Source organism: Amylibacter sp. SFDW26 (genome assembly GCF_009184395.1).
Taxonomy (GTDB): domain Bacteria; phylum Pseudomonadota; class Alphaproteobacteria; order Rhodobacterales; family Rhodobacteraceae; genus Amylibacter.
The window spans coordinates 171,185-226,615 of record NZ_WEIC01000005.1 but is presented as its reverse complement, the minus strand read 5'-3'; the positions used below and the strand labels follow the sequence as shown (position 1 = coordinate 226,615).

The following is a 55,431-nucleotide window of genomic DNA, read 5'->3' as shown; positions in this document are numbered from 1 at the left end:
CGGTTGCGGAATTCTGGACTGAATGTGCGCTCAATCGCTGCTGTATCTTCACCTTCACGGCGGTCGCGACCAAAACCGATTGCAGCTTTCGCCATTTCAGAGGCACCAGCATTGGATGTCATAATCAAAACTACATTACGGAAGTCCGTTGTACGACCGTTATGATCGGTCAGTTTGCCGTTATCCATGACTTGAAGCAGAATATTGAATACATCTGGATGAGCCTTTTCGATTTCATCCAATAGCAATACACAATGCGGCGTTTGATCTACTTTATCAGTTAACATGCCACCTTGGTCAAAACCCACATACCCAGGAGGTGCACCAATCAAACGACTAATAGCGTGTTTTTCCATGTATTCAGACATATCGAAACGGATTAACTCAACACCTAAAGTGTCTGCCAATTGCTTAGCAACTTCGGTTTTACCTACACCCGTTGGGCCAGCAAACAGATAGTTGCCGATTGGTTTTTCAGGTTCACGTAATCCTGCACGTGACAGTTTTATTGCAGAAGAAAGGGCGATGATCGCATCATCTTGCCCAAAAACCACACGTTTTAATGAGCTTTCTAGATCTTTTAGAAGTTCCACATCGTCCTTCGACACGTTCTTTGGCGGAATACGTGCAATTTTTGCAACGACAGTTTCGATTTCTTTCACCCCAATAGTCTTGCGGCGTTTCGTGTCTGGCAGAACATTTTGATAAGCACCTGCTTCATCGATGACATCAATGGCTGAATCTGGAAGTTTGCGATCGTGTATATAACGCGACGCCAATTCAACAGATGTTTTAATTGCATCTAATGTGTATTTTACATCGTGATGTTCTTCGAAATATGGTTTCAAACCCTTTAGAATTTTGATGGCATCTTCTGTCGATGGTTCATTTACATCAATTTTTTGGAAACGACGGGCTAATGCACGGTCTTTTTCAAAATGTTGACGGAATTCCTTATAGGTTGTTGACCCCATGCAACGTAATTTACCACCTTGCAAGGCTGGCTTTAGTAGGTTGGATGCATCCATAGCGCCGCCTGATGTAGCACCAGCACCAATTACAGTGTGAATTTCGTCGATGAATAGAACAGCATCTGGATGCTCTTCTAACTCTGTTACGACGGCTTTTAAACGTTCTTCAAAATCACCACGGTAGCGCGTTCCAGCAAGCAGGGCGCCCATATCGAGAGAAAATATTGTTGTGCCCTCAAGAACAGCTGGGACTTCACCCAACACGATTTTATGTGCTAGGCCCTCAGCAATTGCTGTTTTGCCAACACCAGGATCACCAACTAAGATTGGGTTGTTTTTACGGCGGCGACATAACACTTGGATCGAGCGCTCTACTTCATGGTCACGGCCGATGAGTGGATCAATATCGCCTTCTTGGGCTTTTACGTTGAGGTCGACGCAATATTTACCCAAAGCAGTTTCGTCTTCGGCTGGTGTTGCTTCGCCTTCTTGGAATTCGATTTGATCCTCGGCACCAGTGACTTCACGCGCTTCACCATATGCGGCATCTTTTGCAATACCGTGTGAGATGAAGTTCACAGCGTCATAGCGGGTCATATCCTGCTCTTGTAGGAAATAAGCTGCATGGCTTTCGCGCTCAGCAAAGATTGCGACCAAAACGTTTGCACCAGTCACTTCGTTACGGCCAGAACTTTGTACGTGGATTGCTGCGCGTTGGATCACGCGTTGGAATGCTGTTGTCGGGGATGCTTCGACATCTTCAACATCAGTGACAAGAGAATCCAATTGCGTATCCAAGAACTCGGTCAGGTTTTTTCGCAATGTGTTGATGTCAACCTCGCAGGCGCGCATGACGCGGGCTGCATCATCTTCTTCAACAAGGGCTAGAAGAAGATGCTCCAAGGTTGCTAATTCATGTTTACGGGCTGTGGCATGCGCCAAAGCGGTATGGATGGCTGTTTCTAAACTGCTCGAGAATGAGGGCATTTTTGCTCCTTTTGATCTTACAGACACTGGGAGAGTATCTGGCTCTTTCACCTATAGACTTCGTGTTTATTTCCAAAGCTTCAAGGTCTTTTTAGTCACTTTGCATCACAAAACTGAATTTTGCCTGAAAGTTACGGAATTTTGCCTATTTTCGCGCAACTGGTGTGAGCAAAGTCTTGGGTCTTGCACGTTCTGCCTCTTTGAAAAGCGAGAACGATTGATTTACATAGTTCACTGATGCGGAGATATGTTCAAGGTATTTCGCAAGTTCAGGCGTATTTTCTGCTTCCACCAGTGAAACTGCCCGATCTTGGGGAGTCGTTTCAAATTGAACGTAAAACCAAGGGTCGCCGCGTTTTAAGATCAAGTCTTGTTGGATGTCATGCCATTCAAAGGCCCACATCAATGGGCGTGGCCAATTATGTATAGGAAAACGACCGCCAAAGATTGTGCCTGGTTTTGGCTGCTTATCGTAATGCATGAACGCATCAAGTTGTGTCATATAGGTCGGCTCGTCAGCAATAAATATATAAGGCAGTGACACTTGAATCGTTGGGCGGTCTTTGTGACGCCACTCTACTTCTGAAGTAACATGCAGTTTTTTGGACAAAACACTGCCGCGCACAGGGCTGGCTTCACCCATCATGTTGCGTAAAGCAGGTTTCCCGTCTTTACCACGCACGAAACGCAGGTGCATGTCAAAAGGGACGCGAATTGCAAAATAACGACTTTCCATATTGATGATTGCAGGGCAGCGTGAAGCGGATTTTGCGTGTTTCTTGTTTAATTCAACGGATCGCACGCGTTCTGGTGTATAATAGACTACGCCTGACTTGGCCTCTGTAAGCATCCAACCAACTTGTGCAGGGCCAGAGCGCTGTTCTATGATGTCTTGCCCTTCGTTTTTAAACCAGTCAGATAAAGCCATAACGTGTTCCCTTAAAAATTATCTTTGCGGCGGCGTATTTCCCCAAATACTTCGGCATCAGATGCGCCCGTCATACCAACAAGGGCTTTGACCTCGTTTAGATTGGCGCGCATGAAGGGGTTTGTCGCTTTTTCTAACCCAATGCTTGCTGGAACTGTTGGGATGTCATTTGCGCGTTTGTCTGTAATATCTTCAATGCGTGTTTGTAGATCTGCATTATCTGGTTCGATTGTTATTGCAAATGCTGCATTGCTTGCGGTGTATTCATGGCCTGAATATACCAATGTGTCATCAGAGAGGGTTTTGAATTTTCTCATCGTATCCCACATCATTTTTGCATCACCTTCGAAAAGGCGCCCACACCCAAGCGCCATAAGGCTATCAGCAGTAAATGCAGCTTTGGCATTTTTGAATACAAAAGCTATATGGCCAATTGTATGGCCTGATACATCGAGAACTTCACATGTTTCATGACCCAATTCGAAGGTATCTCCTTCCGCAAGCTCTACATCTAATTGAGGAAGGCGATGCTTGTCTGCTGTTGCCCCGAAAACCTGTGCGCCAGTCTCTAATTGTAGGGCTTCAATGCCATCAATATGATCGAAATGATGGTGCGTTATCAAGATTTTGTCGAGTGACCATTCCAAATCTTTCAGAGCACCTAAAATAGGTGCGGCCTCTGGTGCATCAACGACAGCCACTTGATCAGTTTCTTCGTCGCGGATCAGATATGCGTAATTATCTGAAAGACATGGTATGGTAATAATTTGCAGGGCCATCAAAATCTCTTAAGGTTACTATTACTGTCAGGACGATTCTGACTGATCTACACACGGGATGCAATGCATTTAGACGTCATAAAACTACGGGCATTCTATTATCGGACCAAATTAGGGCGTATTGTTCAGCGTGCTTTGCGCGAGGAAATTATCAAGCTATGGCCCGATGTGAAAGGCCAGACTGTTGCTGGATTTGGATTTGCCGCGCCGATGCTGCGTCCGTTCTTGACTAACGCACGCCGAGTTATGTGTATTATGCCAGGCCCTCAAGGTGTGATGGCTTGGCCTGAGGGTAAAGAAAACCACTCTGTTCTGACAGAAGAAACCAACTGGCCTATTTCTACAGGCTTTGTGGATAAGTTGATTGTTTTGCATGGCCTTGAAACCAGTGAGAACACGGCAGCTTTATTAGATGAGATTTGGCGTGTGTTGGGCCCTGGTGGGCGCGTGCTGTTTATCGTGCCGAACCGTTCTGGACTTTGGGCGCGTCGTGATGCAACGCCGTTTGGGTATGGACGCCCTTACAGTTTGGCGCAGTTAGAAGCGCAGCTTCAGAAGCATCGGTTTTTGCCAGAACGACACATCTCGGCACTTTATGCGATTCCCAGTCATCGCCCATTTGGTTTAAAAATTGCACAGATGTTGGAAGGCTTCAGTTTGAAGGTTGCAATGCCTTTTGCCGCTGGTGTTGTTATGGTCGAAGCAACCAAGCAGGTCTATGCGCCAACACATAAAGGTCTAGGTGCCGCAGTGCGCAAACCTTTAGAAGCTCTTGAGGGGATAGCCAAGCCAGCAAGCAATCCCGTTTCAAATAGATCGAAGTCAAAAAACGAAGAGCAGGCTTAACCTTAGGGTGAAATACAAGAGTCGGCCCCATTTCTTGGTAAAGTTTTTCATTAAACTGACGCAAAACTCACGTAATTTGGCGCGGATTGTCGCGGCGATTCGTTAAGTCACTGTTTTTAAACAATTACATCTTTTCCGCTAACGTTGGCATTATTGTTGCAGAGTCGGGTCTGCTTTGGTATCACGACGACGATTTTGGGGGGATATGCTTTTCCTCGGATTTACGCTGCTTGAATTACTGTAATTTGGGCTCCTAACTTCGGAAGGTTCTAAGTGTCTGACACTGGTTCGATATCATCAGGAATTGCTGCGCGTTATGCGACAGCCGTTTTTGAGTTGGCAAAAGATGCCAAAAAACTGCCAGCCGTTGAAAAAGATTTCGACGCCCTTGCAGCCGCTCTGGAAGACAGTGATGCGCTACGCGATCTAACATCGTCTCCAGTATATACACGCGAAGATGCTGCATCTGCTATTGCTGTAATCGCAAAGAAAATGAAATTATCAAAGGATGTGTCAAGCACGTTAGGCCTTATGGCTGAAAAACGTCGTTTGTTCGTTCTGCCATCACTAATCACTACAGTGAAAGCGATGATTGCCGAGGAAAAAGGCGAAGTCACAGCAGACGTTACTGCTGCGAAAGCCTTGACCAAAGCACAACAAGACAAACTTGCCAAAACGCTGAAAGCGACCGTTGGTAAGGATGTAAACGTAAACGTATCCGTCGATGAAACACTTATCGGCGGTTTAATCGTTAAAGTGGGCTCTAAGATGATCGATAGCTCGATCCGCTCTAAGCTCTCCAATCTTCAAAATGCAATGAAAGAGGTCGGATAATGGGTATCCAAGCTGCAGAAATTTCTGCGATCCTCAAAGATCAGATTAAGAATTTCGGTCAAGAAGCCGAAGTGGCTGAAGTTGGCCGCGTTCTGTCTGTCGGTGATGGTATCGCTCGTGTACACGGTTTGGACAATGTTCAAGCTGGTGAAATGGTTGAATTCCCTGGTGGTATCCGCGGAATGGCTTTGAACCTTGAGGCTGACAACGTTGGTGTTGTTATCTTCGGTTCTGACAGCACAATTAAAGAAGGCGACACAGTTAAGCGTACAAACGCTATTGTGGACGTTCCTGTTGGTCCAGAATTGTTGGGGCGCGTTGTTGACGGTTTGGGTAATCCAATCGACGGCAAAGGTCCTATCAAAGCGAAAAAACGTTCAACTGCTGACGTTAAAGCGCCTGGTATTATTCCACGTAAGTCAGTTCACGAACCAATGGCGACTGGTCTGAAATCAGTTGACGCCTTGATCCCAATCGGTCGTGGCCAACGTGAACTTATCATTGGTGATCGCCAAACAGGTAAAACTGCTGTGGCTTTGGATACAATCTTAAACCAAAAAGCATATAACGACGCTGCAAAAGACGATTCAGAAAAACTATTCTGTATCTACGTTGCTGTTGGTCAAAAACGTTCAACTGTTGCTCAGTTGGTTAAGAAGCTAGAAGAAACAGGTGCGCTTGAGTATTCAATCGTTGTTGCTGCGACTGCTTCTGATCCAGCTCCGATGCAATTCTTGGCACCATATGCGGCGACTTCAATGGGTGAATACTTCCGTGACAACGGAATGCACGGCCTGATGATTTATGATGACCTTACAAAACAAGCTGTTGCGTATCGTCAAATGTCACTTCTTCTTCGTCGTCCACCAGGTCGTGAAGCTTATCCAGGTGACGTTTTCTATCTTCACTCTCGTTTGCTAGAACGTTCTGCTAAATTGGGTGATAACTCTGGTAACGGTTCATTGACAGCTTTGCCTGTGATTGAAACACAAGGTGGTGACGTTTCTGCGTTTATTCCAACAAACGTGATCTCAATTACTGACGGTCAGATTTTCTTGGAAACTGAACTGTTCTACCAAGGTATCCGTCCTGCTGTGAACACTGGTTTGTCAGTGTCTCGTGTTGGTTCATCTGCGCAAACAAATGCAATGAAATCTGTTGCGGGTTCTATCAAATTGGAATTGGCTCAGTATCGCGAAATGGCTGCCTTTGCGCAGTTTGGTTCTGATCTTGATGCTTCAACACAAGCTTTGTTGGCACGTGGCGCACGTTTGACTGAGTTGCTTAAACAAGCTCAATACAGCCCACAAACAACAGCTGAACAAGTTATCGTATTGTACGCAGGTACAAAAGGTTACTTGGACAACGTTGAAGTGAGCCAAGTTGGTGCATTTGAAGCAGGTTTGTTGAACTTTGTTCGCACAAATCACGCTGATCTATTGGATTGGATCAAAACAGAAGATCCAAAAGTCAAAGGCGATGCCGAAGACAAGATCAAAGCCGTCGTAGAATCTTTCTCAAAAGATTTTGCATAAACTGAGGCCTTTTACGGAACAGGAGTTTGGATAGATGCCAAACCTCAAGGACCTAAAAACACGGATCGAGAGTGTAAAGAACACTCGTAAGATCACCAAGGCCATGCAGATGGTATCGGCTGCAAAGTTGCGTCGTGCACAAGAGGCGGCTGAAGCTGGCCGCCCTTATGCAGACCGTATGAATGCAGTTATGGCCAATTTGGCCGGTGCTTCTGCTGATGCCGCTGGTGCGCCGAAGTTGTTGGCAGGATCAGGTGACGATAAAGTTCACTTGTTGATCGTTGCAACTGCGGAACGTGGATTATGTGGTGGCTTTAACTCTTCAATTGCAAAAATGGCGAAAGCCAAGGCTATTGAATTGTTGGAAGCTGGCAAAACTGTAAAAATGTTGACTGTTGGCAAAAAAGGCCGTGAGCAACTGAAACGCGAATACGAAGACATTATGATTGATCACGTTGATCTGTCAGAAGTGAAACGTATCGGCTATGTGAATGCACAGTCAATCGCTGCGGATGTTGTGAAACGCTTTAATGCTGGTGAGTTCGACGTCGCTACTATCTTTTATAACAAATTTGAAAGCGTTATCAGCCAAGTGCCAACAGCACTTCAGTTGATCCCTGCGTCTTTCGAAGCGTCAGATGATGCAGCCGAAGCTCCATTCTATGAATATGAGCCAAGCGAAGAAGAAATCTTATCTGATTTGTTGCCACGTGCATTATCAACACAGGTCTTCACGGCTTTGTTGGAAAATGGTGCATCAGAGCAGGGTGCGCGTATGTCCGCTATGGATAATGCGACACGTAATGCTGGCGAAATGATTGATAAGCTGACAATCGAGTTTAACCGCTCACGTCAGGCTGCGATTACTAACGAATTGATCGAGATTATCTCGGGCGCGGAAGCGCTGTAAAGAACTGGAGAAACCAAAATGGCTAAAGCTAAAGCAAAGGGCGCAACTGGTAAGATCACGCAGGTGATTGGTGCCGTTGTTGACGTGCAGTTCGAAGGCGAACTACCGGCAATTTTGAACGCGCTTACAACTGATAACAACGGCAACAACCTCGTATTGGAAGTTGCACAGCACTTGGGCGAAAACACTGTTCGCGCAATTGCGATGGACTCAACAGAAGGCCTTGTTCGCGGACAAGACGTAACTGATACAGCTGGTCAAATTACTGTTCCAACAGGTTCAGCAACTTTGGGCCGTATCATGAATGTTGTTGGTGAGCCGGTTGATGAACTGGGGCCGGTTAAAACAAAAACTTCACGTCCAATTCACGCTGAAGCGCCAGAATTTTCTGAGCAATCAACTGAAACTGAGATCTTGGTAACAGGTATTAAAGTTGTGGACCTTCTAGCACCTTATACAAAAGGTGGTAAAATTGGTCTGTTCGGTGGTGCGGGTGTTGGTAAAACAGTTTTGATCATGGAATTGATCAACAACATCGCAAAAGTACACTCTGGTCTATCCGTATTTGCGGGTGTGGGTGAGCGTACACGTGAAGGTAACGACCTTTACCACGAGATGATTGAATCTGGTGTTATCGTTCCTGATAACATGGAAGAGTCAAAAATTGCGCTGGTTTACGGCCAAATGAACGAACCTCCAGGTGCTCGTATGCGTATCGCTTTGACAGGTTTGACACTTGCTGAGCAATTCCGCGACGAATCTGGTTCAGACGTTCTGTTCTTCGTTGATAATATCTTCCGCTTTACACAAGCGGGTGCTGAGGTGTCTGCGCTATTGGGTCGTATCCCATCTGCTGTGGGTTACCAGCCGACATTGGCTACAGACATGGGTGCGATGCAGGAACGTATTGCGTCAACTAAAGCGGGTTCAATTACATCTGTGCAAGCCGTTTACGTGCCTGCGGATGACCTTACTGACCCTGCGCCTGCGACTTCATTTGCTCACTTGGATGCGACAACCGTTCTTGATCGTTCGATCTCTGAAAAAGGTATCTATCCTGCTGTGGATCCATTGGGTTCAACATCGCGTTTGCTTGATCCATTGATCCTTGGCGAAGAGCACTACACAGTTGCGACAGACGTACAGCAAGTTCTACAGCGTTATAAGTCTTTGCAAGATATCATCGCGATTTTGGGTATGGACGAATTGTCAGAAGACGACAAATTGGCTGTTACTCGTGCGCGTAAAATCGAGCGTTTCTTGTCTCAACCATTCGACGTTGCGAAAGTATTTACAGGTTCTGATGGTATTCAGGTTCCTTTGGAAGACACTATCGCATCATTCAAAGCTGTTGTTGCTGGTGAGTATGACCACCTACCAGAAGCTGCGTTCTACATGGTTGGCGGTATCGCTGACGTGATCGCAAAAGCTGAAAAAATGGCAGCTGAAGCTGCTTAATCGAAGGGGCCAATAAATCATGGCTACTATTCAATTCGACCTAGTGTCACCAGAGCGCAAGTTGGCGTCTGTAGAAGCATCCGAGATCCAAATCCCGGGTGCTGACGGGGACTTCACGGCTATGGCTGATCATGCACCGTTCTTGACGACCTTACGCCCAGGCATTTTGACAGTGAAAGCAGGCAGTGATGTAACCGAGTATGTTGTGACTGGCGGGTTTGTTGAAATCACTGGTGAAGCTGCTTCTGTTCTTGCAGAAGAAGCAATGCCAAAGTCAGAAGTAACTGCGGATATTGTGAATGGCTTGGTTGAAGCGGCAACTGTTGCTGCTGAAGGTCTGGAAAACGATGCAAAAGACACTGCTGATAAGCGTGTTTCAGATACTAAAGCGTTGTTAGATTTGATCTAAGAACCATATTATCGCCGTATTTTTTAACTAAGCCCTGTTTTCCAGCAGGGCTTTTTTATTGCGTTACTCATCCGTATCCCATTAAAAGACAGGCGGAAGTAAGGTAACGAGCATGAAGCGCATTTACGCAAGTACAATTGGAGTTGATCAAGGGTCAGAGATGCTATTCTCGGACTTTGATACCAATGGCGAAATGTGGGCAGGTACTGGCGAACGTGAACGCCGTGTTGCAGTAAAATTCAAAGACGGGTTTAAAGATATACCAACTGTTATGGTTTCCTTGGAAATGTTCGATTTTGACAACCGTAAAAATCAGCGTGCCGAAACTGTTGTCGAGAATATCACCCAAAATGGATTTGATATTGTGTTTCGCACTTGGGGCGACACAAAAGTCGCCCGCGCCAAAGCATCATGGGTAGCTATCGGTGGTGTGGAAGCCGAAGATAACTGGGATGACATGTATTAAAAGCGTTTTAAACGCCTTTGTAATATCCTTCATAGATTGGTCCCAAGATATTCTCATCAAATAAGGATGATACTGATGTACCATTCGCAATGTTCAATGTTGCTTGTGCGAAAATAGGTGCTGTTGGAACCGTGCGGATTTTCTTACAAGCTGCCACCTCTGGAGTTGCTTCAATCGAATCTGTAATAACCAACTGTTTCATGCTGGAATTGGTTATACGTTCAACAGCAGGGCCAGATAGAACACCGTGCGTAATATAGCTGTGTACTTCAGTAGCACCATGTTCGATTAATGTATCCGCGGCTTTACACAATGTGCCAGCCGTATCGCAAATATCGTCTACGATAATACATCTACGGCCTTTCACATCACCAATCACTGTCATTTCAGCAATTTCACCAGGTGCATTGCGGCGTTTATCTACGATCGCAAGGTCAGCACCAATACGTTTTGCCAATTCACGGGCACGTGCAACACCGCCAACATCAGGAGAGATGATCATAACGTCATCCATGTTCTCAAAGTGATGCATCACATCAAGCGCAAAGATTGGAGACGCATATAGGTTGTCCACTGGAATATCAAAGAAGCCTTGAATCTGTGTTGCATGTAAATCCATAGTCAAAACACGTTCAATACCAGCTTCGGCAATAAGGTTTGCAACAAGCTTCGCTGAAATCGGTGTGCGTGCCTTTGTACGGCGGTCTTGGCGCGCGTAGCCAAAGTAAGGAATAACAGCTGTGATACGCTTCGCAGATGAGCGGCGCATAGCATCTGCGATGATCAGCAATTCCATCAGGTTATCATTTGCGGGGTTTGATGTGGATTGAAGAATAAACATATCTTCGCCACGGACGTTTTCGTAAACTTCTACGAAAATCTCTTGATCATTGAAGCGCTCGATACGCGCGTTGACCAGATCAACATTGCCGCCTCGTAATAGGGACATGCGCTTGGCGATTGCCTTGCTCAATGTTCGGTTAGCGTTTCCAGAAATGAGCTTTGGTTCGACCAGCGTGTTCATAGACATTATCCCCAAGTCTAAGGCTGTTGGCAGCAGCGTGTTAGAGTTACCTTCGCTTAACACCGCAAATTGATTTTGCCTAGTCGTTACCTTGATGATACCAAGAATTAATTCTTAATCTGTGAGGAAAAAATGACTCAAATCGACTATTACATGTTTCCACTATCGCCTTTTGGCTATTTGGCAGGAACTCGTATGGAAGAAGTCGCCGCAAAACATGGTGCGACTGTGAACTATAAACCTTTTGCTTTGATGAAAGTGTTTGAAGAAGTTGGGACACCGCCACCAGCCGAACGCCACGAAAATAAAGCGAAATACCGTGGGCAAGAAATTGAACGTGTTGCCAAATTCAATGGCCTGCCTGTGAATGTAAAACCAGCGTTCTGGCCAACAAACCCAGCACCAGCTTGTTTTGCAATTATCGCAGCCCAAAATGCAGGTGGTGGTGATATGGCAGGTCTTGTGCATTCTATTTTCCGCGCTTGCTGGGCAGAAGATAAAGATATTTCCCAAGATGAAGTGATCAAAGAATGCCTGACCACAAACGGTTTTGATGGGTCGTTGTCGGATAGCGGTATGTTAGATGGTGCAGAGACATTCAGTAAGAATACAGAAGATGCATTAAAAGCTGGTGCTTTTGGCACGCCCACATATGTCGTGAATGATCAGGTGTTCTGGGGGCAAGACCGCTTACCGCATCTTGATGCCTATTTGGCAGAACAGGCCTAAGATCGGGGTTTTAAACCGCGAATGGCTTCAATAACGGCTTCGGGCAATGCAGTATCTGCATTGTCCGGTGCATCATCCAATGCGCTTTTGACGTCTTTTTCTATGATCCCAATTGTGTTGTCCAAGCTGTACCCATCACGGGCAAATTCGATTGTCTCCATGCCCGATGCCAGCCAGTTTTGACCTGAACTGGTTGCTATTAAATCCAGTAACTTACGTTCATCTATACTTTGTTGATCTGCCCAATCCAAAACCAAACGGGTCATAGCTGTGTTGCTGGCGGCAAGCATGTTGTTCAGCACTTTGGCAGACATACCCGACCCGTATTCACCCATATGGTGAAAATGAGCGCCCATAGCGCTAAGCAAGGGTTGTATAGAGTCTAGGCCGTCTTTCTTCCCGCCCAGCATAAATGATAGCTGCGCTTCTTCGGCTGCAATACGCGCGCCAGACATTGGGGCGTCTATTAAGGTGATGTGTTCAGGAACACGGTTGCGCAGGTCGCGCACATATCTTGGGGATAAGGTTGAACAGATAATAATCGTTTCTAGGTTAGGGGCTTTTGTAAAACTCTGAGCGCCAAACAAAACATCGTCGGTTTGATCCGTATCACGAACGACTGTGATAAGTGTTTCTAAGCGATCTGAAAATACAGCGATGTCATTCGTCATAAAGGGTGCGATTTCAGTATAGCTTTCACACGGACGAACGTCATAGCCAAGCGCATCAAAACCTGCATTTATCAGGGCTTGCAACATAGGTTCGCCCATGCGGCCGCAGCCTGCGATGCCTATGCCTTTTAGGTTTGCCATCATTGTAAACCTTCTATGACATAATCCTCAAAATCGTCTTCATTCACTTCGTATTCGGCAACAGTTTTCCCATGCATGCTGATATCTGCATCCTGCGCTGATTGCGGATTGCCAGTTATCAAAGGATGCCAATCGGGTAAAATATCGCCTTCTTCTAGTAACCTATATGCACATGTAGAGGGCATCCAATGTGCATTGCGTTCTATGTTTTCAGGGGTCAATACAACACAGCCTGCAACCATTTGTTTACGCAAAGGGTAATTGCCGCAACTACATGTTTTATCGTCGAACAAACGGCAGGCGATATTGGTGTAATGCACATCACCCGTTTCATCATCTTCGAGCTTTAGCATGCAACATTTGCCACACCCATCACACAGGGCTTCCCATTCATCACGGTTCATATCCGCAAGATCAGTGGTTTCCCAGAATTTAGGGCGCAGGCCCTTACGTGCGATGTGATCTGTCATAGGTCTTTATTGGCGTGAAAAGCCGCGAAAGGGAAGCATGAATGCTTGTCCGAGCCAATCCCATGCAATAGCGTGATCTGTAATGAAAGAAACAGAACTATACGCACCCATAAAATCCTATCTAGAAGGACAAGGGTATGAGGTTAAGGCCGAGATCAAAGATTGTGATCTGGTTGCTGTGCGAGATGATGAAGAACCTGTGATCGTTGAACTGAAACTCTCCCTTTCAATAGCGCTCTTAATGCAGGGTATTGACCGTCAAACCATGACGGATGCCGTTTATGTGGCTGTGCCTGCTGGTAAGGGTAAACGTTGGATCTCTCAGGTGAAAGATGCGGTGAAACTCTGCCGCCGCTTGGGGCTTGGGTTAATTTCAGTGCGGTTCGATGCAAAAACGCCTTCTGTGTTAGTGCATTGCGATGCAGGGCCGTATCAACCACGTAAGGTTAAGAAGCGCAAAGAGGCACTGTTAAAAGAGTTTGAACGCCGCATTGGTGACCATAATACAGGGGGCCAAACAAAACGTAAGATTATTACGGCTTATCGTCAGGATGCTTTACGCATCGCTATGGCCTTAAATGATGGCCCGAATAAACCAAGCGTTTTGAAGAAAGAACTGGGCGTGGATAAAGCGGCCAGCATTTTGCAAGCTGATCACTATGGCTGGTTTGAGCGTGTCGAACGAGGTGTCTATGAATTGCGCGCTTCTGGTGAAGAAGCCTTAGAAATCTATGCGGATGTGGTTAAAGCGCTTCAAGAATAGCGCGGCTTTCAACGCAATCAGCATCCATTTGAACGATTAGCTCATCCAAACTGTCGAATTTTAATTCTGGGCGCTGGAAGTGAACCAAAGCCACAGAAAGTTGTGCATCATAAATGTCGCCAGAGAAATCAAAGATAAAAACTTCAAGGTTTGGGATATTCACACCGAATGTTGGTCGATCGCCTATAGAAGCGGCACCATGATACTTCCCTTGATGTGGTCCTTCTAAAACATCCACTGAAACAGCATAAACACCGAACTTTGGCAGATGTAGCCCATCAATCGACAAGTTTGCTGTTGGATATCCTAAATCACGTCCCCGAGCATCCCCATGTTCAACACGGGCTTCGATGCGGTGCCAATGGCCCAACATATGTGCGGCGTCTTCTGGGCGGCCTTCGCTTAATGCTGTGCGAATAGCTGTCGAAGAGAACGTGCCTTTTTCATCAGATACCAGTGGTAGAATTGTAACGCCAAATCCAAGTTTACCACCCATATCTTGAAGGGTTTGTGCGTTTCCTCCACGATCTTTCCCAAAACAGAAATCTGCCCCAACCACGACGTGTTTCAAGCCAAGGCCGTTATGAATAACATCTTCACAGAATTCTTCTGCTGTTAGGCTGGATAATGCTGCATTAAACGCCAATTGGTACAGATGAGTGACGCCAAGCTTTTCCAAACGGTGTGCTTTGGCATCAGCATTCATCAAACGAAACGGCGGTGCATCTGGTGCAAAATATTCACGTGGGTGTGGTTCAAACGTTAGAACACCCATAGGGCAGTTTAACTCTTCGGCTTTTGAACGGACGACATCCAGTACGGCCTGATGTCCCAAATGTACACCATCGAAATTGCCAATAGCCACAGCAGCCCCTTTAGAGGTATCATCAGCAAATTGATAATCACGGACTATATGCATTGTTTTAGGACTCGTTTTATTTTGTTAACGCAGATGACCCATAGAATAGGTTGGCGTCAATTGCACATTTGCCAGAAAACTATCCAATTTTGCGGGATCGGGCTGCCCATCCGTCCCTGTTTCAGTAGCGGCAAGCCCGCCAGTGATAAACAAACTATCCAAATCTTCGCCAATGGCACCACGAATATCAGTGTTAATACCATCGCCAATGCACAGGATATGTTGTGGTGCGATCTTGTGGCCTGCAATATCTGCAAGACGCTGATAGGCGAGTGTGTAAATCGGCGGATGTGGCTTGCCAAAGTTATGCGCTTCACCGCCCATATCATTATAAGCCTGTGCTATTGCACCCGCACAATAAATACGCTTATCGCCACGATCGACCTGTATATCAGGGTTTGCGCACAACATTTTCAAACCACGTGTTTTGCCTTCTAAGAATAAAGCACGGTAATCATCTGGTGTTTCGGTGCTGTCGTCAAATAGTCCAGTACAAACCAAGCCTTCGGCCTCTTTTAGGCTAACGCGTTCTACGTCGATGCCTTGATAGAAATCTTCCGTGGACACTCCTTGAAAAAACGCTTCATCGCGACCAGGGCCAACGTGATACACTTTTTTACCATATGCACCTGATGCCAATGCAGCACGGGATGCATCGCCACTGGCTGTAATACCTTGATATAAATCGCGTGGAACGCCGATTTCATCCAATTGTGTGTAAACAGAGTGGGCAGGGCGTGGTGAATTGGTCAATAGGTGAACAATTTTACCAGCATCGCGGAAAGTTTCTAATGCAGTAACGGCTGCTTCGAATGGTTTAATACCATTGTGTAAACAGCCCCAAAGATCGCAAAGAACCGCATCATATTGTGCAGATACTTCGGATAGATTTTCGATAATTTGTGTCATGGCTGATGATTATCAGCAGCAATAGCATCTGACCAGCGCTATCGCTTTTATAACCCTCAAAAAGCCGTATATTTATTTTAACACTATAACTGTTGACTCCAACCCTCCCTTTGCCTAGAAATTCGTCGTTAGCACTCAAGAGAGGTGAGTGCTAATACTCTGCAAACCCCTCTCAAACTTGAAATTTTAACCAAAGACGGAGCAATCCTAATGGCATTTACACCTTTGCACGATCGCGTGTTGGTACGTCGCATCGAAGGCGACGAAAAAACAGCAGGCGGCTTGATCATTCCAGATTCAGCTAAAGAAAAACCAGCCGAAGGCGAAATCATCGCAGCAGGCGAAGGCGCTCGCAAAGACAGCGGCGAATTGATCCCAATGGCTGTTAAAGCTGGCGACAAAGTCTTGTTTGGCAAATGGTCCGGCACAGAAGTCACAATCGACGGTGAAGAGCTGTTGATCATGAAAGAATCCGATATCCTCGGTCTTCTTTAATCTTAAAAACGTATTGAATTAGGAGCACATTTAAAATGGCTGCAAAAGACGTAAAATTCGGCACAGACGCACGCAACGCAATGTTGGACGGTGTGAATGTTTTGGCTGACGCTGTAAAAGTAACATTGGGCCCAAAGGGTCGTAATGTTGTTCTAGATAAATCTTTCGGTGCACCGCGCATCACAAAAGATGGTGTATCTGTTGCAAAAGAGATCGAACTTGAAGGCAAGTTTGAAAACATGGGCGCACAGATGGTGAAAGAAGTTGCTTCTCGCACGAATGACACTGCTGGTGACGGTACAACAACTGCTACAGTTCTAGCGCAAGCAATCGTTAAAGAAGGCTTGAAATCAGTTGCTGCTGGCATGAATCCAATGGATCTTAAGCGCGGTATCGACACTGCAGTTGGTTCTGTTGTTGCTGCGATCAAAGACATGGCACGCGAAGTAAAAGACTCAGCTGAAGTTGCACAAGTTGGTACAATTTCTGCAAACGGCGAAGCTGCAATCGGTGACCAAATCGCAGATGCGATGCAAAAAGTTGGCAACGAAGGCGTTATTACTGTTGAAGAAAACAAAGGTTTGGAAACAGAAACTGACGTTGTTGAAGGTATGCAATTCGACCGTGGTTACCTATCACCATACTTCGTAACAAACCCTGACAAAATGACAGCAGACCTAGACGACTGCTTGGTTCTATTGCACGAGAAAAAACTGACTTCTCTACAGCCAATGGTTCCTTTGTTGGAAACTGTTATCCAATCAGGCAAACCTCTATTGATCATCGCAGAAGATGTTGAAGGCGAAGCTTTGGCAACTCTTGTTGTGAACAAACTACGTGGTGGTTTGAAAATTGCTGCTGTTAAAGCACCTGGTTTTGGCGATCGTCGTAAAGCAATGTTGCAAGACATCGCTGTTCTTACAGGCGGTCAAGTGATCTCAGAAGACCTAGGCATGAAGCTAGAGTCTGTAACAATGGACATGCTTGGTACTGCGAAAAACATCTCTATCACTAAGGACGAGACAACAATCGTTGACGGTTCTGGTGAAAAAGCTGAGATCGAAGCACGTGTTGCACAGATCAAATCACAAATCGAAGAAACATCTTCTGATTACGACCGTGAAAAACTACAAGAACGTCTAGCTAAACTAGCTGGCGGTGTTGCAGTGATCCGCGTTGGTGGTTCTACAGAAGTTGAAGTGAAAGAACGCAAAGACCGCGTTGACGATGCATTGAACGCAACACGCGCTGCAGTTCAAGAAGGCGTAATCGTTGGTGGTGGTGTTGCTTTGGTTCAAGCTGCTAAAGTGCTTGAAGGTTTGTCTGGTGACAATTCTGACCAAAACGCTGGTATCACGATCGTTCGTAAAGCTTTGGAAGCTCCACTTCGTCAAATCGCTGAAAATGCGGGTGTTGACGGTGCAGTTGTTGCTGGCAAAATTCGCGAAAGCGACGACGCTGCATATGGTTTCAATGCACAAACAGAAGAATATGGCGACATGTTCGGCTTTGGTGTGATTGACCCAGCTAAAGTAACACGTACAGCATTGGAAGATGCTGCTTCTATCGCGGGTCTATTGATCACAACAGAAGCAATGGTTGCTGACAAACCAGCACCTGCTGGCGGCGGCGCTGGTGGCGGTATGCCAGACATGGGTGGCATGGGCGGAATGGGCGGCATGATGTAAGATCGCTTTTGGCCTTTGGCCAAAACGATTGAATGCCAAACAAACGCTTAATGATTTTAGGGGCTGTCTTCGGATGGCCCCTTTTTTGTCGCGCGGCAAAATGTGATCTGTAAACTTGCACAACTCCATACCCAAATAATCACATGAATTGATTTTAAAATTGGAGATTGGATTATGGAAAATATTTATCTGTATAGTGCTGGTGCATTATCAATCCTATGGTGCTTTGTTCATTTTTTCATTGGCGGTAAGGAAATCGCTGCACCATTGCGCGTTGCAAATGGTTTAAATCCCACGCAACGCAGTGTTGCATGGATGTGCTGGCATATGGTGACACTCAACCTGTTTTTGATGGGCGTGTTTTTTATACTTGGTGCTAAAATGGATCAAGTAGGGTTGATATGGGCAGCCACAGCACTATCCATCAGCTTTTTGATTGCAGGCTTATTGATCCCACCATTAAGCGGCGTGACATATCGTGCTGCACCACAGGGGTGGTTGTTTTTACCAACAACGATCTTAGGGCTTTTGGTTGTTTTGGCCTAAGTAATTTCACCCATAAAATTATAAGGGTTGCTAAATTAATCAGCCCTTATAATACAATGATGAATATTAGCTTCCGCCATTATCTCTTGAGATAATGGCAATGGCTGCAACAGCCGCTAATATCCATAGAGCAATATTTGGATTGTCAAATGATCGCGCAGAAGCCCCGCCTTGTGTTGATTTTTCAATAGCTGTCTCCACAACAGGTCCAGCCTTTTCCGCAAACACAATAGCTGTTGATGATGCGTAAGCGGCAAATCCGCATAGCGTTTTGTACATTTGAATTCCCCCAATTCGATTCGTATATGCAAGCAATATATAAGTTTTAATAAAAACACGACCTTTAGTTTATATATTACTCTCTATCGGAGCTGCTTCTTTATGATCTACTTTCAGATAAAAACTTGGAACAATCCCCCTGGCATGATCAATAACCCCCAGAAGTCTGAATAGGCGCATCATACTATCACCCAGATAATATCGTGCGTATTTCTGATTGAATAAATAAATTGCCAGTCCAAATATAAGGGCGGATAGACCATAAACAATTTGGCGGTTTGCGATCAGTATATTTGCCATTACAGAATATAATTTACCACGATACATGCGGGCCATACGGCAATAGTTTGTTTGATTACGGCGCGAACGTTCAAGATTGGAAGATAACAGGGCGCGATTTCCAGTTTTATCTTCGAATATTTTTGCATTTGGAACGTAGCATATTTTATAACCTAAATCTTTGAGACGTGTGAAAAATTCAGTGTCTTCTCCCCCTGAAAAGTTAAACTGATGATCAAAACGATGATCAAGTGTCCCAGCTTGTAATGTAGATGTATGTAACAATACATTCCCTGTGTCGAAAATTTGCGGCAGTTTGCCAAGCTTGCGGCTCGAAGGTTTTGTTTGTCTTAGGTAAGGCGAATAGTTGTTTGGATAACGATACCAAACTGAGCCAAAGAAAATCTTTGCATTAGGAAGACAGTGTACTGCATTGACGTAACTTTTAAGCCAATCAATATCAACTTCTTCATCATCATCAAGAAATGCAACCCAGTTTGCACGTATCTTTTTAGCTTCATCAAGTGCGCGATTGCGAGCGTGTACTAGGCCGATATTATTTTCATTTATATATTTGATTTCAAATGGATATTTTAAATCTAATAAGGTTTTTTGAAGTTTTGGTTCTGTATCATTTTCAATAATCAGAACTGTGATCTTTACATTGTGTGGAATTTCTATTTGCGCAAGAGACGCCAGCAATCGTATTAACAATGTTCGCCGTTCACGTGTGCATATTGCAATGCACAATGTATCTAATGTTGAATTTGTCATTACGGTGTATTCATTTGCTCTTCGTTCATATGATAGATTTTTCTAGCAAATAAAAAGCCTATCATCAAATTTTGATATGCGCGCAATGATATGAATGATGACGGGTTAGATATTTTCTGATTGTGTAGTGCTATGAGATTATTTTTACTAACTGCCCTCACAATGGTCGCTTTTGCTGCGAATTCTGTAATCAACCGTGCCGCTCTTACAGATGGTGCTATTGGCCCAGCATCCTTTGCGTTCATTCGCCTTGCAACAGGGGCGTTACTGTTAGTGATTATATTACGTTCCCAAGGAACGTTTCAATCCACGATACGCCCACGTATTGATGCGGTTATAGGTTTGATATTATATGCAATTTGTTTCTCGTTTGCATACTTAGTTCTAGAGGCAGGACTTGGTGCATTATTATTGTTTGGTATGGTTCAAATCACTATGTTTGGCGGAGCCGTTTTAAAAGGTAACCGTCCGAGACCATTACAATGGGCCGGAGCTGCAATCGGATTGCTTGGCCTTGGTTATGTTTTGAACCCCACCACATCGGGTATAGACATAACAGGCGCCTTGTTGATGGTCGTTGCAGGTTTTGGTTGGGGCATTTATTCTTTGGCAGGTCAAAAAGCAGTTCACGCATTGACCGCAACAGCAACCAGTTTTGTCTGTGCAACGCCAATCGCTGCTATTGTTTGGCTATTATCAAGCACCGAAATGACCACTTCTACAGGCATTGCACTTGCATGCCTTTCTGGCGTTGTAACCTCTGGCTTGGGGTATGTCTTATGGTTTTATGTTCTACCGCAATTGCAAACCAGCACAGCAGCGGTGGCCCAACTTACAGTCCCGTTGATTGCAATGGTCGGTGGTATGCTGTTCCTAGGCGAAGCATGGACGCTGGATTTCACAATTGCATCTGTATTGGTCTTAGGTGGGATCGGTTTGTCTGTTTGGGCAGGTCAGAGAGGCTAGAATTTAAATCATTCGTTCCATAAGTAGGGGGAGGAAATACTTATTAAGCACTTTAATCTTTTTATTAGCATCCCCTGTATCTGCAGATTGCGTGGTTCTGTTACATGGCCTTGCTCGAAGTTCATCATCTTTTTTGGTTATGGCGACTGCGTTAGAAGGAATTGGGTATGATACGGTAAACATAGATTATGCGTCAAAAGATGGAACGATACCAGATCTCACAGTTGAAACCATTCCCAAGGCAATTAAACAATGTGATCAAAAAGGTGATATCAACTTTGTAACGCACTCTATGGATGGCATATAGTGCGATATCATTTAAATAATGTGTCTGAAATTCCCGAAAATATAGGCCATGTGGTTATGCTTGCTCCACCAAATAAAGGGTCTGCAGTGGTCGATGAATTGGGCGATTTTCAGGGTTCGAATTATTGAATGGAGTGGCCGGTAAGCAGTTAAGTACCGATGATATGAGCATTCCAAATCAATTGGGGCTTGTGCAATATTCACTTGGTATTATCGCTGGTGAGCAAAGTATTTCACTTGTTTTTCATCCACCCTAAAAGGGCCTGATGATGGGAAAGTTGCTGTCGAAAGTACTCTGGTGTTTAAACAGGTCGCACACATCCTTCGCGAAGGACGTTTCAAACATTCTAATTAAGTAGCAGGGCCCGTAACTTTGTTAACGTGACCCATTTTACGCCCTGCTTTGGCATCGGTTTTCCCATATAGGTGTAAGCCAGCGGACGCATCTTTAGACAGTGTTTCCACATCCAAGACTTCATCACCAATCAGGTTTGTCATAACCACATTAGAGTGACGCTTCCCGTCTCCCAAAGGCCAACCTGCGACGGCACGAATATGTTGTTCAAACTGATCGATTACACAGCCGTTTTGTGTCCAGTGGCCAGAGTTATGCACACGTGGTGCAATCTCATTCACAATCAAACCGTTTGGTGTAACAAATAACTCAACACCCATAACACCGACATAATCCAACGCATTTAGGATTTGACCTGTCAGAATAACGGCATCCATACGCTGTGATGACTTCAAATTTGCGGGGAGGGTCGTTGTGTGTAAAATTCCATCGCGATGAATGTTTTCACCTGGATCAAAGCAAACAACTTCGCCAGATTGCGAGCGTGCACCAATCACAGATACTTCGTGGCTGAAATCAATGAAACCTTCCAGAACACTAGGGGTATTGCCCAAGTCATCCCATGCATTGGAAGCATCATCCGTTGTCTTCAAACGAGACTGACCTTTGCCATCATACCCAAAGCGGCGTGTTTTTAGGATAGAAGGGGCGCCAACAGTTCCCACAGCAGCGACCAAATCATCAGCAGTTTCTACATTCGCATATGGGGCAACTTTCAACCCAATACCTGTTAAGAAGTCCTTTTCCGCGATCCGATCCTGGCTTGTGGCCAGTGCATTGCGGTTTGGTAAAACAGGACGAATGCTTTCTAAAGCGTCTAATGCATCGGCGGGAACATTCTCGAATTCAAATGTCACCACATCCACACTTTTGGCAAAAGCAACAAGCGCATCAAGATCAGAATAAGGTGCAGTCGTTACAACATCTGCAACATGACCTGCAGGCGGGTTTGCACCTGGTTCAAAGATATGTGTTTTAAACCCCAAACGGGATGCTGCTACGGACAACATACGGCCCAATTGACCGCCGCCTAAAATACCAATTGTTGATCCTTGCGGCAGTGCTTTAGTCATCGATTGGCTCATCTGTGATCGATGCAGAAAGAGCATTACGCCACTCGTCTAGGCGTTTTGCTAAATCAGCATCATTGTTGGCTAAAATACCCGCCGCCATTAAGCCTGCATTTGCAGCGCCAGCGGCGCCAATCGCCATTGTACCAACTGGAAACCCTTTCGGCATTTGAACAATCGAATAAAGGCTATCTACACCAGACAAAGCACGCGTTTGAATAGGTACACCCAACACTGGAACACGCGTTTTTGAAGCCATCATACCAGGCAAATGCGCAGCACCACCTGCACCTGCAATGATAACTTGTAATCCACGATCTACAGCTGTTTTACCGTATTCCCACAGGCGATCAGGTGTACGGTGAGCCGAAACGATTTTGGTTTCATAGGTCACACCCAATTCATCCAATAATGTTACAGCTTCCTTCATCGTTGGCCAATCAGATTGGCTTCCCATGATAATTCCAACTTTTACATCTGCCATAGCTCAAGAACTTTCGTGTAGTAGAAGGCGGGGATATAGACCAAATATAGGCTATAATGCAACGAAAATTATTAAGCTATAATATCGGGTGTAATTTCATCTTCCAGGCGTTGGATTTTGTCTTTTAACGCTAATTTTTTACGTTTTAAGCGTTGTAAACTTAGTAGGTCAGGATTTATGCGCTCATGAATAGCTTCAATCGCATCATCTAAATCACGATGCTCTTGTTGCATTTGGATTAGCTCCGCTTGCAGGACCTCTATGTGATCCATTTTGCCCATTTCATCTGTCATAATTATATTTATCCGAACGATCTGTCTCAACCCATTATAACCTTTTCAAAGCGTTACACAAAGTAACGATTGCAATGGGGGTTGAGAATCTTTGATATAATCCCCATATTGTCGATAAGGTCGCCACTATTGGGGCCAAATACACAGTCGCTTTTAAAGGGCTAACTCAAATGACAAAGATTTCTTTTGCCTCGCATCCTTTCTTGTTGGGGTTTGAACAACTAGATCGCCTTGTGGAACGCACGGCCAAATCTGGTAATGAAGGCTATCCTCCATATAATATTGAACAAAGTTCAGACAATACATACCGGATAACGCTTGCCGTTGCAGGTTTTCGTGAAGAAGATTTATCAATCACGCTGGAAAATGCACAACTTGTAATCCGTGGACGCCAAGTGGATGATTCTGAGGGGCGCATATTCTTACACCGTGGTATTGCTGCACGCCAATTTCAACGTAGCTTTGTGTTAGCAGATGGTGTTGAAGTGGGCGGTGCCTCTATGGAAAATGGTTTGCTTCATGTAGACCTGCAGCGCTCTATGCCAGACACTGTTGTTCAAACGATCAATATTGAAAAGAAGTAACCTGCGTTATGGATAATGAATTCGACTTTGCTTATCATGGACAGCGACGTAAGGTTTACGTTCGGTCAGTGAAAAATTCGGACCTACCAGAAGACTTACAAATTGAAACCAATGGCTTCGACAAAATTTACGCTATCCACTCTGAGGACGGTGAACAGTTGGCTTTGGTAAAAGATCGTGAGTTGGCCTTTGCAGTAGCGCGTACGAATGATTTTGTGCCTGAAAGTGTCCATTGATAAAAAACGCGCCGCTAAAAATAAGCGACGCGTTTGAGTTCTTGAAAATTTGGGTAAGTTACCCTGTGATCAATCCCATGCTTTCCAAAGTCAAAATAACTTGGTGCGCACAGTTATCGACTTCTACATTCTCGGTTTCTAAGAATAGCTCTGGGTTTTTAGGGACATCGTAAGGATCTGAAATACCTGTGAATTCTTTAATTTTTCCTTCACGTGCAAGCTTGTACAGCCCTTTGCGATCACGACGTTCACACTCTTCAATTGATGTGCCCACATGTACCTCAATAAAGGCACCAAATTGTTCAATGTCTTCACGAACAGCGCGGCGTGTTGTGGCATAAGGTGCGATAGGTGCGCAAATAGCGATACCACCATTTTTGGTGATCTCAGATGCAACATAACCAATACGGCGAATATTCAAGTCGCGATGTTCTTTGGAAAAACCTAGTTCAGATGATAAGTTCTTACGAACGATATCGCCATCTAGCAATGTCACAGGACGGCCGCCCATTTCCATAAGCTTGACCATCAAAGCATTTGCGATGGTTGATTTGCCTGAACCAGAGAAACCTGTGAAGAATACTGTAAAGCCTTGCTTTGAACGTGCAGGTTTTGATTTGCGTAATTCTTCTACCACAGTCGGGAAAGAGAACCACTCTGGAATTTCCAAACCTTCTGAAAGACGGCGGCGCAATTCTGTGCCAGAGATGTTTAGAACAGTCACATTGTCTTTATCTTCGATCTCATCTGCAGGTTCGTATTGAGCGCGTTCTTGCACATAAACCATGTGCTTAAAGTCGACCATTTCGATGCCCATTTCCTCTTGATGTTCGCGGAACAAATCCTGCGCATCATATGGGCCGTAAAAATCTTCACCAGCACTGTTCTTACCTGGTCCTGCATGATCGCGACCAACGATAAAGTGTGTACAACCGTGGTTGCGGCGGATCAGACCATGCCAAACTGCCTCACGCGGACCAGCCATACGCATAGCAAGGTTCAACAAACTCATTGATGTTGTTGACGATGGATATTGATCCAATACAGCTTCATAACAACGTACGCGTGTGAAATGATCAATATCACCTGGCTTTGTTAGGCCAACAATTGGGTGGATCAAAAGATTTGCTTGAGCTTCTTTTGCTGCACGAAATGTCAATTCTTGGTGTGCACGGTGCAATGGATTGCGTGTTTGGAATGCAACGATACGACGCCAACCAAGCTTGCGGAAATACGAACGCAATTCATTTGGGCTGTCGCGGCGTGCGCGAAAATCATAGTGGGTGATCGGGTGAATGCCCGTTATTTTACCGCCCAAATATACGGCACCAGCCGTATTGTGCAGGTAATTAACGGCAGGATGTGCTTCATCATCTGCACCAAAAACCATTTCGGCTTCTTTTGATTTATCTGGTGTGTAGATATCTGAAATATCTATGGTTGCTAAAATCACACCTTCTAGGTCGCGAAGTGCAATTTTTTGGCCAACTTTAAGAGCATCAGCAAAATCTTGACCAACGTCCAATGTGATCGGCATTGGCCATAAAGAGCCATCTGCTAAACGCATATTTTCAACTACGGATGTATAATCAGCTTCGCCTAAAAAGCCAGAGAGTGGGTAGAATCCACCATTCATCAAAAGCTCCAAGTCGCAAATTTGGCGCGGGGTTAAATCCCAAGATGGCAACTGGCCAGCTTCTTGTTTTAGTTTCTCAGCTTCGTCAAATGGGGCATATAATTCTGTTACAGGAAGGAGGTTTTCTGCTGTCATTTTTCAATCCAAATTTGATCATGTTACTTATACCTACACGTGCAATACACTGCATCGAAAATAATACAAGTTTCAGTTTTTAAAATAGAACAAAATCGCACTGAAATAGGCCTATATAGAACAGATATCTGATAGAATATGCTAACAAAGGATTACTTTTTGAAACAAGGCACTTTTATTCCCAAAACGCCTTGTTTCAAGGCCGTTATTTATGCTTCGCCAGCAATAAAACGTTCAGCTTCTAATGCTGCCATACACCCCATACCAGCAGATGTTACTGCCTGTCTGTATAGGTGGTCAGTCAAGTCGCCAGCAGCGAACACACCAGGAATTGACGTTGCTGTGCTATCAGGCTTGGTCACAACATACCCCCCCATGTGTGTTTCTAACTGGTCTTTGACCAATTCATTTGCAGGTGCGTGGCCGATTGCAACGAATACGCCTTTACAGTCGATCTGTGTAATTTCACCTGTTTTGGTGTGCTTGACCTTAACACCTTCAACACCTAACGGCATATCTGTTCCTGTAACTTCTACAAGTTCATGGAACCAAAGTGGTTCTATCTTTTCATTTTTCTCTAAACGATCGATCAAGATTTTTTCAGCACGTAATTCATCACGGCGGTGGATCAGCGTTACTTTCGATGCGAAGTTCGTTAGAAATAACGCCTCTTCAACAGCTGTATTACCGCCACCGATTACTACGATCTCTTGCCCGCGGTAAAAGAAACCATCGCACGTAGCGCAGGCAGATACACCAAAGCCTTTGAACTTTTCTTCTGTCTCTAAGCCAAGCCACTTAGCGCGCGCGCCAGTTGCTAAAATCACGGCATCTGCTTCATAGATTGTGCCGCTGTCACCTTTGGCTATGAATGGTCGCTTAGATAGGTCGAGATCAGTGATAATATCACCAATAATTTCTGTCCCCATAGCTTTTGCATGGGCCTCCATACGGATCATCAGATCAGGCCCTTGTACTTCGGTATCACCAGGCCAGTTTTCCACTTCAGTTGTCGTTGTTAATTGCCCACCTGGTTCTATTCCCTGTACTAAAATGGGGTCAAGCATTGCGCGCGATGCATAGACGCCAGCTGTGTAGCCTGCAGGGCCAGAACCGATGATCAGAAGTTTTGTTTGACGGGTATCAGACATGTAAGTGACTCGCTTATTTTATATGTTGCTAAACTGTATAAGCGGGGCAGTGCAAAAGGGGAACCCACTGTAATGATAGGGCAGTCATATTTAGGTTAAATCACTAAGCTTTATTTTCGACCCAATACGTGTAATATTATTACGCAAATGAGAAATAAATGAGAAGTCGCCACATGGTATCGTTCAAATTAGACGCAATTGATTTAAAGCTCTTAGCTCTTTTACAAGGGGATGGGCGCATGACAAATGTCGATTTGGCAAAAGCTGTTGGGATTTCTGCACCACCCTGCCTACGCCGTATAAGATCTTTAGAAGAAAAAGGTTTTATCAAAGGTTATCATGCTGTTGTAAACGAAAAAGAGCTAGGCTTCGAAGTCAAAGCGTTTGCTATGGTTGGTTTGCATTCGCAAGCAGAAGTGGACTTAAGTGCCTTTGAAGAGCGATGTCGTAATTGGCCACTTGTTCGTGAATGTCATATGTTAAACGGCGAAATTGACTTCATTTTAAAATGTTTATCGCCGGATCTATCCAGTTTTCAACGGTTTATAACCGAAGACCTGACTTCTGCGGATAATGTAGCCAGTGTAAAAACATCCCTTGTAATACGTGAAGCCAAAGACGAGCCTGGTGTTCCGTTTTCTGTCATCGGGGATGTTAGCTAAAGCTTAGGCAGCTTTAGCTGATCTTTTGGAGTTTAAGTTGGCAAATGCAACTGGGCGCGCATCCTGCTCCCATGGCATTTCGAAATGCTTGTCTGCTGCTTCTTTGATAACTTCTTTTAACCAACGCTTTTGCGTGCTCATTGTACTGCTCCATACTCTCTCATTTGATCCGCTTTTTGCGGGTGAACCTGTTTTCGGTCCTTGATATCCAATCTAACGATCTTTGGGGCGCGAAAAGGGCGGTTTATAAAAAGGTTAGATTCTTTTTAGGCCGCTTTTGCGTGAATTGTGGCGAGATTGGAAACAATCACCTAATACACTGTAATTAAGTATAAAAACGTAAATATAGCCTTAACTGGCCTCAAAATTCACCATGATTCATGTCGGTTTAGGGCAGGAATTTGGCACTGATCCGTCGAAGGTTTGACGCAATCCGAACCAAAGTAGCTTAATTATTCAGAAAAACCATTATAAACGGATTGTAGAGATCAAACGCCCATAATCAGATTCGCTTTTATGACAGCTGCGGCGGTATGAAAAGAACCGATCTGGATCGGAATATGTACAATGCCCTGTCCATTTAGCCGCACCAACACCAGAAGCGCGTAATTGATGTAAACAAAACGATGGCAGGTCAAATTGCATACGGTCGTCCTTGCCTTGGGCAAAGAAACGGCTGAATTCCATATCGGTTGCAATAAAGTCTTCAAAAAACTCTGGGCCAACTTCATAAGCGCGTTGACTGATCGTTGGACCAACCACAGCTGTAATGGCATCGCGTTTAGCACCAAGCCCTTCCATAGCTGTAACCGTTGCTTCGGATATGCCAGTCACTGCACCTTTCCACCCCGAATGGGCAGCGCCAACAACACCTGCTTCGGCATCGTGAAATAGAATAGGGGCGCAATCAGCGGTTAATATACCTAAAGCAATACCCTTGGTTGCTGTAACCATTGCATCTGCTTTTGAAAAACCACGATCCGTTACGGCATCAATCACAGCAACATCTGCTGAATGGATTTGGTATACGGATTGTAAATCCATAATTCCTACATCCATAGCCTTTGCAACACGCTGGCGGTTGATGGCAACAACATCACGGTCATCGCCTGATCCCAATCCACAGTTCAGGCCAGTATATAAGCCCTCTGATGCGCCGCCTTTACGGGTGAAAAAGCCATGTTGTGCTGTCAAAGCATCGGATGTCAGAATTTCAAGCGTCATATATCAAATCCAGCTGGGTGAATGGCTCCTTTAGGGGTCAATGCAATGGTTTTGAACAGATGACCCATTTCTTCGGGATGGGTCAAGCGACGATGCGCTGTAATATGGTTCTCCAATGCATCACCTTGTAATTGCGCAGCTAACGATTGCGCACGCTGGGTGATACCAAGTCGTTCCAATAAAACACCCTGATCTGTCAGCCCACTCACTTGGGCAAAGGGCGCGGCTGCCGTAGCTATAGCTTTGAAATTCACATGGGCGGTAAGATCGGATGCCCCGCAATTTTCCAAAGCATCCACTTTTTGATGATTGCAAACCGCTTGCAATGTATCGCCTGTTAAATCCCAATCACCGTAATCAATAATCAATGCAGCACCACCGTAAGATCCAACCATTTGCGCAATATCAGCCACAATTGCATTCGCACTTGGGCAAATCTCTAAAATTGTGCGCAAAGGAGCATCACCATATATCTCAATTGGTTTTTGTGCGCCTAACATCACACCCAATTTACCGTTTTCAGCGGCAACCATCTGTTCTTGCCAGCCATTATCCGTGCGGATGAACTGTTGAATAGGTAAGCAATCAAAAAACTCGTTTGCGACAAGGAATAAGGGGTGCGCGGGCAATTGCGTAACATCAGCAACCCAATCCACATTATACCCAGTCAAAGTATCCGCTTGCTCTTGCTGTAAACGTGGGCTGGCTTCAACCAAGACGACGTGAGCCGCATCATGAAACCCAGAAACGCTTTTTGTGGCGCATAATATATCCGACATCAATGTACCACGCCCAGGGCCAATCTCTGCCAGCGTAAATGGGTTTGGCATTCCTTGATCCATCCACGTTTGTGCCAAACACAGCCCGATCATTTCTCCAAACATCTGGCTGATCTCTGGTGCCGTGATGAAATCACCTTTTGCACCCAGCGGTTGGTGCGTTGTGTAATACCCATGTTCAGGGTGTAATAAGCATTGCGCCATATATTCGGCCACCGTGATGGGGCCTGAACGTTCGATCTGTTTTACGATGATATCAGTTAACTGGGTCATGTACGCTTGCGAGCATAAATCAACAGGCCAATACCGATCAAGATCATTGGCAACGACAGAATTTGCCCCATCGAAAGGCCAATACTGTCAAAGTCATTGCCAAAGCGGATCACATGACCCCATGGATTTGTCGGCCCAACGAATTGGGCATCCCCCTGACGGAACCCTTCTACTATGGTGCGCGCTAAACCGTATCCAATAAAGAACACGCCAATGATTTGTCCCGGTACTTTAAGCCAATGCCGTTTGAACACCAGATAGGCGATAACTGCGAATAACAAAGCGCCTTCTAAAAAGGATTCATACAGTTGCGATGGGTGGCGTGCGCAAACATCACTTAACCAGAAAATCGGGCAGTCCTGTGCTGCTTGCCCAGGAAACACAACGCCCCATGGCATATCAGTTGGGCGCCCCCATAATTCTGCATTGATGAAGTTCGCAATGCGTACCAAGAAAATCCCAAAGGTTGCGGAAAACGCTAAAGTATCGCCAACAGACCATGGATCCAGCTTATGTTTTTTACAGAAAAGCAACCCAGCAACAATCACACCAAGGAAACCGCCATGAAAAGACAGCCCACCTTCCCAAACACGGATGATTTGCGCAGGGTTGGCGATATAGAATTCTAGATTGTAAAACAGAACAAACCCAATCCGCCCGCCAAGGATGGTGCCAATGATCATCCAAGTCAGCAAATCATCGATCTGCAACTTTGCAATCGGTGGCGTGCCATCTTTCCAAAGGTTGCTATTGCGGATCAAACGGTTGATCCACCAAACGGCAAAGATAAAAGACACGACATAGGAAATCGCGTACCAGTGAATTTCAAACAATCGACCCATGATTTCAAAAGAAAACAGGACAGGATCGATATTCGGAAACGGTATAGCATGTAATAAGTTCATGCGCGCATGAATGATACGAATGGTCGCGATGTCAAGTCACAGACTTGGCATTTGCGCAAAGAACCCCCATATAGAACCTAAGCCGTTCCAAAGGAGCAAAAACCATGCAAACGCGCAATAAGATTTTTGAAGATGTAAGCCAATTGATGACAAACGCTATGGGCGTGGCGCAAGGGGCAAAAGACGAAGCCGAAAACGCTGCGAAATCCATGATGGATCGCTGGTTGGCTGACCGTGAATTCGTTACACGCGAAGAATTTGATGCGGTACGTTTGATGGCACAAAAAGCCCGCGAAGAAAACACAAGCCTTTTGGCGCGTATCGAAGCGTTAGAAGCGGCTAAAAAACCAGCTGCTAAGAAAACGACTGCTAAAAAGAAATAAAATACGGCTGCCCTAGTGACAGCATGCTTTTCCCAAAGCTTTAAGACGCCAATAGTTATAGGGTAGGGGGGCAAGAAACCCTGCCAATAACATCAGCGGTATCACCCATAATGTCAGCCTTGCGCCACCTGTAGCCAGAACATCAACAGTGTTCATCGCAACTTCCATAGCAATCATTGAAATGAACGACATTCCAATGGCTGTTTTAAACGCTAAGTTTAACGCCATCTGACGTGACAGGATGATGGTTTCCAAAATTACAGATGTGGTTAAGCCATTGATGATCGCCAAAGTCATAATCGCGAGTGTTGACCATGGAATACCTGTCAGTTGAAAAAATAATATTGTCCCCATATCACCAACGGAACATCCCAATAAACACCAACATGTGTTTATAGATGCTCTGCGCCAGACGGGTCTGTCTGTCCAATCTATGTTTAGGGAACGTGCAATCGCAGCCATTTTTCCAAGCCTTTATAATCTGTTTATCTTTGATATAAGGTTTCCAGTAACTGGAAGGTCAAGCGAGATTGCTATGAATATCGGAGAAATTTCAAAACGTGCAGAATTGCCCACAAAAACGGTACGTTATTACGCGGATGTAGGTTTGGTAAAACCCACTGGTCGTACAGATGCGGGCTACCGTACTTATGATGACAGAGCTTTGCGGAAATTGATCTTTGTGCGGCGATCTCGTGCCATGGGTTTTTCAATTGATGATTGTCGTAAACTGCTCGATCTATTCGAGGATCAAACCCGCGCCAGTTCCGAAGTGCGCGAAATAGCCAAGCAGCGCCTTACTGAAGTGAATGATAAATTAGCGGAATTACAGACGTTGAAAAAAGAGCTCTCGATGCTCGTTCACAGTTGCAATGGTGATGACCGTCCAGATTGCCCAATCCTAGAAGCCTTGGATCGTGGATAACTCCACTTCCCTGTGGATAGGTTGATCTTTTCTGGGGGTAATCCAAAAATTCCTAAAGTTTTACCTTTACAGAACGCCCTTTATGTCACTACCATATCTAGTAAGGAGAACGGAAAAATCCGCGATACCTTGCGAAACTCACGTTATTTAGTGGGTCTCGTCCTCACGAAAACAACAGGCTTGAGGGGACAACAGGCATGGCAAATGCAGAGCACTATCTAGGGGATGCAGACGTACATCCAATCGATGTCGTCGAAACAATCGCACAATACTACGACTGGGACTTTGACCGCGTGGCCGAAGACCAAATCGCTATGGCGATCGAAGGGTCGTGGCGCACATATTCCATCACATTGGCATGGTCGCCATATGATGAAACACTGCGCATGGTGTGCACCTTTGATATGGATCCACCCAAAGATAAAATTCCATCACTTTATCACGCGCTAAACGAAGCAAATGATGAATGCTGGGCAGGGTCCTTTTCCCTATGGGAAGAACAAAAACTAATGGTTTATCGGTATGGTTTATTGCTGGGCGGCGAAGCCGTAGCAGGATCAGAACAGATCGACCAAATGCTAACAGCAGCCGTATCCGCATGTGAACAATACTATCCAGCTTTCCAACTTGTATGTTGGGGCGATAGCACTGTGAAACAGGCAATGGATATCGCAATGACAGGCGCATACGGTCGCGCTTGATTTCTGCTAAGCTTTAAACGATTGTCGCCTGAAATAAGGGTGATGAACGATGAAGCATACTTCTGTAAATAATAACGGTCTGGTTCTACTGGGCTGCGGTAAAATGGGCTCTGCAATGTTGCAGGGGTGGTTGGCAGAAGGCGTATCACCTTCGTCGGTTTATATCCTTGATCCACATCCGTCTGATTGGGTGAAAAGCCTGATCGCGGATGGTGTCACGGTTAATGGCGATCTGCCTACATCTCCTGCTGTTTGTATTCTGGCTGTAAAACCCCAAATGATGGGGGATGCTTTGCCAAGCCTGCAAGCGCTGGGTAATTCCACAACATTGTTTATTTCCATTGCTGCGGGAACACCGATTTCCAGCTTTGAGGATGTGCTGGGTACGCAAACACCAATCATTCGCGCCATGCCAAATACACCAGCAGCCGTTGGCCGTGGCATTACTGCGTTGATTGGGAACGCTCATATCAATGCAGATCAGATGGATATGGCAGATGATCTCTTAGCTGCTGTCGGCCAAACGGTAAGGCTTGAAGATGAAAGTCAAATGGATGCTGTAACAGCCGTATCTGGCTCTGGTCCTGCCTATGTTTTCCACCTGATTGAAACCATGGCTGCCGCAGGTGAAGCACAGGGACTATCTGCTGAACTTGCTATGGCATTGGCAAAAGCAACTGTCGCGGGTGCTGGTGATTTAGCCGAAAAAGCGGATGAGGATCCTACGCAGTTGCGTATTAACGTAACATCCCCAGGGGGTACTACCGCTGCTGCCCTTGATGTGTTTATGGATGCCGAAACTGGTTTTCCGAAAGTGGTAAAGCAAGGGATAAAAGCTGCCGCTGATCGCAGCCGTGAATTGGGGAAATAAATGTCTGAAATTACATTCGATGATTTTATGAAAGTGGACATCCGTGTGGGGGTGATTACCCGCGCAGAGCCGTTTCCAGAAGCACGTAAACCTGCGATTAAACTCTGGGTCGATTTTGGTGAGGAACTTGGGGAAAAGAAATCCTCGGCCCAAATCACCAAGCATTATGATGTAGAAACTTTGGTCGGTCGCAAAGTTATGGCTGTGGTGAACTTTCCACCACGTCAAATAGGGCCAGTTATGTCCGAAGTACTGGTATTGGGCGTCCCAGATGAAGAAAATGAGGTCGTTCTATTAAAACCAGATCTAGATGTCCCCATCGGCGGGCGTTTGTACTAAGCGTTGATTTTACGCAATAAAACACTGCCAACTGAATATCCTGCACCAAACGAACAGATCAAACATATATCATCTTTGTTAAGATTGTCTGAATGCTGCGAAAATGCGATTATTGAGCCAGCAGAGGATGTATTTGCATAGTCTTGCAGGATGTTTGGTTGCTCTTCTGGTTCGGGTGTGCGGCCCAAAACCTTCTTGCCGATGAAGTCATTCATCGTCTTATTGGCTTGGTGCAACCAAAGGCGTTTCAGATCGGATGGTTTGATGTCTTCTGATCCGATGTGTTCCAAGATATGCGCACTGACCATTGGCAGCACTTGTTTGAAAACTTTACGCCCTTCCTGCATGAATTGCATGTCGCGACGGTCCTTCATTCCGTCAGGGCGCGAGCGGCGTAAAAAGCCGTTGTTGTTGCGGATGTTGTTGGAAAACACTGTTGCGCATTTGGTGGAGATGACTTCAAAATACTCTTTACTTTCAGCATCTTCCACGCGCTCCAAAAGAACAGCAGTACACACATCGCCAAAAATAAAATGACAATCGCGGTCGCGCCATTCTAGGTGGGCGGAGCAGATTTCTGGGTTTACGACTAGGGCTGAACGGATAGAGCCTGCGCGGATCATGTCGGCGGCGGATTGGATGCCGAAGGTGGCGGAGCTACAGGCGACGTTCATGTCATAGCCGAAACCGTTGATGCCCATTAAATCTTGGACTTCTACGGCAATCGCGGGGTAGGCGCGTTCGTGATTGGAGGCTGCGACGATCACGCAGTCCACGTCGGATGCGGATTTTCCGCTTTGTTTCAATGCCTTAGTGCATGCGTCAACGGCCATTTCGGCCATGACACTTGGTTCATCGTCTGAACGTTGGCGCAACAATGGATGCATCACATCAGGGTCTAAAATTCCTGTTTTATCAAGCACATAGCGCTGATTGATGCCACTTGCGGCGTATATAAATTCGGCAGAGGAATGATCCTTGGCGGCCACGTCGCCGCGTTCGATTAAGCCTTTGTTTTCAAAGTTAAACTTATCGGCGTAAGCATTGAAGGTTTTCACCAATTCGTCGTTGGTTATAACCTCTGATGGTGTGAAAACACCGCTGCCTGTGATCGCTACTTTATGCATGAAACTCTCCCTATTGCGCCAGTATCGGGATTACCTGAAAAGGGTCAAGAGTGACGCTGGGGAACCACAATAAACCGTGTATGGAACCTGTATGGCAGACGTATGGAAAGCGTATGGCGCACGTATGGGTTGGTGTTTTTTAAGATTTTGCAGGGATCATAGGATTTTTGAGGTGAAAACCGATGAGCACCAAAGAACAAAGACAAGCCCAACGCCGCCACAATCTGATCGCGGCACTTGCGCGGATGCAGCATGATATTTCGGATGCATGGATCGATCGCAGTATTCCCAAAGACTGGAATTTTCTGGAGGTCGGCAAACCGATTGAACCGCATAAAACCAAAATTACGATGCGCGTGGACAGCGATATGTTGCGCTGGTTCAAAAAGATGGGGCCGAATTACCAACGCCGCATGAACCAAGTGCTGCGGGTGTATTACACGGCGATGATCCAAGGCTTGCTGAACACGCATTTTGCAAATGATGAAAGCAATGCGCTGTCGAGTGCGTATTTTGATGAGGTTTTGGATAGGATGGAAAGGAAAGCAAGTTTAGACACAAGCGATGGCGCCTGATCCGAGGATGGGTGTGAAGCACCCGCCCGTGGGGTACAGGCTGTCAGAGATTGCATTAGCAATCTCTTGTCGCCTCAATGGGATCGGGTGCTGTCCGTGCATAGCACGGACTGGGTGCATGTGGAGAAATTGTCCTTTCCCTGATCTGTTTCCTGTCTTATCCTATCTTTAGGGCTGACCACAGTTGGCCTCGGGGTGTCGTTACCTCTCCTGAGACGGTTAGCATAACCGTAATTATGCCTTCTCGATATTTTGGTCGGGGAGGTTATGGCGCATGTCCAGGGCTTCGGCCTAAAGGCCATAGCAGTCGTTCTCGGGCGACTAACGAACTCCCCGGCTGTCGATCGCTTCGACAGCCGTTTTCATTTGTGTATTTGAAAAAGGAGTTTGATGTGGAAACTATTTACGTGACGAAAAACACAAGACCGCTGATTGTCGAGGCCATGATAGAGCGGGGTTTCGTGGAACGGGGGAGTTTTTACCACCAATTTTTAATGGCAGCGGTTGCGCAGGAAAGCACCACAGAGGTGCGGATATGGAAGCATGTGCGGTTGGTTTTTAAGTGATGGGTAGAAGGTTTATGGCAGTGCTTGATTAAATTGTCATGTCAACGCATTATCAATCTTATTTTAAATTAAAGGGATTTTTATGCCACGCTTTAGTCAAGTTTTTTCGCTTTCTAATTCTCAGTCAGAATTAGATTTTGTTGATATCGAATTAAATAAAGATACACCACTATATTTAGATCCCTTTGCGATACAATTAAAATCAGATGATTGGTCTGCTGTTTGCATTGATCATATACGTTCATTTTTTAGCGCACTTTTAGATTCAATTCGCGATGAAAATTTAGGTCGCACTAAACACCTTCTTACAAACCTTAGAGAACCTAACGAAGTAAGGTTAGGGGAGTCAGAAGGTAAACCTAGAGGTAGAGGTATCGGTCCGAAAAAAGCTGCAAAGATTTTTGAGGCTTTTAGAAATAGCGTAGCATTTGACACTGGGCTATTAGAGGATGTAGCAGAATCAGAATTATTTATTGAATTTATTGGTAGAGATACAATTTCTGATCTGACGGTAAATGTTCTCAGAGGGCCTTTGTGTGACTACACGAGGAAGCAGTGTAACTTATTAGACATAGATACAACAATAGTAAGGGATTTATCGCCAGTCTGGGATATTGGCCTAAATGATTGGAGGTCAACGGAACAAGAATTACCTATTCACGAGGGTAAAGCCATAGTCTTAGTTCCAAAGCTAAGTGTTCGATATTCATTAGCTTTAGACAGCCAAGAGTTTTATGATTTTCACATGACTGAATATCTCCAAGCAGAATACCTAAATGCAGGTGGTTCTTTGGTTCGTACATTTGTAAATGGAGAGAAATACGTAACTAAAAAAGATGTAAAAGAAGAACACCCTAAAAATAAAAATGATATGGCGGCATTTGTTCAAGAGCATCCTGAAGTACTTGAAGCTTATAAACAATTAAAGGGGGCAGAGGGCCCGCTTACTAACCAAGATATTATGAGAGTTTCGCAGAATACATTCTTCCAAGAAGATTTATTTGCGCGGGTTTTGATTGATCGCCTACAGCAAATACCAACTGGAACGCCAACTGCTAATGAGTATCATTCTGTAGTAATGGGAATTTGCACATTTTTATTTTACCCTAGTCTGACTTGTCCAGTGAAAGAACACAGTGTTGATCAAGGTCGAAAACGGATTGATATTAAGTTTAATAATTCAGCGACTGGAGGCTTCTTTAATCAAATGTTGTTAAGTCCAAACACTCGTTCCATTGCAGTGCCAATGGAATGCAAAAACTATACAAAAGAAATTGCTAACCCAGAACTTGATCAAATAGCAGGAAGGTATTCAATCCATCGTGGAAGCCTTGGTTTTCTTCTTTGCAGAAACATGGATAACCGTGCAAGGTTTATTGATAGATGTAGAGATAATGTCGGAGCTGGTCGCGGTTATACGATCGTTTTAGAAGATGCCGATATAGTTGAATTTCTTGAATATGTTGAGCAAAATCAACGTAATATGATTGATGATGCTTTAACTAGACGCTTTGATGAGATTACATAACATTCCATGTGTTTGGTTTGATAGGGTGATGGTTCTTGGTGCCAGATATTGCCTAGTGATATAGGTCACAGCCTTTTTCAGATTTTATGTTAAGCTTCCTCTTATTTTTATAAGGGAGGGATTTATTATGGCTAAAATGAATGTGTATGATGCTGGCGATTTGATTGACCGCGCCTATAACGAAAAGAAAAAGGGGGCGCGTCTGAAACGGTTGGGCTCTAAGATTTTACATCAGGTGGATGTGGCGGGGGTTCAGGCCTATTTTCTGAAAGACAAGACTTTGGTGATCCCTGGCACGAATGAGCCCAGTGATTGGGCGGATTTCAATTTGCGTGTGGAAAGTGTGAAGGGCGATAGTGGGCGCTATTGGCACAAGGGGTTTATGACCCATGCGCAGATGGTGTTTATGTTTGCGAAGGGGTTAAAGCCTAAGTTTATCGTTGGGCATTCATTGGGGGCTGCGAGTGCACAGATTGTGGGGGCATCGATGAAGGTGCCAACGGTTGCATTTGCTTCGCCCAAGGTTTTAAGCGGTAAGACGCGGCTGAGTGGTGAGGGCTGGGTGGCGAATTATTTGCGGATGGATGATACAGTGTGTCATATGCCGCCCGGTATTGGGAATAAGAAATATCGCCATGTGGGCAGCCGGTATTGGATGGCACCCGAAGGTGTGAACCCCGGTGAGGATCACAGCATAAAGAATTACATGCAGATCATCAAAGATGAGCGGTTCAAAACGATGGTGCCGAAAGATTGGCCGCGGTAGGTTTTACAGGCTTTGTGCCTCTCGGGGATACTAAATAATCCCCTGCCGGCCGATGAGATGCATTTACATGCATTTCATCATTAGTATTCCTGCAGTGCCATGACTTCGATTTCACCTTCGGACATATTGCGGATCGCTTTTGCAGCTGCATTGGATGCGGCGGCAGTCGTGTAATATGCGATCTTGTCGTATAGGGCGGCGGAACGGATATCGCGGCTGTCTTCTAATGATTGTGTGCCCTCGGTGGTGTTGAAGATCAGGTCCACGCCGCCGTCTTTGAGTGTATCGACGATGTTTGGGCGACCTTCGTAGACTTTTTGCACGCGGGTGTTTTGCACGCCGTTGTCTGCAAGCCATGTGGATGTGCCGCCTGTGGCGAGGATTGTGAAGCCCAAGCCAGATAGGATTTGTGCGGCTTCTAGGATTAGCGTGTCTTTGTCGCTGTTTTTGATCGAGATGAACACGGTGCCCGATGATGGCAGTGGTGTGCTGGCGCCCAATTGTGATTTTAGGAAGGCGCGTTCGAATGATTTGTCCAAGCCCATGACTTCGCCTGTTGAGCGCATTTCTGGGCCTAATAGCGGGTCAACGCCTGGGAAGCGGTTGAAGGGCATGACTGCTTCTTTCACCGCGAAATGGTCTGGACGTGGGGATTTCAGGTCGAAGTCGGATAGTTTTGCGCCTGCCATGACTTGTGCGGCGATGGAAGCTATCGGGCTGTTGATCGCTTTGGCCACGAACGGCACGGTGCGCGATGCACGTGGGTTGACCTCTAGGATAAAGATCACATCGTCTTTGATCGCGAATTGTACGTTCATCAGGCCGACCACGTTTAGGCCGATGGCCATTGCCTCTGTCTGGCGTGTCATTTCGGCGATGATTTCGTCAGATAGCGAGTATGGTGGTAGGGAACAGGCGCTGTCGCCAGAGTGAACGCCGGCTTCTTCGATGTGTTGCATGATGCCTGCGACGTGGACGTTTTCGCCGTCGCATAATGCATCAACGTCAACTTCGATAGCGCCTACAAGGTAGCTGTCTAGAAGTACTGGGCTGTCGCCCGATACTTTAACGGCTTCATTGATGTAGCGGTTCAATTGATCGTCGCTGCGGATGATTTCCATGGCGCGGCCACCCAGAACGTATGATGGGCGGATGACCAGTGGGTAACCAACGTCTTGTGCAATCTCAAACGCTTCTTCGCCGCTGTGTGCGATGCCGTTGTAGGGTTGTTTCAGGTCTAGGCCTTCTAGCAATTGTTGGAACCGTTCGCGGTCTTCTGCCAAGTCAATCGCGTCTGGTGTTGTTCCCAAGATAGGGATGCCTTCAGCCTCTAGATCGTTTGCCAATTTCAGTGGTGTTTGACCGCCGAATTGGACGATGACACCGTGTAATGTGCCGTTTTCCTGCTCAACGCGCAGGATTTCCATGACGTTTTCCATTGTCAGCGGCTCAAAGTACAAACGGTCAGATGTGTCGTAGTCTGTGGACACTGTTTCTGGGTTACAGTTGACCATGATTGTTTCGTAGCCTGCGTCTGTTAGGGCGTAACAGGCGTGACAGCAGCAATAATCAAACTCGATACCTTGACCGATGCGGTTTGGGCCACCGCCAAGGATAACGACTTTTTTGCGATCAGATGGACGGGCTTCGCATTCTACTGTGCCCATCGCGTCTGCTTCGTATGTGGAATACATATAAGGTGTTTGCGCTTCGAATTCCGCAGCGCATGTATCGATACGTTTGAAACAGGCTGTTACGCCCAGTTTTGTGCGATTGATGCGGATGTCGCGTTCATTTTGGCCTGACATTTTGGCAAGACGGGCGTCTGTGAAGCCGTGCATTTTGATGCGGCGGATTGCTTTTTCATCGGTTGGCAGGCCGTTATCAATGATGTCTTGTTCGATTTGAATGATTTCGCGGATGCGCGCCAAGAACCATGGGTCGAATTTTGTGATGGCGTTGATTTCATCGTCAGAGAAGCCGAAACGCATGGAATGGGCGATGTGCAACAAACGATCTGGTGTTTGTTGTGACATGGCTTTGGTTAAGCTTTTGTCGATGGCTTCTTGAGCTTCGGCATCTGCACCGAGCAAGATGTGTGACAGGCTGCCTGATGGGTCTTTGGCTTTTACGATGTTTTCATCAGATGGCATGCCGTCGATTTCGATTTCGTCGAAACCAGTTAAGCCTGTTTCCATCGATGCCAATGCTTTTTGCATGCTTTCGTGGATTGTGCGACCGATGGACATAACCTCGCCCACAGATTTCATAGCTGTTGTCAGGTCGTTTTGTGCGCCTGGGAATTTTTCAAATGCAAAGCGCGGGATTTTTGTAACCACGTAATCGATGGAAGGCTCAAAGCTTGCTGGCGTGACTTTGGTGATGTCATTGTCCAACTCGTCCAATGTGTAACCGACAGCCAATTTTGCAGCGACTTTGGCGATTGGGAACCCAGTGGCTTTCGATGCCAATGCGGATGAACGAGACACGCGTGGGTTCATCTCGATTACAACCATACGGCCATCCGCAGGGTTCACTGACCACTGAACGTTTGAACCGCCTGTTTCCACGCCGATTTCGCGCAGAACGTTTACGGAGTGTGTCCGCATCAATTGGTATTCTTTGTCTGTCAGTGTCAGAGCAGGGGCCACAGTGATACTGTCGCCAGTGTGCACGCCCATTGGGTCGACGTTTTCGATGGCACAGATGATGATGGCATTGTCCGCTTTGTCGCGCACAACTTCCATCTCGTATTCTTTCCAACCCAACAGGCTTTCGTCGATTAGGATTTGGTTTACTGGGGATGCATCGATGCCTGACTTACAGATTTTTTCGTAGTCATCGCGGTTATATGCAATACCGCCGCCTGTGCCGCCCATAGTAAAGGCTGGGCGAATGATGGCTGGTAGGCCAACTTCGTCAATCGCTGCCATGGCTTCTTCCATGCTTTCGGCGATTGTTGCACGTGGGTTTTCGATGCCGAGGCGGTCCATGGCTTCGCGGAACAATTTGCGGTCTTCGGCCATTTCAATGGCTTTGCGATCAGCGCCGATCAGCTCGATGTTGAATTTTTCAAGTGTGCCGTCTTCGTCCAAAGCCAATGCTGTGTTCAGGCCAGTTTGACCACCCATCGTTGGAAGTAGCACCATTTTATCATTTGGATGTGCTGCAACTTCTTTTTCGATGATTTTGGCAACCACGGCGGGTGTGATCGGCTCGATATATGTGGCGTCTGCCATATTCGGGTCGGTCATGATTGTGGCTGGGTTGGAGTTCACAAGAACGACACGGTAGCCTTCTTCGCGGAGTGCTTTACAGGCCTGTGCGCCAGAGTAATCGAATTCGCAAGCTTGGCCGATAATAATGGGGCCAGCGCCGATGATCATTACGGATGAGATATCGGTACGTTTTGGCATGATTACATGGCCCCTAAATGCAAGTGGACGTGGATTCGTCGACAATTTCCAAATTGTCGTGGGTTTAATGTTTTGGAGGGGTGGGTGCAAGGGGGGAATTCGAGAGAATGCTATGGTTTTAGAGATTCATCTGCTCGTTATCACTATTGTTTTCCGCTTGTTTCTTCCATGTTGAAAGTATTGAGGGTGAGAAATGCACAAAAATGCAACAATAATTACCCAATATAGATGCACTATTTCGAGATAATATTACTTTGTGAAATAATTATGTTAATAATTTTTCAGACATGGGGGGATATGTGTCATGAAAAAGAAAATAATTAGTACAGTTCTGTGTGCTGCTTTATTAAGCGCTACACCTGTATATGCAGCAGATGGTTTTTATTTTGGCGGCGGCGCATCACTGACTAAATCTAGAGCGGGAGTGGAGCAGCTTGCTGGAATACTATCATCTAAAGATGATTTCGTTTCGGGTGTGTTGCTTGGTGGTTATAGAAAACAGCTGGGTAATAATTTCTGGGCGACTGAGGTGCAACTGGAATTTCCAAGCTCTAGTTTTGAAAATAATTTTTTTGGGCCATCGATTGGATGTTCTCCCGCTACGGGACCATTTGTTTGTGAACTTGATACGGTACTTCGCTTGCGTGGCGTTTATGGTGGTGAAATTTCCGAAGGGTTAGAGTTATATGGCACTGCGGGACTGGTTTATGTCACAGGTGACGCCGCAACAAGCCCGACCACAGTAGATTCATTTTCGTCGTTTGGTTTTTCTTTTGGGTTTGGATTGCAAAAAGAGCTTGTACAGTCATGGAAATTACGCGGTGAAGTCAACTATGATAGCGCTACGAACAATTTGTCTGAGGGAACGGGTGGCTTAAATCCTCCAGGATGTTGTGGCCATGATGTAGAACAAATGTCATTACAGGTATCTATAATTAAGGCGTTTTGACCGTTTCCTGTATTTATGGGGCATTTGAAACGCTATGATGTATGAATATCTAATAGACTGACCTCTTATGTTAACTACAAAGAAGCCTACATTTGTTATCTAGTTTATCGTCTATCACATTCGGCTTAACCATCGTTGCAACGGTGGTCATGGCTGCAACGGCAGCTATTCAGGCTGCGCGCCAAGATTTTGATCCTTTTGGCGCAGTTGTACTGGCAATCGTGACCGCAGTTGGTGGTGGAACTTTGCGCGATTTGTTGATAGGGGCAACGCCCGTTTTTTGGCTTGTGGATATGACGTATCTGTCTACGGCAGTGCCAATTGGTTTAGTTACGTATTTCATTGCGAAGAGATATAATAATGGGGGCGGACAGCGGTTGATATTTTTACAGTATTTAGATGGCATTGGACTTGCGTTGTTCACACTTGTTGGCACGCAAGCGGCATTGGCAAACGAGTTGCCCGTTGTGAGTGCGGTTGTACTTGGTTGTATCACTGGTGTGGCTGGTGGGATGTTTCGCGACATACTGTGTGGTTTGCAACCTGCAATTCTAAAGCAGGATCTTTATGCGACTATATCGTTAATAGGTGGTGCTATTTATATTTTGTGCCGAGACCACATGGCGGAAACATCCAGCCTAATCTTGGCATTTATTTTTATGATTATTGTGAGGTGGATGGTGGTTTATAGGAATGGTCGGGCTGCATAATCATTTGCGTGATTAAGCGCGTTCATCTTTTGGAGACCCCATCACGATATAGGATACGATTGAGTTTACCTGAGGCAGTGTTCCCAAAACCTCGGTGTGAAAATACTTATAGGCGGCTAAATCTGCCACTTCGATGCGTAACATATATTCGAAAGTGCCTGTGATGTTATGGCATTCGCGCACTTGAGGCGATAATGAGATCGACCGTTCAAATGCGCTTTGCGCTGCTTTTGTATGATCATTCAAACCCACAGTCATGTAGGCGACAAAGCTTGTCCCAATCGCATCGCGGTCCAATGTGGCGCGGTAGCCTGTGATGACACCTGAGCGTTCCAAATCTTGGACGCGGCGCAAACATGCTGAGGGGGAAAGCCCCACGCGATCTGCGAGTTCAAGGTTGGATATGCGCCCGTCTTTAGTCAGTTCGCGCAATATTTTTTCGGTTATTTGATCAATTTTGCTCATTAATTGTGATATTTCCATAATTGCGCTGATAATTGCAACTTAATTTATTCTTGATCCTGAAAATATTGTGAGATGACTTATGAATTATTACTCCCGCTTGTGGCCTTTGCTTTTGTTGCCATTGCAACGCCAGGGCCAAATAACCTGATGCTGTTGGCATCAGGCGCCAATTTTGGTGTGCGCCGTACGATCCCGCATATGTTCGGGATTATGTTTGGGCACGCAGGTATGTTGATTGTTTTGGGGTTGGGATTGGGCAACGTGTTTGAATTGTATCCAATGCTGAAAACAATTCTAAAGGTTCTGTCTGTTTCATATATGCTGTATTTGGCATGGAAAATTGCGACTTCAACAGCACCAAAGGCGGTTTCGGGCGATGCCAAACCGCTCACGTTACTGCAAGCTGCTGTGTTTCAGTGGGTAAATCCAAAAGCGGTTGCTACGGCGCTGACCGCTGTGACTGTTTATGCACCTGATCAAAGTGTTGTGGTGATCTTTACAGTCGCTTTGGTGTTTATTTCTGTAAGCTTGCCGTCCGTTTCGGTTTGGACGGTATTGGGGCAACAGATGCAAAAGATTTTAACCAATGAACGGCGTTTGCGGACGTTCAATATAACGATGGCGGTGCTTTTAGTGGCATCTCTTTACTCGGTTGTAACTTTTTAAGGCAGAAATGTTCGCAGATACTGCGAATTGGGTTTGCTTTTTCAGCCTGTTTTATCCAATTGGTTGGGATAGCACGTTCACCGTAAACAGCACCGCGTATAGCGCCGATCATGATAGAGCGCCCAGCATTGTCGCCACCTGTTTTGATGTTTGTTTCAACTGCATCGGTGTAACTGGTTGTGTGTTTTAAGATGTGGAACATCAAAGGACCTGCCATGGGTAAATGACATGCGCGGCCTGTTATTTCGCCGTAGGCAATTGAGTCTGTTTCGGATGTTTCAAGCGCATCAATCAATGGCTGCTTAATACGGTCAGGGGCCTCTTGGGCGCTGGATGTAAGAGCTGTGTCTAAGTCTTCACCATTTATGACTTTGTTTAGAAGCTTAGCAAAAACGCGGCCATAGGCAGAGGCATCTTTGTTGACGTTGGTGATCTCAATAGCTTCGTCAATGTTCGGCTGGCGTGTTGCAACAAGGGCTGGAAGACGGCTGAGGGCTGGCAATTGGTCATCGTCTATGCCTGATGGGGATCGGCGTGCGTTTTGGATGTTTTCCAATGTGCCCTTTGTTGGACGGTCTATGTATCCTTTGTATGGGCCGTCAGGGCCAAAGTGATTGGCAAAGGATGTTTGGTAATCCCTGACATCGAATGTGCCATTGGTTTTGATCATGGATTGCAAAGCCAATAAAAGGGCTTCGCCGTATTGGGTTTGCATGCCTTTTTTGCGCGATGCGTGATAATCTGGAATGCCCTCAAGATGGCTGGGAACAAATGCAACTTGGCCAGAGTTTTGATCGATAATTTGAGCAATCAAATCAACGTCATATATCCAATGCAAACGCAACGTGGCTGCGTCAGCAGTGAGAGCCCCCAAAAGGCTGCTGTATGCTTTGTCTGTTCCTATCATGGGCGTAGCGTATCATGACAATTTGATTGGGCAAGATGGCTGCTATCAGGATTTTGTGACATCTTGTGTTTTGGCCGTGTATTTGTTTCATGGGGCAAAAAGGAATGATTGCGATGTTGTTTTCTGTTTGTGTTGGCACCAATGATTTGGCTGCGGCGGCCGCGTTTTATGACGGTGTTATGGCTGTGTTGAATATGGAACGCGTGGCCGAAAATGATGTTGAAGTGGGCTATGGCGCCAAAGAACAGGATGCTTCGTTTTGGGTTTTGAAACCGTTTAACAAAGAACCTGCTAGTTTTGGCAATGGGTCACAGGTGATTTTGCGTGCTGAAAGTTCGGATGTTGTTCAAGCCTTTCATGCAAAAGCTATGGAAATGGGCGGATCAGATGAAGGTGCTCCTGGTCCACGCGATTATGCGCAAGGATATTATGGAGCTTATGCTCGTGATTTAGACGGCAATAAGCTGCATGTTTTCTATTTACCGAACGCATAATCTGCATTTTATGCTGATTTTACCCTCAAATAAGCGGAGTTTGCGGTTTTACAGCATAATAGGTCGTGGTTTTGGGTGGCGAAGCAGCGATGCTAGGCTTACATAGGCGGTAAATTATGGTGAGATACCTTTTATGAGCGAAAGCTATATCCTTTTTGATGAAGGCCCAGATGGGGGGACGCAAGCTTTTGCGGATCCTGAACGGCTGATCGTTGCTTGGGAACCAGAAGAGGTTGCGGATGCATTGAATGCGATGCAAAAGGCGCGCGCTGATGGGAAGTGGCTGGCTGGAACGGCGTCTTATGAGTTGGGGTATGTCTTAGAGCCTAAGTTGTTGCCGCGCCTCCCTAAAAACCGCCATACACCGTTGATTTGCTTCGGGGTGTTTGATGGCCCTGATGCAAATGCAGCACGCAGTTTGGCACATCGCGGGCGGTCTGAGCAAGCCGACGCAAAATTGGATGCCCCAACGCCTGTTTGGTCTGCTGATGAATATGAAGCGGCATTTGGCACGGTTAAGGATTATATTTCTGCGGGTGATTTTTATCAAACCAATCTGACGTTTCCGATGCGGTCAAAATATGAAGGCAGTGCGCTGGGGTTGTACACGGCTTTGCGCCGGGCGCAGCCTGTGAAGCATGGCGCGTTGGTGCATTTGGGTGAGGGGCCTGTGTTTGTGTCCCGTTCACCAGAGTTGTTTTTCAGAGTATCTGCGGAAGGTGTGATTGAGACACGCCCGATGAAGGGTACTGTGCGGCGCGGCAATTCACAGGCGGAAGATGATGAATTGGTGGCATTCTTAGGGTCTGATCCTAAGAACCGTGCAGAAAACCTGATGATTGTGGATTTACTGCGTAATGACATTTCACGCATCGCCAAGGTTGGATCGGTGAAAGTGCCAGAACTGTTCACGGTAGAGACTTATGCAACGGTGCATCAGATGACGTCGCTTGTCCGTGCAGAATTGGTGGATGATGTCACGGTAAGTGATATGTTCCATGCGTTGTTCCCATGTGGATCGATCACAGGTGCGCCGAAAATTCGCGCGATGGAAGTGATCAATGATTTAGAGGTAGAGGCGCGTGATATCTATTGTGGGTCTATCGGTTGGATAGCGCCAGATGGGCGGTCATCGTTTAATGTGGCGATCCGCACGCTGACACTATTGGATGATGACGCTGTGTCATTAAATGTGGGGGGCGGTGTTGTTTATGACAGCACGGCAGCGTCCGAATATGAGGAGGCGTTATGGAAAGCCCGTTACACGAAATTGCTCCAGACGGATTAGAGATTATTGAAACCTTTGGGTTTACACCAAAAGGTGGTTTTGAACGCTTAGCTTTGCACATTGATCGATGTGAAGCCACATGTCGCACGTTGGGGTTTCCATTCGATCGTGGTGTTGTGTTGCAAAGTATCGGGGAGGCCGTGGCGGAAGACCCTGCACGCGTGCGCATGACAGTGGACGCCACGGGTCAGGTCAAGGTGGTTGCCTATGAGCTTGCTGAAACACCACGCTTGTGGCGGGTTGGTGTGAGTGAAGATCGTTTGCGATCTGATGATCCGTGGTTAGCGGTGAAAACCACGCAGCGCGCCCTTTATGATCGCGTTAGAGGTGAGCTGCCTGAAGGCGTGGATGAGATGATTTTCTTGAATGAACGAGATGAGATTTGTGAAGGTACAATTACGAATCTGTTTGTGAAACAAGGAGATATTTACGCAACGCCGCCTTTATCTGCGGGTGTTTTGCCGGGGTGCTTGCGGCAAGAATTTCTGGAAACACGGCAGGCAAGAGAGAAAAACTTGCACATAAGCGATCTTATAGGCGGTTTCTTTCTTGGGAACTCTTTGCGTGGGCTGATTGCTGCCGAATTGATTGAGTCTCCTTAGGACTGTCTTTAACCATATGTATTTTTGGTAGAATCTGACCCTACGACCTTAATGTGCATGTTTTGCATGAAAGGAGCTAGGTGGAATGGCCTTTATCACATTAACAGATGCTGACATTACAGATGCAGCTTTTTGGGCAGCACAAGATATTAACGCTGATAGTACAATTGATGCCTCTGGTGTCAGTGACATCTTCCAAATTGTCATCACTGCAAATTCTATTTCTTTTACGGACACGACAACTGGTGTTGTGACCAACTACACGAATGCGGATTTATTTTCTGGCACTTTCAGCAACTTTGTTTCTTTTGTTGGGAATGATGCAGATAATTCTGCAAGCGGCGCCACTGGATTGAATGCCTCTGGCTATATTGGTGGGTCTGGTGACGACACTTTCACAGATGATGGGTCATTAGGCGGACAACTGTCTGGTGGGGATGGTGATGATACATTGACTGGCGGGGTCGGATCCAATCAGATTTTTGGAGGTATTGGTAATGACACAATGTTCGGAGGGGCTGGTGGTAACAATAACCTGACGGGTGGCGAAGGGAATGACATACTTTTTGCGGCAGATGGCTCTGGTAATTTGGATGGCGGGATTGGCGACGACCAATTGTTTGCATCTGAAAATACAACGTTTGTCCAAGGTGGTACTGGCACGGATGTCCTGAATTTGCCCCCAAATGCTGTTGTATCACCGTTTTCGCCGACGGGAGGCACCGTAAGTTTTGTTGATCCTGATGGGAGCCCAACGGGTGGCACATTTACCTATATTAACGTCGAGAATGTTACTGTTGCTTGTTTTGTAAAGGGGACGCGAATTAGGGCGCAAAATGGTCGTGATGTCGCTATTGAGGCGCTTGTTCATGGCGATTTGGTGAAAACGATGGATCATGGAATGCAGCCTATCAAATGGATGGGGCATCGCACCGTTTCTGGTCAGGGTGATTTTGCACCGATTGTGTTTCAAAAAGGCGCTATTGGAAATTCTGATACGCTGCGTGTATCGCCGCAACATCGTATTTTGTTACGTGATTGGCGCGCTGAATTATTGTTTGGCGAAAAGGAAGTGCTGGTGGCTGCTAAACATTTGGTGAATGGAGATACGATTTATGCGCAAGCATGTGAAAGCGTGACATATTACCATATGATGTTTGATCAGCATGAAATTGTGCTGTCAGAAGGTGCAAAAACGGAAAGTTTCTACGTGACGGAAGCGTCCATTCATGGGTTGGATAAGGATACACGTTCAGAACTAAAGGCTTTGTTTCCAGAGCTTATAGACGAAATGCGCAGACCAGTTATGGCGGGTGCGCGAACGTTTTTAAAACGATATGAAGCGGCTTTGTTAAGTACATAAGGCGATCTTGTGAGATCACCTTATGTATGCTGTTGTTATTTTCGATCAGATTTTGGGTATAATAAATCTAATAATAGCATGATGAATTCTACCATTTCCGCATCGATGAACGGTATTTGATCCGCACAGATCATCAATGCAATATTAATCGCAAGTTTTGTTTTTGTATTCATAATTTAGGGTTCCATTCGTAAAGTGAAACCCAACCGGTTGGGGGTGGCGTTTGCCTGGAAACAATGTAGGCTTTGCAAAAGAATAAAGCGTTCGTGTTTGGTTGCTTTAGTGATACTTTTGAGTTGCGGAGTTGTTGCGGATGTCTAGTTTTTTCGCGAAGAAATTTGGAAAATTAGTTTTTGAAAAGCGTACCTTGGCAATTTTAAGCCAAGATGAACTTGCCGATAAATGTAAAAATACTGGAATGAATAAGTCTCGTATTTCTGATATTGAAAAGGCGAAAATTGCGAAGCCCCAATCTGCAACGATTAGAGAATTGGTGCGTGTTTTAGGCATTACAAAGGAAGAACTTGCTGAATGCTATGGCATAGGGGTTGATGATGATGTTCTACCGCTAAAGCTGTTACAAGATATTGCTGAGAGTTTTGGTGATCAAAAACCCTCCGCGTCAGAAGCCGAATTACTTGCTTATTTAAAACAAACAGCAAAAGACTGGCATTCATTGCGGGCGCGTTTGGCTGAATTGGAACTGGCTAATGATAACCTCTCAAATATGCTTGCAGCAGCGCAAGATTTGATGGTGGCACAGGATTACAAGGGTGTTGAAGATTTATTAGCACCTGCATTGGAGATACAAACCGGGGAGCGTTTGCGCAAAGAGGCGGAAAAGGCCGCTAAAATTGCACAGGCTATGGCAGATGCGGCCCTGTTGGATGGGCGTAGTGATGATGCAACCAAACATATCATCCGTGCTGCTGATTTTGTTACTGGGTATGATACTGATTTAGGGGCGATTATGCGCAATAGTTTTGCAATACGCTTGGCTGGTCATGCGCGCGCATTCGGGGGGCAAGGAGCCATCAATGCGATCACCCTATACGAAAAGAATTTAACTGTTTGGGGATTTGAGAACGATAAACAAAAATGGGCTATGACGCAGAATAATCTTGCTAATGTGTTGAGGGATCAAGCTGCCCGTACCGAAGGGGCTGATGCGACGGCTCTTTTGGGGCGTGCGGTTGCGGCTTATGAGGCTGCATTAGAGGTTCGTACGCGGGACGATGAACCGCAAAACTGGGCTATGACGCAGAATAATCTTGCTGTCGCGTTGAGGGATCAAGCTGCCCGTACCGAAGGGGCTGATGCGACGGCTCTTTTGGGGCGTGCGGTTGCGGCTTATGAGGCTGCATTAGAGGTTTATACGCGGGATGATGAACCGCAAAAATGGGCTATGACGCAGAATAATCTTGCTGTCGCGCTGGGGGATCAAGCTGCCCGTAGCGAAGGGGCTGATGCGACGGCTCTTTTGGGGCGTGCGGTTGCGGCTTATGAGGCTGCATTAGAGGTTCGTACGCGGGACGATGAACCGCAAAAATGGGCTATGACGCAGAATAATCTTGCTAATGTGTTGAGGGATCAAGCTGCCCGTACCGAAGGGGCTGATGCGACGGCTCTTTTGGGGCGTGCGGTTGCGGCTTATGAAGCTGCATTAGAGGTTTATACGCGGGACGATGAACCGCAAAAATGGGCTATGACGCAGAATAATCTTGCTGTCGCGCTGAGGAATCAAGCTGCCTGTACCGAAGGGGCTGATGCGACGGCTCTTTTGGGGCGTGCGGTTGCGGCTTATGAGGCTGCATTAGAGGTTTATACGCGGGATGATGAACCGCAAAAATGGGCTATGATGCAGAATAATCTTGCTAATGTGTTGAGGGATCAAGCTGCCCGTACCGAAGGGGCTGATGCGACGGCTCTTTTGGGGCGTGCGGTTGCGGCTTATGAGGCTGCATTAGAGGTTTATACGCGGGATGATGGACCGCAAAACTGGGCGGAGACGCAGGGAAATTTAGGGTCTTTATTTTTGCAGTCGGTAACGGTGTCGAGAACACCTGGGCAAGATTTACAGCGCGCATTGCAACATCTTGATGCTGCATTGGAAGTGTATGATCCTGTTCATACAAGCCAATATTACGTCAAATGTACTAATGTGCGGGACCACGTTTTAGATTTATTGGTTGAATTCGAGGGCGAGGCATAAAGCAGTGCTTAAACCAGCATCCTTGCCTCTACAGTTCTTGTCAGTGGGCGTGCGGACTGACCGAAGTTATCTGGGCTGACTGCGAGTTCTGGGAATATCTCGAACAATTCTGTGCGGGCTTTATCTTCCATCGTGTCCATCGCAAACCCGCCTGGGTAGAAGCTTTCGGATAAGGTGCCGTTGGCTGTCACCAATTCGTGGCGATCGAATAGGATGTGGATATATTCGGCCCGTTGTGTGTCAGGCATCTGAATAATGCTGGTGCCGTTTACAAGGTCTTTGGCGGCAACCAAAGCTTCGCCATGTCCTGTGATTAAACGCACGCGTGGTCCATTGACCAACATGCGATGTTGTGGGGAAACATATAGATCTTGGTTTGGATAGCCTAAACCAAGCGCATCTTTGCGAATAAGAATGGGGCGCAGGTGGGGGTAGGCGTATAGGCGTGCGCCAGAAATATGCTTGTGACCGATCCAACGAATGGCTTGTAGACCGTTATCTTTGGTGATGACCAAATCGCCCACGCGCAAGTCTTCTACGTTGCACGCGCCTAGGGGCGTTGCAATCTTTGTGCCAGCAACGAAACAAACCACATCAGGAAAGGTTAGATCAAAACCAGTCCCGTTTGGATTGTTATTACCGCCACCATTTCCCAAGTCCCAATCAGACGTATTGGAAATAGCATCAATTAACTCTTGTTGTGTGGCTGGGTCTGGAAGTCCGCCATCGGCGTTGAATTCCATATAATCATTATCACCGTCGATGATAATGGCGCCATTACTGGTGGTTAATCCTGTGCCTGTTAAGTTTGGCGTTTGAGTATCTGGGCCATCTGCTTCGTTCCCAATAACACCTATAAAGTTTGTTGGCGTTAAATCATTACTTCCATCAACCGTTCCTTGAACAGCCCAGAACATTTCATTAGCCCCTGCAAGCTGACCACCACCACGGATGTAATCTGTAATACCACTTCCTGTGCCGCCTACAGTTACCTCTGCACCATTTGGGTTTCTGAACATATCGACTGTGATTACGGTTCCTGCAGGAATGCCGCCTGCTGGAACTTCCCATTCTATTAGTTGCTCATTGCCGATAAATTCGGTGCCATTCCATTCGTCATCGGTGAAATATATGATTTCACCCTCTGCGATGTCAGTGGTGGCAAGCATAGCGGCATCATTGTTATCGGTGTCCCAACCGACGAACATTAAATCTCCTGGATTTAGTGCCATGATGCGCCTTACTGATGGTTATTTGTGAGCTTAATCTAAATGCTGCTTTGACGTATGTAGTTACACAGTATGGCAATTTAAAGGCGAGTTGTTCTAAAAAAGTAGATCAGTATGCATTGAAAGCCATGCAGGCTTGACAAAAGCTCCCTAAACTTGTGTATCGGCTGAAATGGATTAACCCCTGAAGGGATGCTTAAAATGCACGCTTATCGTAGCCACACTTGCGCTGGTCTTAATGCTTCTAATGTTGGCGAAACTGTACGCCTGTCTGGTTGGGTACACCGTGTACGTGATCACGGGGGCGTTTTGTTCATAGATTTGCGCGATCATTACGGTATCACACAGGTTTTGGCGGATGGCGACAGCCCTGTTTTTGCTGAATTGGAAAAGGTGCGATCTGAGTGGTGTATCCGTATTGATGGGACTGTAAAGGCACGTGATCCTGAGTTGGTGAATAAGAATATCCCAACGGGTGAGATTGAAATTTATATCCGTGATCTGGAAATTCTAGGTGCGTCTGAAGAGCTGCCATTGCAAGTGTTTGGCGAGCCCGATTTCCCAGAAGAAACGCGTTTGAAATACCGTTTCTTGGATTTGCGCCGTGAGACTTTGCACAACAACATTATTCTACGTTCAAACGTTGTGAAATCCATTCGCAACCGTATGGGCGATCAGGGCTTTAACGAATTCCAAACGCCGATCATTACGGCGTCTTCACCTGAAGGTGCGCGTGACTTCTTGGTGCCATCACGTTTGCATCCTGGTAAGTTTTATGCGTTGCCGCAAGCACCGCAGCAGTTCAAACAGATGATCATGGTGGCAGGTTTTGATAAATACTTCCAAATCGCCCCATGTTTCCGTGATGAAGATCCGCGCGCTGACCGGAGCCCGACTGATTTCTATCAGCTGGATTTGGAAATGTCTTTTGTATCGCAACAAGATGTGTTCGATACGATTGAGCCAGTTGTTAAAGGTATCTTTGAAGAGTTCGGTAAAGGCCGTCCTGTTAGCCAAGACTGGCCGCAGATTTCATATAAAGATGCAGCGCTTTGGTATGGGACTGATAAGCCTGATCTTCGGAACCCGATTAAGATGCAAGTTGTGTCCGAGCATTTTGCAGGATCAGGGTTTAAGATTTTCGCAAGCTTGCTGGAAAACGAAGGCACTGAAATCCGTGCGATTCCTGCGCCAAAAGGTGGCTCACGTAAATTCTGTGACCGTATGAACAAATTCGCACAACAAGAAGGTTTGCCAGGTATGGGCTATATCTTCTGGCGTGCGAAGCCAGATGTAAAAGTCGATGATAGCTTTATGTCTCTTATTGCTGATGTGCATGATACTGTTGCCAAGAAACTTGGTGTTTCCGCTGTTAAAGAAGGGCAGATGGTTTCGGCAATTAACACGCCGTTCCTATCGCATCTTATTGGCGCGTTGGTTGGAGCTGGTGCAGAAGACAAAGCTGTTGAGCTGCGCGCGCAATACTTAGAGGCTGCTGGGCCTTTGGCTAAAAATATCGGTCCTGAGCGAACAGAGGCAATCCGCCAACAATTAAACCTTGGCGTAGGCGATGCAGCGTTCTTCTTGGGCGGCAAGCCTGCAGCGTTTGAAGGTGTTGCAGGGCGCGCGCGGACTGTGATTGGTGAAGAGCTGGAGCTGACCAATAAAGACAGCTTTGAGTTTGCTTGGATCGTTGATTTCCCAATGTACGAGCGTGACGAAGAAACAGGTAAGGTCGATTTCAGCCACAACCCATTTTCTATGCCACAAGGTGGTATGGATGCGCTGGGGGCGGATGACCCTGAAAGCATTTTGGGCTATCAATATGATCTGGCCTGTAATGGGTACGAGTTGATTTCGGGTGCTATTCGGAACCATAAGCCAGAGATTATGTATAAAGCCTTTGAATTGGCGGGTTATCCGAAAGAAGAAGTTGAAAAACGGTTCGGCGGGATGGTGAATGCGTTCACTTATGGCGCGCCTCCACATGGTGGGTGTGCGGCGGGGATCGACCGTATCGTTATGTTGTTGGCTGATGAAGCAAACATCCGTCAGGTGATCATGTTCCCGATGAACCAACGGGCCGAAGATTTGATGTTGGGCGGGCCATCTGAGCCGACCAATGAGCAGCTTCGAGAGTTGGGGTTGCGGGTTATTCCGCAAGAGGATTGATTTTAACTTTCTTATAATGTTTTGTGACTCCTAGAAGAATATTTTAGGAAGCAAAGCATTGTCAGAAACAAATTCATTATCGTCACTTGGCGATTTCTCGGAAACATTGGTTCCAGTTTCTAATCGTTCTAAAATAGCTAGAATCAATATAAGAACTGGCGCTAGGGTTACTTTTGTTCACCCTTTCAGCCCAGCGCATGATGCGGGTATACAGGCAGGTTGGACGTTGGTTTTATGGCGTGGAAATGTCCCAGCCTCTGGCTTGGGGCTTACAGGTCCATGCAATCCACTTAACAATACGTTTTTTG

At 46.0% G+C, this 55,431-nt stretch carries 61 protein-coding genes (2 of these 61 only partly in view); 35 read left to right on the top strand and 26 right to left on the bottom strand.

Annotation, left to right across the window (positions count from 1 at the left end; all coding sequences use genetic code 11):
- The 3 genes from clpA to gloB form a co-directional block, all read right to left on the bottom strand.
- Positions 1–1,958: the 5' portion of an ATP-dependent Clp protease ATP-binding subunit ClpA gene (gene clpA / locus F9L33_RS14275; protein ID WP_152143473.1), read on the bottom strand. The gene continues 364 nt to the left of window position 1, outside the view; the window shows 1,958 of its 2,322 coding nt (coding positions 1–1,958); the start codon lies at positions 1,956–1,958; the stop codon falls past the left edge of the window.
- 145 nt (positions 1,959–2,103) lie between these two features.
- On the bottom strand, positions 2,104–2,886 hold the full coding sequence (locus tag F9L33_RS14270) for a hypothetical protein (RefSeq protein WP_152143472.1): 783 nt from the start codon (positions 2,884–2,886) through the stop codon (positions 2,104–2,106).
- 11 nt (positions 2,887–2,897) lie between these two features.
- Positions 2,898–3,665 (bottom strand): hydroxyacylglutathione hydrolase, encoded by a 768-nt coding sequence (gene gloB / locus F9L33_RS14265; RefSeq protein WP_152143471.1) that lies wholly within the window; start codon positions 3,663–3,665, stop codon positions 2,898–2,900.
- 63 nt (positions 3,666–3,728) lie between these two features.
- Here gloB and F9L33_RS14260 point away from each other — a divergent pair, with 63 nt between their 5' ends.
- From F9L33_RS14260 to F9L33_RS14230, 7 genes are all read left to right on the top strand, one after another.
- Positions 3,729–4,511, top strand: coding sequence for a methyltransferase domain-containing protein (locus F9L33_RS14260; RefSeq protein ID WP_152143470.1), 783 nt, complete (start codon positions 3,729–3,731; stop codon positions 4,509–4,511).
- Between the two features lie 273 nt (positions 4,512–4,784).
- The gene (locus tag F9L33_RS14255; protein ID WP_152143469.1) at positions 4,785–5,345 is read left to right on the top strand and encodes a F0F1 ATP synthase subunit delta; all 561 of its coding nucleotides are present in this window, start codon (positions 4,785–4,787) and stop codon (positions 5,343–5,345) included.
- Positions 5,345–6,880, top strand: a complete 1,536-nt coding sequence (gene atpA, locus F9L33_RS14250; RefSeq protein WP_152143468.1) for a F0F1 ATP synthase subunit alpha — start codon at positions 5,345–5,347, stop codon at positions 6,878–6,880. Before F9L33_RS14255 ends, atpA begins: the two co-directional genes overlap by 1 nt.
- A gap of 34 nt (positions 6,881–6,914) precedes the next feature.
- Positions 6,915–7,790: a F0F1 ATP synthase subunit gamma gene (locus F9L33_RS14245; protein WP_152143467.1), complete on the top strand. Its 876-nt coding sequence runs from the start codon at positions 6,915–6,917 to the stop codon at positions 7,788–7,790.
- An 18-nt stretch (positions 7,791–7,808) separates the two neighbouring features.
- Positions 7,809–9,248 (top strand): F0F1 ATP synthase subunit beta, encoded by a 1,440-nt coding sequence (gene atpD, locus F9L33_RS14240; protein WP_152143466.1) that lies wholly within the window; start codon positions 7,809–7,811, stop codon positions 9,246–9,248.
- Between the two features lie 19 nt (positions 9,249–9,267).
- Positions 9,268–9,657 (top strand): F0F1 ATP synthase subunit epsilon, encoded by a 390-nt coding sequence (locus F9L33_RS14235; RefSeq protein WP_152143465.1) that lies wholly within the window; start codon positions 9,268–9,270, stop codon positions 9,655–9,657.
- Positions 9,658–9,769: 112 nt separating this feature from the next.
- Positions 9,770–10,123 carry an H-type lectin domain-containing protein gene (locus tag F9L33_RS14230; RefSeq protein WP_152143464.1) on the top strand — a complete coding sequence of 118 codons (354 nt, stop codon included), beginning with the start codon at positions 9,770–9,772 and terminating at the stop codon, positions 10,121–10,123.
- A gap of 7 nt (positions 10,124–10,130) precedes the next feature.
- Here the strand turns inward: F9L33_RS14230 and F9L33_RS14225 are convergent, their stop codons facing one another.
- Positions 10,131–11,147 (bottom strand): ribose-phosphate pyrophosphokinase, encoded by a 1,017-nt coding sequence (locus F9L33_RS14225; protein ID WP_152143463.1) that lies wholly within the window; start codon positions 11,145–11,147, stop codon positions 10,131–10,133.
- 132 nt (positions 11,148–11,279) lie between these two features.
- Here F9L33_RS14225 and F9L33_RS14220 point away from each other — a divergent pair, with 132 nt between their 5' ends.
- On the top strand, positions 11,280–11,876 hold the full coding sequence (locus F9L33_RS14220) for a 2-hydroxychromene-2-carboxylate isomerase (RefSeq protein WP_152143462.1): 597 nt from the start codon (positions 11,280–11,282) through the stop codon (positions 11,874–11,876).
- On the opposite strand, the gene F9L33_RS14215 is transcribed toward F9L33_RS14220, so the two are convergent.
- The gene (locus F9L33_RS14215) at positions 11,873–12,691 is read right to left on the bottom strand and encodes an NAD(P)-dependent oxidoreductase (RefSeq protein ID WP_226804146.1); all 819 of its coding nucleotides are present in this window, start codon (positions 12,689–12,691) and stop codon (positions 11,873–11,875) included. The genes F9L33_RS14220 and F9L33_RS14215 overlap by 4 nt on opposite strands.
- Positions 12,688–13,158 (bottom strand): YcgN family cysteine cluster protein, encoded by a 471-nt coding sequence (locus F9L33_RS14210; RefSeq protein WP_152143461.1) that lies wholly within the window; start codon positions 13,156–13,158, stop codon positions 12,688–12,690. The genes F9L33_RS14215 and F9L33_RS14210 overlap by 4 nt, the downstream gene beginning before the upstream one ends.
- 82 nt (positions 13,159–13,240) lie before the next feature.
- On the opposite strand from F9L33_RS14210, the gene F9L33_RS14205 reads away from it, so the two are divergent.
- Positions 13,241–13,921: a DUF2161 domain-containing phosphodiesterase gene (locus F9L33_RS14205; RefSeq protein ID WP_152143460.1), complete on the top strand. Its 681-nt coding sequence runs from the start codon at positions 13,241–13,243 to the stop codon at positions 13,919–13,921.
- Here the strand turns inward: F9L33_RS14205 and F9L33_RS14200 are convergent.
- Positions 13,902–14,840 (bottom strand): bifunctional riboflavin kinase/FAD synthetase, encoded by a 939-nt coding sequence (locus F9L33_RS14200; protein WP_152143459.1) that lies wholly within the window; start codon positions 14,838–14,840, stop codon positions 13,902–13,904. The genes F9L33_RS14205 and F9L33_RS14200 overlap by 20 nt on opposite strands.
- Positions 14,841–14,864: 24 nt before the next feature.
- Positions 14,865–15,749: a TIGR01459 family HAD-type hydrolase gene (locus F9L33_RS14195; protein WP_152143458.1), complete on the bottom strand. Its 885-nt coding sequence runs from the start codon at positions 15,747–15,749 to the stop codon at positions 14,865–14,867.
- Positions 15,750–15,959: 210 nt separating this feature from the next.
- Here F9L33_RS14195 and F9L33_RS14190 point away from each other — a divergent pair, with 210 nt between their 5' ends.
- From F9L33_RS14190 to F9L33_RS14180, 3 genes are all read left to right on the top strand, one after another.
- Complete coding sequence (locus tag F9L33_RS14190) at positions 15,960–16,244, top strand: co-chaperone GroES (RefSeq protein ID WP_152143457.1); 285 nt, start codon at positions 15,960–15,962, stop codon at positions 16,242–16,244.
- A gap of 35 nt (positions 16,245–16,279) precedes the next feature.
- Positions 16,280–17,932: a chaperonin GroEL gene (gene groL / locus F9L33_RS14185; protein WP_152143456.1), complete on the top strand. Its 1,653-nt coding sequence runs from the start codon at positions 16,280–16,282 to the stop codon at positions 17,930–17,932.
- 174 nt (positions 17,933–18,106) lie between these two features.
- The gene (locus tag F9L33_RS14180) at positions 18,107–18,478 is read left to right on the top strand and encodes a hypothetical protein (protein ID WP_152143455.1); all 372 of its coding nucleotides are present in this window, start codon (positions 18,107–18,109) and stop codon (positions 18,476–18,478) included.
- Between the two features lie 66 nt (positions 18,479–18,544).
- Here F9L33_RS14180 and F9L33_RS14175 read toward each other — a convergent pair whose 3' ends face one another.
- Both F9L33_RS14175 and F9L33_RS14170 read right to left on the bottom strand, forming a co-directional pair.
- Complete coding sequence (locus F9L33_RS14175) at positions 18,545–18,757, bottom strand: hypothetical protein (RefSeq protein WP_152143454.1); 213 nt, start codon at positions 18,755–18,757, stop codon at positions 18,545–18,547.
- 69 nt (positions 18,758–18,826) lie between these two features.
- Positions 18,827–19,810, bottom strand: a complete 984-nt coding sequence (locus tag F9L33_RS14170; RefSeq protein ID WP_152143453.1) for a glycosyltransferase family 2 protein — start codon at positions 19,808–19,810, stop codon at positions 18,827–18,829.
- Positions 19,811–19,942: 132 nt separating this feature from the next.
- On the opposite strand from F9L33_RS14170, the gene F9L33_RS14165 reads away from it, so the two are divergent.
- Entirely contained in the window at positions 19,943–20,776 is an 834-nt protein-coding gene (locus tag F9L33_RS14165) for a DMT family transporter (protein WP_152143452.1), read from the top strand.
- A 657-nt stretch (positions 20,777–21,433) separates the two neighbouring features.
- Here F9L33_RS14165 and F9L33_RS14160 read toward each other — a convergent pair.
- From F9L33_RS14160 to F9L33_RS14150, 3 genes are all read right to left on the bottom strand, one after another.
- On the bottom strand, positions 21,434–22,510 hold the full coding sequence (locus F9L33_RS14160; protein ID WP_152143451.1) for a 5-(carboxyamino)imidazole ribonucleotide synthase: 1,077 nt from the start codon (positions 22,508–22,510) through the stop codon (positions 21,434–21,436).
- Positions 22,503–22,991, bottom strand: coding sequence for a 5-(carboxyamino)imidazole ribonucleotide mutase (gene purE / locus F9L33_RS14155; RefSeq protein ID WP_152143450.1), 489 nt, complete (start codon positions 22,989–22,991; stop codon positions 22,503–22,505). Before purE ends, F9L33_RS14160 begins: the two co-directional genes overlap by 8 nt.
- A 71-nt stretch (positions 22,992–23,062) precedes the next feature.
- Positions 23,063–23,284, bottom strand: coding sequence for a YdcH family protein (locus F9L33_RS14150; protein ID WP_226804145.1), 222 nt, complete (start codon positions 23,282–23,284; stop codon positions 23,063–23,065).
- 170 nt (positions 23,285–23,454) lie between these two features.
- Between F9L33_RS14150 and F9L33_RS14145 the strand changes: the two genes are divergently transcribed.
- Complete coding sequence (locus F9L33_RS14145) at positions 23,455–23,868, top strand: Hsp20 family protein (RefSeq protein WP_152143449.1); 414 nt, start codon at positions 23,455–23,457, stop codon at positions 23,866–23,868.
- A gap of 8 nt (positions 23,869–23,876) precedes the next feature.
- The gene (locus tag F9L33_RS14140) at positions 23,877–24,104 is read left to right on the top strand and encodes a DUF1150 family protein (RefSeq protein ID WP_152143448.1); all 228 of its coding nucleotides are present in this window, start codon (positions 23,877–23,879) and stop codon (positions 24,102–24,104) included.
- A gap of 58 nt (positions 24,105–24,162) precedes the next feature.
- Here F9L33_RS14140 and F9L33_RS14135 read toward each other — a convergent pair whose 3' ends face one another.
- On the bottom strand, positions 24,163–25,875 hold the full coding sequence (locus tag F9L33_RS14135) for a bifunctional sulfate adenylyltransferase/adenylylsulfate kinase (protein WP_152143447.1): 1,713 nt from the start codon (positions 25,873–25,875) through the stop codon (positions 24,163–24,165).
- Between the two features lie 209 nt (positions 25,876–26,084).
- The gene (gene trxB, locus F9L33_RS14130) at positions 26,085–27,026 is read right to left on the bottom strand and encodes a thioredoxin-disulfide reductase (RefSeq protein ID WP_152143446.1); all 942 of its coding nucleotides are present in this window, start codon (positions 27,024–27,026) and stop codon (positions 26,085–26,087) included.
- A 173-nt stretch (positions 27,027–27,199) separates the two neighbouring features.
- On the opposite strand from trxB, the gene F9L33_RS14125 reads away from it, so the two are divergent.
- Entirely contained in the window at positions 27,200–27,688 is a 489-nt protein-coding gene (locus tag F9L33_RS14125) for an Lrp/AsnC family transcriptional regulator (RefSeq protein ID WP_152143542.1), read from the top strand.
- A 3-nt stretch (positions 27,689–27,691) separates the two neighbouring features.
- On the opposite strand, the gene F9L33_RS15835 is transcribed toward F9L33_RS14125, so the two are convergent.
- The 4 genes from F9L33_RS15835 to lgt all read right to left on the bottom strand — a co-directional run bounded on the left by F9L33_RS15835 (position 27,692) and on the right by lgt (position 30,869).
- Entirely contained in the window at positions 27,692–27,829 is a 138-nt protein-coding gene (locus F9L33_RS15835; protein WP_193222058.1) for a hypothetical protein, read from the bottom strand.
- Between the two features lie 327 nt (positions 27,830–28,156).
- Positions 28,157–28,912, bottom strand: a complete 756-nt coding sequence (pgeF, locus tag F9L33_RS14120; RefSeq protein WP_152143445.1) for a peptidoglycan editing factor PgeF — start codon at positions 28,910–28,912, stop codon at positions 28,157–28,159.
- Positions 28,909–29,964, bottom strand: coding sequence for a class I SAM-dependent methyltransferase (locus F9L33_RS14115; protein WP_152143444.1), 1,056 nt, complete (start codon positions 29,962–29,964; stop codon positions 28,909–28,911). Before F9L33_RS14115 ends, pgeF begins: the two co-directional genes overlap by 4 nt.
- Positions 29,961–30,869, bottom strand: coding sequence for a prolipoprotein diacylglyceryl transferase (gene lgt, locus F9L33_RS14110; RefSeq protein ID WP_152143443.1), 909 nt, complete (start codon positions 30,867–30,869; stop codon positions 29,961–29,963). The genes F9L33_RS14115 and lgt overlap by 4 nt, the downstream gene beginning before the upstream one ends.
- 104 nt (positions 30,870–30,973) lie before the next feature.
- Here lgt and F9L33_RS14105 point away from each other — a divergent pair, with 104 nt between their 5' ends.
- Positions 30,974–31,252: an accessory factor UbiK family protein gene (locus F9L33_RS14105; RefSeq protein ID WP_152143442.1), complete on the top strand. Its 279-nt coding sequence runs from the start codon at positions 30,974–30,976 to the stop codon at positions 31,250–31,252.
- 12 nt (positions 31,253–31,264) lie between these two features.
- Here the strand turns inward: F9L33_RS14105 and F9L33_RS14100 are convergent, their stop codons facing one another.
- Complete coding sequence (locus tag F9L33_RS14100; RefSeq protein WP_152143441.1) at positions 31,265–31,714, bottom strand: DUF4396 domain-containing protein; 450 nt, start codon at positions 31,712–31,714, stop codon at positions 31,265–31,267.
- A gap of 73 nt (positions 31,715–31,787) precedes the next feature.
- Between F9L33_RS14100 and cueR the strand changes: the two genes are divergently transcribed.
- From cueR to F9L33_RS14080, 4 genes are all read left to right on the top strand, one after another.
- The gene (gene cueR, locus F9L33_RS14095) at positions 31,788–32,177 is read left to right on the top strand and encodes a Cu(I)-responsive transcriptional regulator (protein WP_152143440.1); all 390 of its coding nucleotides are present in this window, start codon (positions 31,788–31,790) and stop codon (positions 32,175–32,177) included.
- A gap of 197 nt (positions 32,178–32,374) precedes the next feature.
- On the top strand, positions 32,375–32,878 hold the full coding sequence (locus tag F9L33_RS14090; protein WP_152143439.1) for a YbjN domain-containing protein: 504 nt from the start codon (positions 32,375–32,377) through the stop codon (positions 32,876–32,878).
- Positions 32,879–32,927: 49 nt separating this feature from the next.
- Positions 32,928–33,749 carry a pyrroline-5-carboxylate reductase gene (proC, locus tag F9L33_RS14085; protein WP_152143438.1) on the top strand — a complete coding sequence of 274 codons (822 nt, stop codon included), beginning with the start codon at positions 32,928–32,930 and terminating at the stop codon, positions 33,747–33,749.
- Positions 33,750–34,088, top strand: coding sequence for a tRNA-binding protein (locus F9L33_RS14080; RefSeq protein WP_152143437.1), 339 nt, complete (start codon positions 33,750–33,752; stop codon positions 34,086–34,088).
- Here F9L33_RS14080 and F9L33_RS14075 read toward each other — a convergent pair.
- A complete protein-coding gene (locus F9L33_RS14075) occupies positions 34,085–35,215 on the bottom strand; it encodes a beta-ketoacyl-ACP synthase III (RefSeq protein ID WP_152143436.1) in 1,131 nt (376 codons plus the stop codon). The genes F9L33_RS14080 and F9L33_RS14075 overlap by 4 nt on opposite strands.
- A gap of 182 nt (positions 35,216–35,397) precedes the next feature.
- On the opposite strand from F9L33_RS14075, the gene F9L33_RS14070 reads away from it, so the two are divergent.
- The 4 genes from F9L33_RS14070 to F9L33_RS14060 all read left to right on the top strand — a co-directional run bounded on the left by F9L33_RS14070 (position 35,398) and on the right by F9L33_RS14060 (position 38,650).
- The gene (locus F9L33_RS14070; RefSeq protein ID WP_152143435.1) at positions 35,398–35,790 is read left to right on the top strand and encodes a BrnA antitoxin family protein; all 393 of its coding nucleotides are present in this window, start codon (positions 35,398–35,400) and stop codon (positions 35,788–35,790) included.
- A 392-nt stretch (positions 35,791–36,182) separates the two neighbouring features.
- Positions 36,183–36,356: a hypothetical protein gene (locus tag F9L33_RS15830; protein ID WP_193222057.1), complete on the top strand. Its 174-nt coding sequence runs from the start codon at positions 36,183–36,185 to the stop codon at positions 36,354–36,356.
- Positions 36,357–36,438: 82 nt separating this feature from the next.
- Entirely contained in the window at positions 36,439–37,884 is a 1,446-nt protein-coding gene (locus F9L33_RS14065; protein WP_152143434.1) for a hypothetical protein, read from the top strand.
- 127 nt (positions 37,885–38,011) lie between these two features.
- Positions 38,012–38,650, top strand: a complete 639-nt coding sequence (locus F9L33_RS14060; RefSeq protein ID WP_152143433.1) for a hypothetical protein — start codon at positions 38,012–38,014, stop codon at positions 38,648–38,650.
- An 80-nt stretch (positions 38,651–38,730) separates the two neighbouring features.
- On the opposite strand, the gene carB is transcribed toward F9L33_RS14060, so the two are convergent.
- Positions 38,731–42,066 carry a carbamoyl-phosphate synthase large subunit gene (gene carB / locus F9L33_RS14055; RefSeq protein WP_152143432.1) on the bottom strand — a complete coding sequence of 1,112 codons (3,336 nt, stop codon included), beginning with the start codon at positions 42,064–42,066 and terminating at the stop codon, positions 38,731–38,733.
- A gap of 304 nt (positions 42,067–42,370) precedes the next feature.
- Between carB and F9L33_RS14050 the strand changes: the two genes are divergently transcribed.
- Positions 42,371–43,015, top strand: a complete 645-nt coding sequence (locus F9L33_RS14050) for an outer membrane beta-barrel protein (protein ID WP_152143431.1) — start codon at positions 42,371–42,373, stop codon at positions 43,013–43,015.
- A 92-nt stretch (positions 43,016–43,107) separates the two neighbouring features.
- The gene (locus F9L33_RS14045; RefSeq protein ID WP_152143430.1) at positions 43,108–43,725 is read left to right on the top strand and encodes a trimeric intracellular cation channel family protein; all 618 of its coding nucleotides are present in this window, start codon (positions 43,108–43,110) and stop codon (positions 43,723–43,725) included.
- A 12-nt stretch (positions 43,726–43,737) separates the two neighbouring features.
- Here F9L33_RS14045 and F9L33_RS14040 read toward each other — a convergent pair whose 3' ends face one another.
- Positions 43,738–44,190, bottom strand: coding sequence for an Lrp/AsnC family transcriptional regulator (locus F9L33_RS14040; RefSeq protein WP_152143429.1), 453 nt, complete (start codon positions 44,188–44,190; stop codon positions 43,738–43,740).
- A 72-nt stretch (positions 44,191–44,262) separates the two neighbouring features.
- Between F9L33_RS14040 and F9L33_RS14035 the strand changes: the two genes are divergently transcribed.
- On the top strand, positions 44,263–44,856 hold the full coding sequence (locus F9L33_RS14035; protein WP_152143428.1) for a LysE family translocator: 594 nt from the start codon (positions 44,263–44,265) through the stop codon (positions 44,854–44,856).
- Here the strand turns inward: F9L33_RS14035 and F9L33_RS14030 are convergent.
- A complete protein-coding gene (locus F9L33_RS14030) occupies positions 44,798–45,763 on the bottom strand; it encodes an ADP-ribosylglycohydrolase family protein (RefSeq protein WP_152143427.1) in 966 nt (321 codons plus the stop codon). The genes F9L33_RS14035 and F9L33_RS14030 overlap by 59 nt on opposite strands.
- A 104-nt stretch (positions 45,764–45,867) precedes the next feature.
- Between F9L33_RS14030 and F9L33_RS14025 the strand changes: the two genes are divergently transcribed.
- The 4 genes from F9L33_RS14025 to F9L33_RS14010 all read left to right on the top strand — a co-directional run bounded on the left by F9L33_RS14025 (position 45,868) and on the right by F9L33_RS14010 (position 49,510).
- On the top strand, positions 45,868–46,257 hold the full coding sequence (locus tag F9L33_RS14025; protein ID WP_226804144.1) for a VOC family protein: 390 nt from the start codon (positions 45,868–45,870) through the stop codon (positions 46,255–46,257).
- Between the two features lie 133 nt (positions 46,258–46,390).
- Positions 46,391–47,545, top strand: a complete 1,155-nt coding sequence (locus F9L33_RS14020) for an aminodeoxychorismate synthase component I (protein WP_152143426.1) — start codon at positions 46,391–46,393, stop codon at positions 47,543–47,545.
- Positions 47,506–48,147, top strand: coding sequence for an aminotransferase class IV family protein (locus F9L33_RS14015; protein WP_152143425.1), 642 nt, complete (start codon positions 47,506–47,508; stop codon positions 48,145–48,147). The genes F9L33_RS14020 and F9L33_RS14015 overlap by 40 nt, the downstream gene beginning before the upstream one ends.
- 85 nt (positions 48,148–48,232) lie before the next feature.
- Complete coding sequence (locus F9L33_RS14010; protein ID WP_152143424.1) at positions 48,233–49,510, top strand: Hint domain-containing protein; 1,278 nt, start codon at positions 48,233–48,235, stop codon at positions 49,508–49,510.
- A 35-nt stretch (positions 49,511–49,545) separates the two neighbouring features.
- Here F9L33_RS14010 and F9L33_RS15825 read toward each other — a convergent pair whose 3' ends face one another.
- Entirely contained in the window at positions 49,546–49,683 is a 138-nt protein-coding gene (locus tag F9L33_RS15825; protein ID WP_193222056.1) for a hypothetical protein, read from the bottom strand.
- Positions 49,684–49,823: 140 nt separating this feature from the next.
- On the opposite strand from F9L33_RS15825, the gene F9L33_RS14005 reads away from it, so the two are divergent.
- A complete protein-coding gene (locus tag F9L33_RS14005; RefSeq protein ID WP_152143423.1) occupies positions 49,824–51,722 on the top strand; it encodes a helix-turn-helix transcriptional regulator in 1,899 nt (632 codons plus the stop codon).
- Between the two features lie 8 nt (positions 51,723–51,730).
- On the opposite strand, the gene F9L33_RS14000 is transcribed toward F9L33_RS14005, so the two are convergent.
- The gene (locus tag F9L33_RS14000) at positions 51,731–52,954 is read right to left on the bottom strand and encodes a Hint domain-containing protein (protein WP_152143422.1); all 1,224 of its coding nucleotides are present in this window, start codon (positions 52,952–52,954) and stop codon (positions 51,731–51,733) included.
- Positions 52,955–53,152: 198 nt separating this feature from the next.
- Between F9L33_RS14000 and aspS the strand changes: the two genes are divergently transcribed.
- A complete protein-coding gene (aspS, locus tag F9L33_RS13995; RefSeq protein ID WP_152143421.1) occupies positions 53,153–55,123 on the top strand; it encodes an aspartate--tRNA ligase in 1,971 nt (656 codons plus the stop codon).
- Between the two features lie 58 nt (positions 55,124–55,181).
- A protein-coding gene (locus F9L33_RS13990) for a M48 family metallopeptidase (protein WP_152143420.1) crosses the window boundary here: on the top strand, positions 55,182–55,431 show its 5' portion. 1,055 nt of this gene lie beyond the right edge of the window; only the first 250 of its 1,305 coding nucleotides appear in the window; the start codon lies at positions 55,182–55,184; its stop codon lies off the right edge, out of view.

What these genes read in the sequence shown, in the direction of transcription:
- F9L33_RS14270 (WP_152143472.1), bottom strand. Translation starts at nt 2,886, where the DNA reads ATGGCTTTATCTGACTGGTTTAAAAACGAAGGGCAAGACATCATAGAA.
- gloB (WP_152143471.1), bottom strand. Translation starts at nt 3,665, where the DNA reads ATGGCCCTGCAAATTATTACCATACCATGTCTTTCAGATAATTACGCA.
- F9L33_RS14260 (WP_152143470.1), top strand. Translation starts at nt 3,729, where the DNA reads ATGCATTTAGACGTCATAAAACTACGGGCATTCTATTATCGGACCAAA.
- atpA (WP_152143468.1), top strand. Translation starts at nt 5,345, where the DNA reads ATGGGTATCCAAGCTGCAGAAATTTCTGCGATCCTCAAAGATCAGATT.
- F9L33_RS14245 (WP_152143467.1), top strand. Translation starts at nt 6,915, where the DNA reads ATGCCAAACCTCAAGGACCTAAAAACACGGATCGAGAGTGTAAAGAAC.
- atpD (WP_152143466.1), top strand. Translation starts at nt 7,809, where the DNA reads ATGGCTAAAGCTAAAGCAAAGGGCGCAACTGGTAAGATCACGCAGGTG.
- F9L33_RS14235 (WP_152143465.1), top strand. Translation starts at nt 9,268, where the DNA reads ATGGCTACTATTCAATTCGACCTAGTGTCACCAGAGCGCAAGTTGGCG.
- F9L33_RS14230 (WP_152143464.1), top strand. Translation starts at nt 9,770, where the DNA reads ATGAAGCGCATTTACGCAAGTACAATTGGAGTTGATCAAGGGTCAGAG.
- F9L33_RS14225 (WP_152143463.1), bottom strand. Translation starts at nt 11,147, where the DNA reads ATGAACACGCTGGTCGAACCAAAGCTCATTTCTGGAAACGCTAACCGA.
- F9L33_RS14220 (WP_152143462.1), top strand. Translation starts at nt 11,280, where the DNA reads ATGACTCAAATCGACTATTACATGTTTCCACTATCGCCTTTTGGCTAT.
- F9L33_RS14215 (WP_226804146.1), bottom strand. Translation starts at nt 12,691, where the DNA reads ATGATGGCAAACCTAAAAGGCATAGGCATCGCAGGCTGCGGCCGCATG.
- F9L33_RS14210 (WP_152143461.1), bottom strand. Translation starts at nt 13,158, where the DNA reads ATGACAGATCACATCGCACGTAAGGGCCTGCGCCCTAAATTCTGGGAA.
- F9L33_RS14205 (WP_152143460.1), top strand. Translation starts at nt 13,241, where the DNA reads ATGAAAGAAACAGAACTATACGCACCCATAAAATCCTATCTAGAAGGA.
- F9L33_RS14200 (WP_152143459.1), bottom strand. Translation starts at nt 14,840, where the DNA reads ATGCATATAGTCCGTGATTATCAATTTGCTGATGATACCTCTAAAGGG.
- F9L33_RS14195 (WP_152143458.1), bottom strand. Translation starts at nt 15,749, where the DNA reads ATGACACAAATTATCGAAAATCTATCCGAAGTATCTGCACAATATGAT.
- F9L33_RS14190 (WP_152143457.1), top strand. Translation starts at nt 15,960, where the DNA reads ATGGCATTTACACCTTTGCACGATCGCGTGTTGGTACGTCGCATCGAA.
- groL (WP_152143456.1), top strand. Translation starts at nt 16,280, where the DNA reads ATGGCTGCAAAAGACGTAAAATTCGGCACAGACGCACGCAACGCAATG.
- F9L33_RS14180 (WP_152143455.1), top strand. Translation starts at nt 18,107, where the DNA reads ATGGAAAATATTTATCTGTATAGTGCTGGTGCATTATCAATCCTATGG.
- F9L33_RS14175 (WP_152143454.1), bottom strand. Translation starts at nt 18,757, where the DNA reads ATGTACAAAACGCTATGCGGATTTGCCGCTTACGCATCATCAACAGCT.
- F9L33_RS14170 (WP_152143453.1), bottom strand. Translation starts at nt 19,810, where the DNA reads ATGACAAATTCAACATTAGATACATTGTGCATTGCAATATGCACACGT.
- F9L33_RS14165 (WP_152143452.1), top strand. Translation starts at nt 19,943, where the DNA reads ATGAGATTATTTTTACTAACTGCCCTCACAATGGTCGCTTTTGCTGCG.
- F9L33_RS14160 (WP_152143451.1), bottom strand. Translation starts at nt 22,510, where the DNA reads ATGACTAAAGCACTGCCGCAAGGATCAACAATTGGTATTTTAGGCGGC.
- purE (WP_152143450.1), bottom strand. Translation starts at nt 22,991, where the DNA reads ATGGCAGATGTAAAAGTTGGAATTATCATGGGAAGCCAATCTGATTGG.
- F9L33_RS14150 (WP_226804145.1), bottom strand. Translation starts at nt 23,284, where the DNA reads ATGACAGATGAAATGGGCAAAATGGATCACATAGAGGTCCTGCAAGCG.
- F9L33_RS14145 (WP_152143449.1), top strand. Translation starts at nt 23,455, where the DNA reads ATGACAAAGATTTCTTTTGCCTCGCATCCTTTCTTGTTGGGGTTTGAA.
- F9L33_RS14140 (WP_152143448.1), top strand. Translation starts at nt 23,877, where the DNA reads ATGGATAATGAATTCGACTTTGCTTATCATGGACAGCGACGTAAGGTT.
- F9L33_RS14135 (WP_152143447.1), bottom strand. Translation starts at nt 25,875, where the DNA reads ATGACAGCAGAAAACCTCCTTCCTGTAACAGAATTATATGCCCCATTT.
- trxB (WP_152143446.1), bottom strand. Translation starts at nt 27,026, where the DNA reads ATGTCTGATACCCGTCAAACAAAACTTCTGATCATCGGTTCTGGCCCT.
- F9L33_RS14125 (WP_152143542.1), top strand. Translation starts at nt 27,200, where the DNA reads ATGGTATCGTTCAAATTAGACGCAATTGATTTAAAGCTCTTAGCTCTT.
- F9L33_RS15835 (WP_193222058.1), bottom strand. Translation starts at nt 27,829, where the DNA reads ATGAGCACGCAAAAGCGTTGGTTAAAAGAAGTTATCAAAGAAGCAGCA.
- pgeF (WP_152143445.1), bottom strand. Translation starts at nt 28,912, where the DNA reads ATGACGCTTGAAATTCTGACATCCGATGCTTTGACAGCACAACATGGC.
- F9L33_RS14115 (WP_152143444.1), bottom strand. Translation starts at nt 29,964, where the DNA reads ATGACCCAGTTAACTGATATCATCGTAAAACAGATCGAACGTTCAGGC.
- lgt (WP_152143443.1), bottom strand. Translation starts at nt 30,869, where the DNA reads ATGAACTTATTACATGCTATACCGTTTCCGAATATCGATCCTGTCCTG.
- F9L33_RS14105 (WP_152143442.1), top strand. Translation starts at nt 30,974, where the DNA reads ATGCAAACGCGCAATAAGATTTTTGAAGATGTAAGCCAATTGATGACA.
- F9L33_RS14100 (WP_152143441.1), bottom strand. Translation starts at nt 31,714, where the DNA reads ATGGCTGCGATTGCACGTTCCCTAAACATAGATTGGACAGACAGACCC.
- cueR (WP_152143440.1), top strand. Translation starts at nt 31,788, where the DNA reads ATGAATATCGGAGAAATTTCAAAACGTGCAGAATTGCCCACAAAAACG.
- F9L33_RS14090 (WP_152143439.1), top strand. Translation starts at nt 32,375, where the DNA reads ATGGCAAATGCAGAGCACTATCTAGGGGATGCAGACGTACATCCAATC.
- proC (WP_152143438.1), top strand. Translation starts at nt 32,928, where the DNA reads ATGAAGCATACTTCTGTAAATAATAACGGTCTGGTTCTACTGGGCTGC.
- F9L33_RS14080 (WP_152143437.1), top strand. Translation starts at nt 33,750, where the DNA reads ATGTCTGAAATTACATTCGATGATTTTATGAAAGTGGACATCCGTGTG.
- F9L33_RS14075 (WP_152143436.1), bottom strand. Translation starts at nt 35,215, where the DNA reads ATGCATAAAGTAGCGATCACAGGCAGCGGTGTTTTCACACCATCAGAG.
- F9L33_RS14070 (WP_152143435.1), top strand. Translation starts at nt 35,398, where the DNA reads ATGAGCACCAAAGAACAAAGACAAGCCCAACGCCGCCACAATCTGATC.
- F9L33_RS14065 (WP_152143434.1), top strand. Translation starts at nt 36,439, where the DNA reads ATGCCACGCTTTAGTCAAGTTTTTTCGCTTTCTAATTCTCAGTCAGAA.
- F9L33_RS14060 (WP_152143433.1), top strand. Translation starts at nt 38,012, where the DNA reads ATGGCTAAAATGAATGTGTATGATGCTGGCGATTTGATTGACCGCGCC.
- carB (WP_152143432.1), bottom strand. Translation starts at nt 42,066, where the DNA reads ATGCCAAAACGTACCGATATCTCATCCGTAATGATCATCGGCGCTGGC.
- F9L33_RS14050 (WP_152143431.1), top strand. Translation starts at nt 42,371, where the DNA reads ATGAAAAAGAAAATAATTAGTACAGTTCTGTGTGCTGCTTTATTAAGC.
- F9L33_RS14040 (WP_152143429.1), bottom strand. Translation starts at nt 44,190, where the DNA reads ATGAGCAAAATTGATCAAATAACCGAAAAAATATTGCGCGAACTGACT.
- F9L33_RS14035 (WP_152143428.1), top strand. Translation starts at nt 44,263, where the DNA reads ATGACTTATGAATTATTACTCCCGCTTGTGGCCTTTGCTTTTGTTGCC.
- F9L33_RS14030 (WP_152143427.1), bottom strand. Translation starts at nt 45,763, where the DNA reads ATGATAGGAACAGACAAAGCATACAGCAGCCTTTTGGGGGCTCTCACT.
- F9L33_RS14025 (WP_226804144.1), top strand. Translation starts at nt 45,868, where the DNA reads ATGATTGCGATGTTGTTTTCTGTTTGTGTTGGCACCAATGATTTGGCT.
- F9L33_RS14020 (WP_152143426.1), top strand. Translation starts at nt 46,391, where the DNA reads ATGAGCGAAAGCTATATCCTTTTTGATGAAGGCCCAGATGGGGGGACG.
- F9L33_RS14015 (WP_152143425.1), top strand. Translation starts at nt 47,506, where the DNA reads ATGGAAAGCCCGTTACACGAAATTGCTCCAGACGGATTAGAGATTATT.
- F9L33_RS14010 (WP_152143424.1), top strand. Translation starts at nt 48,233, where the DNA reads ATGGCCTTTATCACATTAACAGATGCTGACATTACAGATGCAGCTTTT.
- F9L33_RS15825 (WP_193222056.1), bottom strand. Translation starts at nt 49,683, where the DNA reads ATGAATACAAAAACAAAACTTGCGATTAATATTGCATTGATGATCTGT.
- F9L33_RS14005 (WP_152143423.1), top strand. Translation starts at nt 49,824, where the DNA reads ATGTCTAGTTTTTTCGCGAAGAAATTTGGAAAATTAGTTTTTGAAAAG.
- F9L33_RS14000 (WP_152143422.1), bottom strand. Translation starts at nt 52,954, where the DNA reads ATGGCACTAAATCCAGGAGATTTAATGTTCGTCGGTTGGGACACCGAT.
- aspS (WP_152143421.1), top strand. Translation starts at nt 53,153, where the DNA reads ATGCACGCTTATCGTAGCCACACTTGCGCTGGTCTTAATGCTTCTAAT.